The organism is Corallococcus sicarius (assembly GCF_003611735.1).
Classification (GTDB): domain Bacteria; phylum Myxococcota; class Myxococcia; order Myxococcales; family Myxococcaceae; genus Corallococcus; species Corallococcus sicarius.
Window position 1 is genome coordinate 1 of the sequence record NZ_RAWG01000039.1, and the last position, 45661, is coordinate 45661.

The following is a 45661-nucleotide window of genomic DNA, read 5'->3' on the forward strand; positions in this document are numbered from 1 at the left end:
CCCGCCCTCACCTGGGCGTGGATGCGCTGACGCCCACGGTGGACCTGCGGGCCCGCCTGGAGGGGCGCCTGCAGCGCGGAGGCTTTCGGCAGGGTGCCTTTGGCCCGGACTACGAACTGGCGCGCTTCCAGGTGGCGGGCCCGTCCGCCCAACCCCTGGCGGACGCGCCCTTCCCGGACGGGTCCTCGGCCTACGGTGAAGTGATTCTCAGCTGGGACGCGGAGCGATTGGGCACCCTGGCGCGGCGCCACCTGCGCCTGACGCTGGGAGCGGAGGCCTTCTCCTGGGGACGGGTGGACGTGGAGGGGCGCCTGGAGGTGCAGCTCTTCCACCGCAACCTCACCGTGGCGGTGGGAGGGCTGGCGATGGGCATGGGCCAGCCCGCCGCGCGCTCCCTCGTTTCAAGTGAGGCCCGGTGGCGCTTCCTCGGAGGGAAGCTGTACGCGGTGGGGCAGGCAGGCACGCTGCTATTCCCGACGGCGGAGGGGACGCTGCGTCCGGGCGCCTTCGCGGTCGTGGGACTGGGGGTGGACCATGTCCGGTGAGCGGCGCCTGCGCAGCGGGGTGGGCCTGGCGCTGGCGGTGGCGCTGCTGAACGCGGGCTGCGCTTCGTTGCCCGCGAGGCCGGGCCAGGCGGGCCGTGGGGCGGCCCTGGCCTTCAGTCCCGCCTCCGCGTCCGCCCAGGCGCTGAGGAGCGCTGCGGGAGGTGCGTCCCCGGGAGAGGCGCTGGCATCCTCCACGGCGGAGGGGGCGGAGGAGCCCCTGGGCCTTCGACGCGAGCCCCTGGCCGAGGAGGCCGAGGGCGCGGGTGCGCCAGGCACGAAGCCGGTGGCCAGCGTCTGCGGGGGAACGCCAGTGCCCTCGGGCTGGCCCCACCTGGACTCCAGCCGGGAGGTGCTGAAGCCCTTCCTGGCGTGCGCCTCGCCCGCGGGATTCGTGGCCCTGCAGCGCGGGGTGGACATGGCCGCGTTGGTGGAGTCGCTGGAGGACTGGGACGCGGTCCGCCTGGGGGCCCTGGGGCCGATGGACGCGCGGGCCTCGGAAGTCCTCAACCGGAAGCGCGCGGCCTTCCTCGTCACGTCCGTCGAGAAGTATGGCGCGCCCTATTCCGAGGTGCTCGCCCTCTTCGTCCTCCACTCGGCCTTCGACGACGAGCTGCGCGAGGTGGTGCAACGGCTCGCCCGCGACAAGCAGCTGGGCGAGACGCTGGGGAGCATGCCCGTCGTCCGCGAGGAATTGAAGCGGCGGGGCCTGGAGCTGGAAGGCTTTCCGGAGCGGGGTGAGCAGGCCCGCGACGTGCTGCGCGGGTTGGGGCGCGCGGGCCGGGACATGCTCTCCAGCAGTCTCGCGAGCGATGGCGCTCGGGGACAGAGCCTCTGGGCGAAGCGCGCCGAGCTCCCACCTGCGTACCAGGCGGCCCTCGATGAAGTGCAGGAGGCGCTGACGGAGCGGCACTACTCGCCGGGAAGCGCTTCGGCGGGGGCCTTCGACCACCTCACCTTCGGTGTGCCGCTGGGCTTCTACCACCTGGCGGCGGGGACGGGGCACGGGGCGTACTCACTGGCGCAGGGGAAGTACGAGCAGGCCACGCGCGAGTTGGCGCCGGCCGCGCTGATGGTGGCGCTGTATGCCGGGGGCAAGGGCGCCCGTGTCCTGGTGGAGTCGCGCGGCGGGCTGCGGCGCTTCCAGCTGCCGGCGCTCGACGTGGACGGGATGAAGGCGCTGATGGCGCGCCTGGAGGAGCAACTGGGCGTCAACGCCGCGCGCGACCTGCTGCGCTACCTCCAGGCGAGCCGCGAGGGCGCGCGGGTGGCCGCCGAGTGGGGCGAGGCGGGGCTGCTGGCGCTGTACGAGGCCCGCGGAAACCCAGCCAAGGCGCAGGGGGTGCTGGCCGAAGCCAGCCGCGAGTCCTCCCGGCCAGCGGCCACGAAGGGCGCGGCAAGGAATCGGGCCGGCACCTTGGACCCCTTCGCGCAGAGCGCCGAGGTGGGCGCCGCGGAGGCCGCGAAGACGAAGCTGCTCCAGGCGGAGCTGGAGTCCTCGGGCCCCCGTCTCCCGAAGGATGTGAAGCAGCTGAAGCAGAGGGCCCCGAAGCTGGAGGAGCCACCACCGGGAGTCGAGAAGGGGGCGCCGCTCTGGCAGGAGTACGTTGCCTATCGCAAGAGGCGGCTGAAGGAGATTCAGGAGGGTGACGCCGTCAAGGGCCCCCTGAAGTGGGAGGGCTACCAGGAGATGCGCGCCTACCATGCTCGGGGCATGGCCTTCGAGAGGACCATGGTCGCCATCCTGGAGGCGGACGCTGCCTTGCCCCGCGCACAGCGGCGCTGGCTCGGCGACTTCGAGCAGCCGCGCATCGAGACGCACGTGGGCGTGTCGAAGGTGGACCTCCGGTACGCCGACGTCCTCGTCATCGAAGAACGCCCCCCACCGGGCCAGCCACCTCGGGTGGAGACGTTCAGCTTCAAGAGCCGGAATCTGGCCGTTCTGGACGACAATGCACTCCCTGTGCAGTTGAATACGGACGCCAGTAACGCAATCAAGCATTACGGTGGAACGCTGAAGATTCTTCGGGACGGCATGCGACAGCAAGCGGGTGTTCAGCGAGTGCGCCTCGTCTATGAGGGCCAGCAGTTTCTGCCCCAAGATCGCAATATGCTGAGAACGGCGGCGAGCGAAGCGCAAATGCGGAACAAGGGCGTGGAGGTACTGTTTCAATGAAGATGAAGACACTGACATTGGATGATTTGAACAAGGTGGACTGTCTGCGCTTCCTGTTCAACGGCGCTTTCGATTCGAGTCGTGGGGTAGAGCACGGGTTGGCGCCGTTTCTGGATGCTCTTGAGCAACACGCTCACGGATGGATGCCCACATTCGTCAAGACGAGTCGGCGACGTAAGTACGCCAGAGCCGCAGTCTGGAGTGCGATTGAGGAGCGACGCGCGGACTATGGTTCTATCATTGGGTTGTTTCGTTCGGAGAATCCTGGGGTGTCGCTGTCGCTCACCCTTGGGCTTACGCAAACGGAGCCCGACCTGAGCGTCAGGCTCAACATACAGCCGCTCTCATTTTTTGCAGAGGAGGAGGCCTGTCGCGGTTTTGTGGCAGTGGCGCGAGGTTGGGCCTCTCGGTACCCTTCTCATCATGCCGCAGCGCACAGTGCGGCCGATCTGAATCTTGCGGATTCTCCCGCTTTCGGTCGCGATGACGAGACATGGAAGCGGGACGGGTTCGATAAAATCTACGAGCTGTTCTGGCTGAACATCTTCGGTCCGAAGCTGGTGGAGTCCGTAGGCCGGGAGCGGATGCTCTCGACGCCTGCGCACCTCGTGGAGGAGCTGCCCAATGGTTCCGTCCTCCTGGTGCTGCGGCCCACGGCCGCCGACTTCGACAGTGAGGAAGCGCGCGTGGCGCAGGCCCGAGCCCATGTCCACCTGCGACCGGACCTCGACTTCGACACGCTGCTGCGCACGCTGAGAGAGCGCAGCGCCGCGCTCGTACCCGTCGAGCCGCGCTTCCACCCTGATGTCGCGCCGCTCTTTTCACGGTTGCCGGACGCGTTCGCCCTCAGCGAGCGGCAACGGAAGATCGCCGAACTCAACGCCTTCCGGCCGGCCGAGCCGGAAGAGTGGCTGCCCGTCGCGTTGCCGTCAGATGTAGAGAACCCGGAGCGTGTCCGTAGCCACTATGACGACCTGTCCGAGGGCCTCGTGGCTGTGCTTCACACGGATGTGCCCTCCATCATGAAGGAGACGCCCGAGTCTCTCACGGACCTCGACTTCCACTTCTGGAAGACCCACTTCCCCGAGCGGTATACGCGCGAGGTCCTCGACGGACACACGATACCGGCGTTGGGTGCCTACCTGGGAGACGTGCTGGTGCGGCGGTTGGGCGGGACGTGGGTCTTGCGGCAGAAGAGGGAGGAGTCCCAGGTGCGCATCGGCAAGCGCGTCTGGCTGCCCTTCCTCCGTGCGCGCCGGTACATGCAGTCGCGCGAGTCGCTGTTGGAATACTCGCTCACCCAGTTCTTCAAGGAGGCGGAGCGGTACCGGCCCTGACTGCGGCGGCGGCTGGCCCTCTCTGCCAACGTGAGTGAGACAGCCCGTGCCGAGCACCACCATTGCCAGCAATGACAGTCCGGCCGGTTCCGCGCCCCACGGTCAGGCCGGTGGCTCCTCAGCAGTCACACGCAGCGGACGAGGCCCCGGCTCCGTCGGCGTCTCGTCCGCGCCGCGCAGGGGCGACGGCTTCGTCCGGAGGTCGTCCTGGCGCGGTGCCGGGAAGGCAGGGGAGATGCCGCCCTCGTCCTCCAGCAGGTCCAACTCCGCCAGCGCCTCGCCCCCCTCCAGCAGCGCCTGCTGGACCTCCCTCACCGCGTCCGCGCCATCGTAGGGCCCCCGCATCGCGAGCAGTGCCCGCAGCTCCGACTCCAGCTCCGCCGCCGTCGCGAAGCGCGCGGCCTTCTCCCGCCGCAGCAGTTTGTGGAAGACGGTGCGCAACGCCTTGGAGAGGCCGAAGGTCGCGCTCGCCAGGTCCTTCACGCGGAAGGTCATGGCGTGCCGGATGGCATCCTCCACGAAGGGCGGCAGGTGCAGCTCCATCGCCGTGACCATGGCCGTGAGAAACTGCTGGTGCTGCTGGCGGGACAACCGCGAGCCCTCGTCCTCCGGCGGGAGGTTCCCAGGGAGATAGAGGTGCCGCCCCGTGGCGAACTCCAGCAGCGTCAGGCCCAGCGAGAAGAGGTCCGCCCGGGCGTCCGTCGCTTCCCCCAGCAGTACCTCGGGGGCGGAGTAGATGACTTCCCCCGGAGGACGCGGCAGCGTCGTGGCGAGCCGCCCGCCCAGGCGGGAGAAGGCGACACCGAAGTCCGTCAGCACCACACCGCCACCCGGCCGCAGGCGGATGTGTGTGGGATTGATGTCGCGGTTGACGATGCCCAGGGGAACATCCGCGTCATCCGTGCGCGTATGCGCATGCGCCAGGGCCGCCGCCACCTCCGCGCCCACGTACAGGACGAAGGATTCGGAGAAGTAGCGCCCACGCACCTGGGCAATGGACAGCAGCGCATCCAGGGTGAAGCCCTCGACGCACTCCATGGCGGCGCACAGCCCGTACTTCATTTCGAAGAGGCCGTGGACACGGGCGATGTTGGGGTGCTGGAGGAACCGGGCCAGCCGCACCTCCTCCTCCAGCCGGGCACGCGCACGCGGGTAGCTCTCCGGGACGGGCCCCTCCGGCAGGGCCACGCACTTCAAGACGACCTTGCCCTGATAGCCGGCGGGCGTCCGGGGCCGGGCCAACAACACCCGTTCGCCATGGCGGCCCGTGCCCAGGTCCTGGAAGAACTCGTAGGAGGTGTCACCGTGACAAAAGAGGACCGCGCCCCCGGAGGACCGGGGGTCGGAAACAGTGGCCATGAAGGGAGGCTCCGGAATGCACGCGGGGAACCGCATGCGCAGACACCCAGAAACTACTTTCGCGGCGCTTCCGGAGTGAAGGACGCCATGGGTCGAAAATGGCACGCACCCGGCTTCACTCCGGGTCCATGGTCATCTCCAGAACGTCAATTCCTGTTACATCCCCGGGCTCACGGCCAGCGGTCGACGATGATCCCGACCCCGTCCCTGGTTGTGTGGACCTCCCCGGGTCGGGAGCCCTTGAATCCCTCATGATTCAGGGACATGCAGATGGGGCGGGTCTCCCCGCTTGGAAGGCGCGCTTGCGTATAGCGTCCCACCAGATTCCCGTCGGTCGTCCACAGTCGCCCGTAGAGCAACGTGCCCTTGGGAAACTTAGTCGCGTCGCGGGTCAGGACGGAACCGACGACCGGGCCATCGGAGAACGTCGCCGCGTGGCCCAGGGACTCTGTCGGCTGTCGCTCGTCGATCACGATGCGAATGCTGCGGTCCCGGTCGAGCCACATCTCGCTCATGGCCTCGACTGTCTCAGGAGGGCAGTCTGTCCCAGGCTTGGGACGCACCTGGGAGCTGCTGGGGCAACCCAACTGCAAGGCCACGACGGCGCTCGCGACGGCACATTTCTTCAGGAACTCCGTCCGAGGGCCACTGGAGCCCGGGGGCTTCCTCTCCGAAGAGTCGGGGGGGCTTTCGACAAGGGGAGCACGCTTCACGGCGGAGCTTTCCTTCTGGGTGGGGACGGAAGGGAGCGAAGCTACCCCAGGGGACGACGCGGGCGGCACGAATGGCTCCTGAAGGGGAATGGGGACGGGGGAGGAAACGGGGCGAAGCCAGACGAAGGCCCCCGCCAGCAACGCGACGACCGCCACCGCGAGCAGTGCCTCCACCCTCCTTCGGCGGCGACCGCGCCACGCGGGAGGCGTCTCCTCGTCGGTGTTGGAGGCCGGTGCCATGGGAGGCTTCAGCGAAGGGAGGTGGACGGGCACCGTCCAGTCGGGTCCCGCCTCCGCCGCCAGGGACTCCAATTCGCGTCGCATCACTTCGCCCGTCGGGGGACGCTGTTCGGGCTGTCGCGCGATGAAGCGCATGGCGACATCGCTCAACGCGGCTGGCACCCGTGCGTTCAACTCCCGGGCGGGCGTCGGCGTCCACCGGCCTTCGACCGGAGCCTTCGGAAGACCGCTCGCCGGATCCGGCGTCGTGAGTACGTCGTAGAGGCACACGCCCAGCGCGTAGACGTCGTCCGTCATCTTGAATTCGTAGCGCGCGTCCCGTTCGTCGCCGTGCTCCTTCAGGAAGCGGGACGCCTCGGGCGTGCGGTAGCGGCGGGTGCCGGGCGGCAGCGGGGCGTCCGTCAGGTCCTCGGCGTGCGTGTAGTCGCCCGCGCTGAAGTCGAGGATGACGGGCTCACCGTCCGAGGCGCGCACCATGATGTTGGCCAGCTTCAGGTCCCGGTGGAAGACGCCGCGCCCATGCATGAAGTCCAGGGCCCCCGCGAGCTTCACGAAGACCCGGACCACCTCCTGCGCCGTGGGGTGCATCCGTTCCACCCACTCCGCCAGGGTGTAGCCCTCCACGAGGTCGAGGACGACGTAGAGCCAGCCCGTGCGAAGGTCCGGCCAGCGCGCATGGGCATGGACGCCGACGATGTTCGCGTGGCGCAGGTGGACCAGGCACCCCAGCTCACGCATCAACCGCGCGTCCGCCTGCTCTGCGTCCCCGCTGCCTGGACGGTGCATCGCGAGCTTCATCGCGACGTGCTGCCCGTCCCTCTCCACGCAGTAGACGGCGCCGTAGGTGCCCGACCCCAGCAACTTCACGACGCACCAGCCGTGGATCATGAACCCGGGCGGGAGCTGCGCGGGGTGGTGGATGACGGTCAACATGGCCGGCCCTCTACAGCACGACGCGGGGAAAGACGAGACGACGCGCGCCCGAGGCGTCCACCAGCTCCAGGCTGAACACCGTGCCCTTTTTCCAGGTGGGAGCACCCACGTCCACCGCCACGACCCCCACCTCCCCTGGCCCAACCCGCGACTGACTCATGTGCACGCCGAGCACCCGCGTCCGCGCGCCCTTCCCGGGGCCGGTGAGCCGCGCTTCGAGGGGCGTCCAGGGCTCACGGCCGTCGTTCCTGACCGTGATGGACACCGCGCCCCAGAGTCCCGCCCGGAAGCTCAGCGCAGCCTGGACGCCCAACGCGCTCGCCACCTGCGTCGAAGAGTCGACCACGGCATCGAGCGCGCGGACCCCAGATGAGTCCAGAAGCCCCGCCAGGGCGAAACCGGCAGGGCCCCCTGCCTCGCCGCTGGAGCGAAGCCGGGCAAGCTCCACCCGTTGTGCCTCAAGCTGGGCCCGCGCTTCGGCCAACTCCGCTTGAAGGACTGCAAGGGATTGAGCACGGCGGAAGACCCGTACCCGCGCATCTACCACCGACGGCTGGGACACCAGCACGAACACCGCGCTGTCGGGCGAGGCCCCATCAGCGAACCGCACCCGGAGCCCGAGTTGTTCGCCCGTCCGGAGGTCGGTCGCCGGCACGAGCGCGAGCATGCGCTCGCCCGTGTCCACGAACTGGAACCGCGCGCGGCCCTCCAGTTCCACCGAGCCCCGGTCCAGCGGCGTGTCGAAGAGCAGCAGCGTGACGACGCCCGCGGCCACGCGCAGCTCAGGTACGGCCCCCGTGGCACTGTCAGGGAGCACGACACGCCGTTCCTGGGGCTCGCGTGGGACGGGGGCGGGTTGCGCGGGGACGGCAGCGCCCAGCAGCAGGAAGACAATGGCGGCGAGTCGCGGCAACGGGAGGGTCTCCTGTCCGCGACCCTACCAGACGGGTCAACCTCCACCGTCGGGAAAGTCCGTGAAGCCTTCCATGACTGGAGGGGGTGGAGCGGCGAACCCACGCAGGCACAGGATTCACACCCAACGGAGGAGAGTCCTGGAACCGTGCAAGCTCACGTCAGCGTTCACGGAGTCAGTCGGAGGCAAGCGCGAGATGAACGTGGGCGCAACGGCGGTGGCTCAGGGACTTCAACCAACCCCGCATCGAGACGCACGTGGGCGTGTCGAAGGTGGACCTCCGGTACGCCGACGTCCTCGTCATCGAGGCGCGCCCCCCACCGGGTCAGCCACCTCGGGTGGAGACGTTCAGCTTCAAGAGCCGGAATCTGGCCGTTCTGGATGAAGATGCGTTGCCTGTGCAGGTGAGAACGGACGCCAGCAACGCAATGCAGCATTACGGTGGAACGCTGAAGATTCTTCGGGACGGCATGCGACAGCAGGCGGAGGTCCGGAGGGTGCGCCTCGTCTACGAGGGCCAGGAGCTTCTGCCCAGAGAACGCGACATGCTCATAGATGCGGCGAACGACGCGCAGCTTCGGAACAAGGGCGTGGAGGTACTGTTCCAATGAAGATGACGACGCTGACGCTCCATGACTTGAACAAGGTGGATTGCCTGCGCTTCTTGTTCAATGGGGCTTTCAATTCAGGGAATGGAGTCGAGTCCGAATTGGCCCCGTTCCTTGATGCTCTTGAGAAACATGCTGGCGGCTGGATGCCGACTTTTGTCAAGACGAGTCGGAGGCGGAAATACTCCCGAGATGCCGTGTGGCGAGCGATTGAGGAACGGCGCGACGACTACGGCTCAATCATCGGGCTGTTCCGTTCGGAGGATCCCGGCGTGTCGCTGTCGCTCACTCTTGGCCTTACACAGGTGGAGCCCGACTTGCGCGTCAGGCTCAGTGTTCAGCCACTCTCTTTCTTCGCGGAGGAGGAGGCTTGTCGCAGCTTTGTAGCAATGGCCAGAGCTTGGGCTCATCGGTATCCTCCTCATCACGCAACAGCGCACAGCGCGGCGGATCGGCAGCTCGCGGACTTCCCATTCTTCGGTCGTGATGATGAGACTTACAAGAGGGATGGGTTCGATAAGATTTACGAGCTGTGTTGGTTGAACATCTTCGGTCCAAAGCTGGTGGAGTCCGTAGGCCGGGAGCGGATGCTCTCGACGCCTGCGCACCTCGTGGAGGAACTCCCCAACGGCTCCGTCCTCCTGGTGCTGCGTCCCACTGCCGCCGACTTCGACAGTGAGGAAGCGCGCGTGGCGCAGGCCCGAGCCCATGTCCACCTGCGGCCGGACCTCGACTTCGACACGCTGCTGCGCACGCTGAGAGAGCGCAGCGCCGCGCTCGTACCCGTCGAGCCGCGCTTCCACCCTGATGTCGCGCCGCTCTTTTCACGGTTGCCGGACGCGTTCGCCATCAGCGAGCGGCAACGGAAGATCGCCGAACTCAACGCCTTCCGGCCGGCCGAGCCGGAGGAGTGGCTGCCAGTCGCGTTGCCGTCAGATGTAGAGAACCCGGAGCGTGTCCGTAGCCACTATGACGACCTGTCCGAGGGCCTCGTGGCGGTGCTTCACACGGAGGTGCCCTCCATCATGAAGGAGACGCCCGAGTCTCTCACGGACCTCGACTTCCACTTCTGGAAGACCCACTTCCCCGAGCGGTATACGCGCGAGGTCCTCGACGGACACACGATACCGGCGTTGGGTGCCTACCTGGGAGACGTGCTGGTGCGGCGGTTGGGCGGGACGTGGGTCTTGCGGCAGAAGCTGGAGGAGTCGCAGGTGCGCGTCGGCCAGCGCGTCTGGTTACCCTTCCTCCGCGCGCGTCGGTACATGCAGTCCCGCCACGCCCTCCTGAACTACTCGCTCACGCAATTCTTCCGGGAAGTGGCGCGGCACCCCTCCTGACACAGGCGCGAGGAGACACATGCGACAACACCCTGGAGGCCGGCACCCCGAAGGTGTCCGGCATCCAGTGTGTCTGACGTCAGAGCGGCCCGACCCGCCTCCGGCAAGCGACGCCAGACCCACGGGCCTCCGCTTGTCGCGGACTACTTGTCCGTGGCGTCCTCGATCTTGTCGCCGGCGCTCTCCACGGCGTCTTCCGTCTTGTCGGCGGCCTTCTCGGCGGCGTTCTCCGTCTTGTCGCCGGCCTCCTCGACGTCGTCCTTCGCGGCCTCGCGGGTGTTGCGGTGGCAACCCACACCGGCGACCAGGGAGCCCAGCGTCACGGCCAGCAGCGTCAGCTTCTTCATTCGGTGCGACTCCTTTTCTGAGGGACCCCGGAGTATCGGTACCGGGGTCCGCTGTGCGGGGCGCAAGGTAGGCACTGTCCACCCACTGCCAAGTGGCATGTCCCCCGGTACCTTGCGCCCGTGCCGCCGGTAGGTGCGCTGACGGTGTCGGAGGACGCTGTTACCGTACGCCTTCGCGTGGGGGCCCTGCCCGAGCCCCCCGGAGGCCCACCCTTCATGTCCTCATCCCGGCCCTCACGGCCCGCCCTGCTGCTCGTCCTGGCCCTGGTGACCCTCTGGGGCTGTCAGTCCGACACCCAGCCGCCCGCGAAGCAGCTCTTCTCCGACGTGCAGTTCGACCTGACGGTGCCGCCGGAGACGCCCGCCGACGCCGCCCTCTTCCTCACCGGCCCCAGCGCCACCTTCGGCGGGCCGGACGGGACCGGCCTGGAGATGGTCTACCAGGGCGGCCGCGTCTTCAGCCTCAAGGCCCGCCTGCCCAAGGACACCGCCTTCAGCTACGCGGTGCGGATGACGGCGCCGTCCGCGCAGGTGGCGCTGGACGCGGCCGGAGCCCCGGAGGCGGACCGCTCCATCTCCGTGCACGAGGACGAGGAGCGCGTCGCGCTGGAGGTGGAGCGCTTCGGTCCCGCGGCCGGAGAGACGGGCGCGCGGACGGTGTTCGTCGTCCAGGTGCCGGACATCACGCCCCGTGAAGACACGGTGTACCTGACGGGGAACCAGCCGGAGCTGGGGAACTGGAACGGCGCGCAGGTGGCACTCTCCCGCGCCGTGGACAATGCCTATGCTGGCTCCGTCATCTTCGCGGAAGGGACGGATCTGGAGTTCAAGGTAACCCGCGGTTCCTGGGAGAAGGTGGAGAAGAGCGCCACGGGTGCGGAGGTGGGCAACCACACCTTCAAGACGGGCAGCGGCTTCGAGCGCGTGTCCCTGACGGTGGGCGGCTGGGCGGACCTCACGCCCCCTCCCCCTCCGCCGGATCCGACGCTCACCGGCGACGTGCGCTTCCTGCGCAACGTGACGCCCACGGACACGACGCTCAAGCCGCGCGACGTCATCGTCTGGTTGCCGCCCGGCTACGACGCGAACCCCACGCGCCGCTACCCGGTGCTGTACATGCACGACGGCCAGAACCTGATGGACGTCGTCACCGCGTTCGCCGGGGAGTGGAAGGTGGACGAGACGGCGCAGACGCTGGTGGAGGGCGGGCAGGTGGAGCCGCTCATCATCGTGGGCGTCTACAACGTCGGTAACGACCGCATCGCGGAGTACACGCCGGTGCCCTTCCCGCCCAAGTACCCGGATGCGGGCCGCGCGGACGCCTACGGCCAGTTCCTCATCAAGGACCTGAAGCCGCGCATCGACGCGGAGTTCCGGACGAAGCCGGGGCCGGAGTTCACCGGGCTCGCGGGCTCGTCGCTGGGCGGGCTGGTGTCCCTGTCGCTGGGCCTGAAGCACCCGGAGGTCTTCAGCCGCCTGGGCGTGGTGTCGCCGTCGGTGTGGTGGGCGGACCGGGACATCGTGAAGACGGTGGAGGCGCTGACCACGAAGCCCGCGCTGCGCATCTGGGAGGACATCGGCACGAACGAAGGCACCGGCAGCGAGGCGGAGTCGGTGGCGGATGCCCAGGCGCTGCGCGACGCGCTGGTGGCCAAGGGCTGGGTGCCCGACGTCGACCTGAAGTACACGGTGGTGGACGGCGGCAAGCACGCCGAGGCGGACTGGGCCGCGCGCTTCGGCGACATCCTGCGCTTCCTCTACCCCGCGGTGCCGTGACGTCCGCGCCGCCCCCCACCACCCCGGATGGGCGCTACCTGGTGGTGGATGGGCGGCTGTGGCGTCGCTCCAACCCGGCGCTCGGGCCCCGGCAGCGGGAGCTGCTGGTGGCCGCGCTGATGCGGGCCCGCGCGGACGTGGGCCGGGCGAAGCGCGCGAAGGATGCCGCCGCTGAACGCCACGCCCGCGCCCGCGTCCACCGCGCCAAGGTGGGCCTGGGCGAGCGCGGCCCGCCGTGGTGGACCGACGGGGCCCGGGACTTCAACCGGCACCTCGTGCGCAACACGCCGTATGCGGCGTGGTTCCAGGCCCTCGCCATCCCCTGAACTGTCGTCTCCCCCAAACCAAGGAAGTGCGTCATGCGTCACGCGTGGAACCGGATGTCCTTGTGGTTCGTGCCGTCGCTGTTGCTCGCCGCGTGTGGTCCGACCCAAGAGCCGGGGGAGCCCGGGGAGTCGCCGCAGGTGGGCGAGAGCACGCAGGCCGTGCTGTACCCGCCGCCGGTGCCGTCCAGCGGCAACATCGTGGACAGCACGGCGTTCCTGGGCCCGGTGGGGCTCAACGACGCCGTGCAGACGCGCTTCACCACGAACCCGCAGTACCTGTCCTTCAACTTCAGGGTGGCCGCCGGCGCGCAGGTGCGCCTGGAGGTGACGCACCTGGGCAGCAGCATGGGCCTGGACACGGGCCTGTTCATCTATGGCCCCCGGGATGCCAATGGCAGCTACGGCACCACGCTGCGCGCGCAGGACGACGACGCGGGCTATGGCGCGTTGAGCAAGGTGAACGGCCTGACGCTGGCGCAGGGCGGCGAGTACCTGGCGGTGGTGAGCACCGGCACGGGCGCGGGCAAGCAGTTCCGCCTGGCCCTGGGCTGTCTCAACGGCGCCTGCGCGGAGCCGTCGCTGTTCACGGCCTGTGACCTGGACGTGGCCACGCGCATCGAGGTGTGTGACGAGAGCGTGGTGGAGGCGCAGGGGGTGACGCCCGCGCAGGCGCTGCCCCAGTGCACGGACGCGCAGGACGCGCACGACGCCTACGTGTCTCAGTGCGTGCTGTCCTCCGGCGCGAAGCCCTGGTGCGCGAACGGCGAGGCGGCCTTTACCTCCAGGATGTGGCCGGTGTGCAAGGACTTCTACTACCGCTACTACGGCGCGGGGCCGCTGCCCCTCACGCAGCTGCCGCTGAGCAGCACGCTCCAGGCGACGCAGGCGACGGGCCACACGCGCTGCAAGACGGGTGAGAACTGGTGTGATGAGTCCCTGTGGACGCTCAACGTGCCCTCCGTGGCGGGCACGCCGCCCGTGTCCCTGGACGTCGTGGCCGAGGGCGCCTTCGCGTCCATCCCGGCGCTGTACGCCCAGGAGGCCCCGCAGTTCGAGCGCCTCGCGGACCTGACGTACGCGCAGTTCACCAGCCGCCTGGACTACTTCTTCCCGGAGCTGGCGCAGGCGCTGCCGGGCGCGCTGGGCAACGGCACCGAGGTGCCCCAGGTGGCGGACTTCTACGCGGACATTCCGGTGGCGCCGGGCGCCAAGGACTACCACCACGTCTACGTCGTCTACTTCCCCGTGTCGCACCAGACGGCGGTGTTCTGGTTCATCCAGCACGAGATTTGAGTCAGCGGCCCGTGAGGCCCGCGTGCGGCAGGCCTTCGCCTAGAAGGCGTACCGCACGCGGCAGTACGGCAGGTGGCGGGCGAGCAGGTCCTTGAACTCCGCCACGTGGCGCCCCTTGAACCCGGTGCGGTAGCGCACGTTGACGCCGCCGCCCTGGGACACCTTCGTCTCTTGGGTCTCCGGGGTCCACAGCACCGCCTCCGCCTTCGGGTGCCAGCGCAGGTTCACCTCGTGCAGGCCGGCGTTGTGCGTGAGGAAGATGATCTCACACGCGAGCTGCGCCTTCGCCTTCGCGCCGATGCCGGCATCCACCTGCTGGAACAGCTCCGCGTACGCGGCCTGCCAGCCTTCCTGGAGCACGACGGGGGAGAAGTTGAGGTGCACCTCGTAGCCGGCGGCCACGAAGTCGTCGATGGCGGCGATGCGCTCCGCGATGGGGTCCGTGCGCACGTCCAGGAGCTTCGCCTGCGCGTGGGGCATCAGGCTGAAGCGGACGCGCGTCTTGCCCTGGGGCTCGTAGGTGAGCAGCTCGCGGTTGACCCGCTTGGTGGCGAAGCTGCCCTTGGCATTGGGGAGCGTGGTGAACAGCCGCACCAGGTCCCGCACGTTGTCGCTCAGGGCCGCGTCCGCGGAGCAGTCGCTGTTGCAGCCGATGTCGTAGACCCAGCAGCGGGGGTCCACGCTGTTGGGCGCAAGCTTGGGCCCCCGCTTGTGCGCGTGCTTGCGCAGGGCCTCCGAGATGCGGTCGATGTTCACGAACACCGTGACGGGGTTCGCATAGCCCTTGTTGCGCGGGACGTAGCAGTACGCGCACGCCATCACGCAGCCGTTGGCGGTGGAGGGGGCGATGAAGTCCGAGCTCCGGTCGTTGGCGACGAAGGACAGCGTCTTCTTCACGCCCAGCACCAGCGTGCTGCCCTTGATGCGGTTCCACGCCTCCACGTTGCCAGCGTTGCCGAACAGGCCGGGGATGTTCTGGTGGGAGGGCACCTCCACCCGCTCCGCGTCCGGGAAGCGCGCCAGGATTTCCCGGCCGCGCGCGTGCTCCACCACGCCCGGCTCCAGGTAGATGCGCGCCACCTTGAGCAACCTGTCGAGCGGCCCGGGTCCGGGAGGCGGCACCCGGACGGGCGCCGGGGGTGGGGAGAACAGGTCGAGGTTCGTCACAGGGGCGGATGTAACCGCCTCCGGGGCCCGACGCACCTCCTGGCGGCCCTCCCCCCACGCAGGGCGGGCCGCCAGGCGCAAAAGCAGCCCCCTGCCCCTCAGCGCTCGGACGTCGTGGGCTCCAGCGAGAAGGGCTCCGGGACGTCCAGCTGCTCCCACAGCGCGTCCGGCAGCTTCTCCGCGCGCGCCACGGCCGGGGGCTGCTTGGGCGAGTACACGCGGTGGCTGTTGACGCGGAACTCACTGTCCTCGGTGGTGGCGATGACCGCGGCGCGGCCCAGGTCGTTGATGAACGGCCCATCCGAGCGGAAGGCGACGTTGTTCACGAGCTGCACCTCCGCGGCGCCGGGGACCGTGACCCAGACGCTGTAGCGCCTCGCCACCAGGTCCACGCTCAGGCGGAAGTGGTCCGTCCGGCCGCGCACGTAGGGGATCCGCCTGAGCCACGACCAGCCCGCGCCGTTGCGCGCCTGGTAGATGCCGTCCGTGCTCAGGCGCACCGCGAGGTTCAGGCGTGAGAAGGAGGTGACCTCCGTGGAGGAGTCCGTCCAGCCCACGACGCCGCCGTCGATGACGTCCCGCAGCGGGGTGAGGTCGAACTCCACGGCACGGGTGCCGGTGTTGTTCGTGCCCAGCAGGTGCTGGCTGCGGGAGAAGGACAGCTTCGCGTACCAGGGGTAGTTGGGGCGCGGGTTGAAGCGCAGCAGCGCCTCCAGGAAGTAGTAGTCGCCGTAGATGAGGCTGACATCGATCTCCTGGCCCGCGGGCAGGTTGCCCACGCCGTGCAGCAGCAGGCCGGGGCTGTTGGTGCCCTGCGCGAGGTACGCGGGCGACACCAGCGAGTCCAGCATGCCCAGCGCGGCGGTGCGGTAGCGCGTGCGCCGGGTGGCGTCCGTCTCCAGGCCGCTCAGCTCCAGCAGCGCAGAGGCGACGATGGCCGCGGCGGAGGAGTCCTTGTACTGCATGGGGGCATTGAAGTCCCAGTTGGGCACGAGGTCCGCGGGCAGGTTCGCCAGGTAGTAGTCCGTCACCCGGCGCGCGGCCGTGAGGAAGCGCGCGTCGCCCGTGTAGCGGTACATCATGCTGTAGCCGTAGATGAGCCACGCCTGGCCGCGCGCCCAGGTGGAGGTGGTGGAGTAGCCCTGGTAGGTGCCGCGCGAGCGGATGGTGCCGTCCGCGCGGTAGTCCACGTAGTGGAACGAGCTGCCGTCAGGGCGCACCGCGTCCGCGAGCGTCTTGAGCGCGTGGTTGATGGCCATGGCGCGGTACGCGGGCCGGCCGTTCTGGGAGGCCCAGAGCAGCAACTGGAGGTCCACCATCGTGTCGGTGACGAGCGGGATGTTCCAGTTCGGGTTCCAATCACAACAGTCGATGATGCCAATCTGGCTGTTGTAGCGCGTGGCCAGCGAGTCGGCGGAGGTGAGCAGCACGTCGCGGTAGTAGGTGTTGCCGGTGAGCCTCCACGCCTCGCCGTAGCTCGTGTACATCTTGAAGCCCAGGTCGTGCGTCTCCGTGTTGGTCTTCTGGACCTCCAACGGGCGCGTCCACAGGTCCGCGCGCTCGCGCCAGATGGGCTCACTGGCCACCTGGAACATGAGCCACATGCTCCCGGGGAAGAAGCCCTGGGTCCAGGCGATGCGGTCCGTGTTGGCCACAGTCGTCCAGGTGCCGTTGGACAGCGACGACTTCGGAGAGCGGGTGACGCCTGGCAACTCCGCGGTCGTGTCCGCGAGCTGCGCGCGAGCGAAGGTCAGCACCCGCACGGCGTCCGCGTCCGTGAAGGCCAGCGCCGCGGGCGCCACCATCGCGCCCAGCAAACACCCCAGCCCTGCTCCAATCCTGCTCAATCCCATACAACCTCCCCTGCTTTGGCAGGGGCGGAAGGTTGGGTCGCGGGGCGAGGGCGGCCATGGCCCCGGAGGGCGGGAGCAGGCCGCCCGCCCCGCCCGCCGGGAGGAGCCGGACGTGCCCTAAACGACGGAGGCCTGCGCCGTGGACACGGGCACTGTGTAGCCCGTGGGCTTGTCACCCACCGCGGCCCCGCCCTGCAGAACGAGCTGATGGGGCTGGCTGAACATGGAGTAGGGGAACGGCACCGGCGGGGCGCTGACCTCGTCCAGTTGCTGGCGCAGCCCTGGAGGGAGGGTGAAGTCCAGCGCGGCGAGGTTGCCGTCGAGCTGCTTCAGGGTGCTCGCGCCGATGATGACCGAGCCGACCCCGGGCTGCGTCGCCACCCAGTTGAGCGCCACCTGCGACATGTCCCGGCCCAGCTCCTTCGCGACCTTCTCCAGCGTGGCGACCACCTTCCAGTTGCGCTCGGTGAAGAGGCCCATCTGCTGGCCGCCCACCGCGGAGCTGAGGCGGCCCTCGCCCTGGAAGCCGCCTTCGCTCGGCCGGTACTTGCCGGACAGCAGGCCCATGCCCAGCGGGCTCCAGGCGGTGATGCCCATGCCCAGCGTCTGCGCCAGCGGCGTGAATTCATGCTCCAGGTTGCGCTCCACGAGCGAGTACTGGAGCTGCAGGTTGATGAGCGGCGTCAGCGCGTGCGCCTCCGCCCAGGTCTGCGCCCGCGCGGCGTACCAGGACGGCACGTCGGACAGGCCGGCGTAGCGGATCTTCCCGGCCCGCACGAGGTCATCGAACGTGCGCACCACCTCCTCCGCGGGGGTGATGCGGTCCCAGGTGTGCAGCAGGTACAGGTCGATGTAGTCCGTGCGCAGCCGCCGCAGCGACGCCTCCACCGCGCGCACCATGTGCTTGCGGCCGTTGCCCCCGCCGTTGGGGTCGCCCTTGTGGGCGCTGTTGTAGGAGAACTTGGTGGTCAGGACGACGCGATCCCTCCCGCCCCGTTCCTCCAGGAACTTCCCCAGGAGCGTCTCCGCGCTGCCGTCCGTGTACAGGTCCGCCGTGTCGATGAAGTTGCCGCCCGCGTCCAGGTACCGGTCGAACAGCGCGCGCGAGACGTCGTTCGTCGAACCCCAGAGGCCGCCGTACAGCCCCTCCTTCCCGAAGGTCATCGTGCCCAACGAGAGGGGACTGACACGCAGGCCGGAGCGGCCCAGGAGGTAGTAGTGATTCATCGACATGCGGTGACTCCATTCGGGGTTGATTCTTGACTGAACAATCCAGAAACAGGCGTGCGAAGACGGCGAGCGGTCCGTGTGGGACGGCGCGCGGGGTTACTGGGACTTGAGGCCCGCGAGGGTGAAGTCCACGACGGCGCGGAGGGTGTCGGGCGGGGTGCCGGCCTTGGCGCCCAGGCGCAGCCCGCCAATGGTGGTCAGCAGGAAGCTCGCGGCGACCCGGGCATCCAGCTTGGGGTTGAGCTCACCCTTGTGCTGGGCCTCGCGCACGATGCGCTCCAGCATGCCCAGGCCCAGCGCACCGCTGGACTTGAGCACCGTGGCGACCTCCGGGTCCGTGTGCGCCATCTCCGCGGTGGCATTCACGGAGAGGCAGCCCCGGGCGCGCTCCTTCGGGGTGGCGCCGGGGATGGAGAGGAGGAACTCGCGCAGGGCGGCCAGCGGCGACGGCTGGGAGCGCAGGCACTCCGCCATGTTGGCGCCATACTCCGTCTGGTAGCAGCGCAGGGCGTCCAGGTAGAGGCCGTGCTTGTCCCCGAACGTGTCGTACATGCTCTGCCGCCCGATGCCCATGGCGCGCAGCAGGTCGTCCGTGGACGTGGCCTCGTAGCCCTGCTCCCAGAACACGACCATGGCCCGCCGCACGGCCTCGTCCCGGTCGAACTCCTTCGTCCGTGCCATGCCCGTTTCGTAACGATTCTGGACTGAACTGTCAAACTAATCGGGCCGGGCCTGGAAGCCGGGCGGGCGCTCCCCGGCGACGCCGGACGCGCGCTCCAGCGCGATGCCCACGCGGCCCAGGGTGCCCTCGTCGAAGAGCTGACCGATGAGCGTCACGCCGTGGGGCACGCGGCGCGGGGTGGCGAAGGTGGGCATGGGGCGCTGGGGGTTGGGGGCCCAGTCGCTGCGGGCCTTGGACACCTCCACGAAGCCGGTGCGCAGCGTGAGGGACGGGTGGCCCGTGTGGTTGGTGATGGTGAGGGCTTCGTCGCGCAGCGAGGGCACGAGCAGCACGTCCACCTGGGACATCACGCGGGCCATCTCCTGCGCCACCTTGCGGCGCAGCCGGTCCGCCTGGACGTAGTCCACCGCGGACAGGAAGCGGGCCTGGCGGAAGAGGTTGGGCCACGCGTCGGGCACCTGCATCTTCAGGGCGTCCACGCCGTGGCTGAGCGTGAGGTCCTCGAAGGCGGCGGCGGCCTCCGCGAAGAGCAGCACGTTGAGCGCGGAGTAGGGCCAGTCGGGGAACTGTACTTCCACGGGAGACAGGCCCAGGCCCTTGAGCGCTTCGAGCGCCGCGCGGTCCACGTCGGTGGCGGGGCTCTCCTTCATCCACGCCGGGACGTAGCCCACGCGCAGGCCCTTCACGCTCGCACCCGCGTCGAAGTCGAGCTTCGCGGGGACGCTGGCCACGTCGCCCGCGTCCGGCCCATCGAGCGCGGCGAGGACCAACAGCGAGTCCTCCACCCCGCGCGTCATGGGCCCCAGTTTGTCCAGCGACCAGCACAGCGTCATCGCGCCAGTGCGCGGCACGCGGCCGAAGGTGGGCCGCAGGCCGGTGATGCCACAGCGCATGGCGGGCGACACGATGCTGCCGCCCGTCTCGCTGCCCAGGGAGAAGCCCACGAGCCCCGCCGCCGTCGCCGCGCCCGGCCCCGCGCTGCTGCCCGAGGAGCCCTCCTGCGGCAGCCACGGGTTCTTCGTCTCGCCGCCGAACCAGATGTCATTGAGGGCGAGCGCGCCCAGGCTGAGCTTCGCCACCAGCACGGCGCCCGCGCGGTGCAGCCGGTCCACCACGGTGGCGTCTGTCTTTGGGATGCGGTCGCGGAAGGGCTCGGCGCCGTAGGTGGTGCGGATGCCCGCGGTGTCCACCAGGTCCTTGGCTCCCCAGGGGATGCCGTGCAGCGGGCCCTTGTACCTGCCCGCCGCGATGTCCCGGTCCGCCTGACGCGCCTGGGCCAGCGCCAGCTCCGGCGTCAGGGTGATGACGCACTGGAGCTGCGGGTCGAAGCGCTTCAGCCGCTCCAGGTAGAGCTGCGTGAGGCGCTCCGAGGTGATGGCGCGCGACTCCACCCAGCGGGACAGCTGCGTGAGCGGCGCGAAGGCGATGTCCTCTTCCTTCGCGGGCAGGGGCGTCTTCGCATCACGGCTCCTCACGAAGCGGGCCCTGGCGGGGCGTGTCTCCTTGAACCCCGGCAGCGTGGGGTTCCACTGGGAGGCGGGGGCCAGCGTGGGCTCCAGCGCGAGCTTGCGCGGGCCGGTGCGCCGCTCGTGCAGCGGGGCCATGGACACGCGCCAGGTGCCGGCGGCCTGGGTGCGTTCGGCGGGCGTGAGCTGCACCTGCATCAGCTTCTCCGCCTCCGCGAAGGTGGTGGGGCTCACCTCCGGGCCCACGGTGGGGCCGGCGCCGAAGGTGGGCGGGGCACCGGCGGGCGCGGACGTGCCGGCATCCGGGGCCGGGGCCGCGGAGACGGCGGTACTCGCGAGTCCAATCACGGTGTGGGTCAGGAACTGCCGACGCGAGCTGGCCATGGCGCAACCTCACGGAAGAAGCGGGGGCGCCAGTGTGCCATCTCCCCTGCTCCGTGCACGGCGCGCGGCGCGGTGGACGGGCAGGTGCCCGGGCGGCGGCTCGCGGCCGGTGCGGGCTTCGAGGCCCGCGTGACGGGCGGGTGCTCCCGGTGGCCTCGCGAGCGGACACTGTCACCTGGGAGGAGGGCGACGGCGGTGGTGGGTGCTGGCATCTTCGGGCCATGGCGCGCAACAGCACCCTGACGGCACGGCTGGGCTACATCGACACGCAGGCGACCTTCGTCCAGGCGGCGCTGCTCGCGGCGCACGGAGCGGGTGCGCGGGCGGGCGGCTTCCGGGTGTCGGACGTGCGCTTCTTCTTCCTGCTGTTCACCAACTGGGTGGAGCACGACGTCACCCGGCCCTCGCAGGACATCGACCTCACGCAGGTGCGGCGGACGCTGGAGCGGCTGGTGCGCGCGGGCCACGCGGAGGCGGGCACGAGCGCGAAGGTGAAGGGCGTGCCGCGAGGACGCCGGTATGTGCTCACGGGCGAGGGGCTGTGTTCGCTGGCGGAGGGGCTGGCCGCGCGGGAGCGGGCGCCGCTGGAGGAGGCGCTGTTCGCGGTCTGCTTCGCGGCGAGCTACCGGGACGCGGTGCTGTCGCGGGTGGAGGGACGGGCGCGGGCGCCGTCCGCGGCAGTGCGGCGGCGGGTGGAGCGGGCGTTGGATCCGCTGCGGCTCTTGAAGGAGGCGCAGCGCACGTCGGCCGCGGTGCTCGCGGACCTGGAGGAGCGGGTGGAGGCCGGGCTGCGGTACGAGGAGAAGGCGCGCGAAGGCCTGGCCCGCGCCGAGTCCGAGGCCGAGGTGGTGCGCGCCCTGGAGGCCGCGGGCTCCTACCAACTGCACCGGGTGCGGCCCCTGGGCGAGGTGCTGCTCGCGCTGCCAGAGGACCTGCGCCGCTTCGAGTTGACGGAAGGCATGGGCCTGCGCTCGCGGCTGCTCTTCGGGCCCCTGGCGGAGCGGGCACGGGCGGAGCACACGGTGCTGACGCGGCTGGAGGCCCGGCTCACCGCCGGCAAGGCGCCGGGGTGAGGCCCGGGTCCATGAAGGGCTAGCGCAGCTCGCGGGTGAGGCGCGAACCGAGCAAGAGCGCGAGGCCGTCCTCGATGAGTCCCGCCAGCAGGTTGGGCACGCGCAGCTTGTCCGAGGCGAGCGTGCGGAAGCCGTAGAAGAAGTAGCTGGAGGCGATGGCCGCGGCCGCGCCGACGACGGCGAGCCCGACCTTGGCGCCCTTGCGCTCGCGCGACACGGCGGCGCCGGAGATGGCGCCCGTGAGGATGCGGCCGACGAGGACCTTGGGCGCGATGCGCGACGGAATCTTGGAGGACTTGTCCGCCACCATCTCGCCGAACGCCATCATGCCCAGGCGTTTGGACACCGCCTTCGACGTGAGGCCCGGCAGCGCCCGTTTCAGCGCCTTGCCCGGCTTGCGCGACAGCTCATGTGAGAGGAACGCCGGAGCCGACATGCTCCGCATTCCCGCGAGGACGCCGAAGCCCGCCGCCTTCCAGACATCGTTGTTCGAACGCATTGGTTTCAACTCCCATCGGGTGAAAATGGGAGGGTGGGGGCGAGGGCCGTGTCTGGCCATGCCCGAGCAGGCGGGCACTCAAGGCCCTGAAGGCCCGGAGCCCCCAGGCTGCGGGAGTCGCAGCATCAGGCCCGTGAGCAGCGCGCCCACCGCGGCCCCGATGGCACCCGTGACCTCGTAGGAGCCCATGGGGACCATGAGCGCCATCACCAGTCCCAGGCCCCCGAGCCACAGGAAGCCCTGCCGTGCCCGGTGTCGCTCCCGGGCCGTGTCCGCGATGACGGTGGCGTAGAGGAACGCGAGCACGCTTCCCACGAACTGGGTCCAGGGCAGGGCCCGCTCCAGGAAGCGCGCGAAGGTGACGAAGCCATCCGTCCAATGCGGTGCCGGGACCACTCCGGCCAGGGCCTCGACGCTGAGGCCTTGGAAGAGATGCCGGATGTCATCGCTCATGAGGTGGCAGAGGCCCTGGAACACGGTGGCCACCAGCAGCGTGGCGAACATCGACCCCGCCGGGGGCGCGGGCACGAGCAGCTCCCACTGGCGCAAGGCCCCCAGGCGTTCCGGAGGGACCTCCAGCGGGTGCGGGTACGCCAGGCTCAAGAGGGCCCGCGTGACGGCGATGCTGACGGGCACGCCCTGTTCATCCACCAGCGAGTCCACGCCCTGCCGTTCGAGCAGCGCATGCAGCGCGGGCGCGAGCTTCGCGGGGTCCTCCATCCGGACCAGCACGTCGATGAAGGCATGCAGGGCACCCGCCTTCTCGCTGCGCCGGGCCTCCGCGCCCAGCGCCTCCTCCAGCATCGGCATCAGGTCGTCGATGGACGGGGTGGGCGCGGCATGGGCCACGAAGTCAGGCGTCGCATCCCCGGGCGCTTCACGGGAAGTGGGCCGTTGCCGCGCCTGCGTGCTCATGGGCGGGAGTCTATGTCGGGCTCGCGACGGTGGAGAACTCAGCCCTCCGTGTTGCGCAGGAAGTTCGCCACGTGGGCGAAGCGGTCGTCCAGGAAGCGGCGCAGCCCTCCGGTGACGCCGCGCTGGTCCATGGCCTTGTGCATGCAGCGCAGCCACGCATCCCGCATCGCCAGGTCCACCGGCACGTGGCCGTGGCGCATGCGCAGGCGCGGGTGCCCGTGCGTCGCGCTGTAGTGCTGCGGCCCTCCCAGCCAGCCCATCAGGAACAGGCCGAAGCGCTCGCGCGTGCCCCGGTTCACCTTGCCCTCCGCGTCCAGCTCGTGGACCTTCGCGAGCGCCGGCTCCTCCGCGTCCATCACGTCGTAGAAGGCCTCGGCCAACGCGCGGACCGCCTCCTCGCCTCCCAGGCGCGTGAAGGGCGTGTCGTCCAGCGTGGGGACCCAGTCATCCGACGACGGCGGCTTCAATTCGATGGTCATGGATTCGCTTCCTCAGGCCGCCCAGCGCTTCGGCCGGCGCTGGAGGCTCTTCAATCCCAATCCTTCACAGAACGCCTTGAAGCGCGCCTCCGGGACACCCTTCCACTCCAGGTCCGCCAGCGACGCCGTGCCCGGCAGCGGCGCGTCCTCCACCAACGTGGCCAGCGTCCGGTACAGCCGCGCGTCCTCGCGGTGCGCCTTCAACGTCGCCGCCAGCTTGTCCGCGCCCCGAGGCTTCGCCGTCCACTCCGCCGCGCTGTCCGGGATGGCCTCCAGGTGGCCGTACGCCTGCAACACCGTCGCCGCCCCCTTCGCCCCGAAGCCCGGCAGCCCGGGGATGCCGTCCGCGTCGTCGCCCATCAGCGCGAGCAGGTCCGGCACACTCTCCGGCGCCACGCCCAGCTTCGCCTTCACCGCCTCCGCGTCCATCACCTTCTGCTGCCGCCGGTCCACCTGCACCACGTGCTGGCCGCGCACGCACTGGCCCAGGTCCTTGTCCGGCGTCAGCAGGCGCACCTGCTCCACCTCGCCTGCCCAGCGAGCAGCCGCCGTGGCGAGCGCGTCGTCCGCCTCGTGGTCCTTCATGGACCACACCCGCACGCCCAGGGCCTCCACCGCCTGCTCCACCAGGTCGAACTGCGCGCGCAATTCCGGCGGCACGCCCTCGTCCCCCTTGTAGCCAGCGAACAGGGCGTTGCGGAACGAGCGGATGGGGTTGTCGAACGCCACCGCCACGTGCGTCACGGCCTCCGTCTCGTCGTGCAACAGCGCGAGCAGTGAGTCCATCACCCCCGCCGTGGCCTTGACGTCACGACCATCCGGGGCCGTGGTGCCCGGACGGGGCGAGTAGTGGGCCCGGTACAGCTCATACGTGCCGTCCACGAGGTGCAGGCGCATGTTCCCCCTCTAGCGTCCCTCCCGCCGCACGGCCAGCAGCCCGTGCACCAGGACCGCCCGGGCAGGAGGCGTGCGCCTCGTTCCCTACATGACGCCTGTCAACCCCCTTGGCCAGCAGGCATGGCGGGCATGGGTCGCCAGTGCCGAAAGGCCGCACGCCCCCCACTTTTGAGCCGACTTCTTCTCTCTGGACCGCCGGTGCGTCCCAGCAGTCCTCCCGGCACGAGGTGACCCATGCGCCCGAAGCTGTTCGCCACCGCCCTGCTCTGCGTTGCCTCCCTTGGCTGTGCGAGCAAGCAGGTCATCACCACCGCCACCCACCAGGAGCGCGTCCAGGCCGAAGCGGCGCTGCGCTCGGCGGAGAACTCGCAGGCCCCGAACGTGCCGGAGGCCGCGCGTCACCTGGAGTTCGCGCGCCAGCAGATCGCCGAAGGAGAGCGGTTGGTCCAGGAGGGCGAGGAGGAGGCCGCGGAGCTGCGCTTCCGTCAGGCCGCCGCGGACGCGGACCTCGCGGCGGCGCTCGCCCGCGCGGTGCCCCTGAAGGCCGAGGCGCGACGGACCTCCGAACAGCTCGATGCGATGCGGCGCGGTCAGCCCTGAGTCCCCACCTTTTCTGTCTGTGAGGAGAGCGTCATGCAGCGTTGGAAACAAGGATGGTTGGCTTTGGCTGGAGCCTCCGCGCTCACGGTGGTGGGGTGCGCTCACGGCCCTCCGCCCAGTGAGCTGACCGCAGCCCGCGAGGCCTACCATGAACTCACCCGCAGCCCCGAAGGCCGCGAGCGCCCCGCGGACGTCGCCGCCGCCCGCGTCGCGCTCCAGGAGGCGGAGAACGAATACGCCGACAGCGAAGGCTCCGTGAGGACCCGGTCCCTGGCGTACGTGGCCCTGCGCAAGGCGGAGATCGCGGACGCCCGGGGCGAGGCGGACCTGGCCGCGCAGCAGCGTGCCCAGGCGGAAGCAGCCCTGCGCCAACAGCAGGAGGCGCGCGCACAGACCCTCACGCGCCAGCAGGAGGAGGAGCGCGCGAGGTACGAGCAGCAGCGCCTGCAGTACGAGCAGCAGCGGGCCCAATTGGAGGCCCAGCGGCAGCAATACGCGCAGCAGCAGGCGCAGACGGAGGCCCAGCGGCAGCAGGAATTGGAGCGCATCCGCACCGCGGAGGCGCAGCAGCGCCAGCAACTGGAGGCGGAGAACCAGCAGCGCCTGCAACAGCAGACGGCGGAGGCGCAGCGGCTGGCCCAGGCCAACCAGGAACTGCAGCGGCGCACGCAGGAGCTGGAGCAGGAGCGTCAGGCCCGACTCCAGGCGGAGCAGCGCGCCGCGCAGGCGCTGGCGCAGTTGCAGGACAAGGACCTGAAGGTGCGGGAAGAGGCGCGCGGTACGGTGGTGACGCTCTCCGGCAGCGTGCTCTTCGCGTCCAACGCGGTGGACCTGCTGCCGTCGGCGCGGGACCGCCTTTCGGATGTGGCCACGGCGCTCCAGGAGTCGCAGAACCCGCTGCTCATCGAGGGGCACACGGATTCGCGCGGCACGGACGACTACAACTCGCAGCTGTCGCAGCGGCGGGCGGAGCGCGTGCGCGAGTTCCTCATCAGCCAGGGCGTGCCGCCCAACCGCATCGAGATCCGCGGCGTGGGGGAGGACCGCCCGGTGGCCACCAACGACACGGCCGAGGGCCGAGCCAACAACCGCCGCGTGGAGATCGTGATGGAGCACACCCCGCAGCCGCGCACCACGGGCGTCGGCGGCAGCGGCGCGCAGCAGCCGGGTCAGAACGTGCAGCAGCCCGGACCGCAGGGCACGCAGCCCTCGGGTCAGGTCCCGCAGCCCGGCGTCGGAACTCAGCAGCCGTCCGGCATGGGCACCCAGCCCTCGGGCCAGGGCACGCAGCCCGGCGGCACGGGCGGCAGCGGCCTGGGTCCCAACGGCATCGACCACCAGAACCCGGCCCCGCCCCAGGGCACCGGCACCGACGTGCAGCAGCAGATGCCCCCACCGCCCCGGAGCACTCCCGGGCAGTGAGGCCGTCTTGAACCCTCGGAGCCACACCCCCAGGTCCCCATCCCCCTCGGGTGGGGACCTTCTTCGTCCGCGCTTCGTACGCGCGAGACCTCCAGGAGCGCGCTACCCTTGAAGTCCGGCTCCGCCATGTCGCCCGACAAGTCGCCCCTCCTGCTCACCACCGAGCGCCTCCACCTCACGCTGCTGCCACCCGACGCGGCGGAGCGCGTGCTGGCGTACCACGAGGCCAACAAGGAGCACCTGGGGCCCGTGTCTCCGGCCCGCCCGGCGACCTTCTTCTCCACCGCCTACTGGCGCACGCGCCTCGCGCAGGACCGCGAGGACTTCCGCCATGACGTGTCGCTGCGCCTCTTCCTGCTGCCCCGGGGCCAGTCCATCTCGCTCGCCCCCGTGGTGGGCAGCATCGCGCTCACGAACATCCGGCGGGGCCCCCTGCAGGCCGCGGACCTGGGCTACGGCCTGGACCACCGCCACGAGGGCAAGGGGCTGATGACCGAGGGCCTCCAGGCCGTCTGTGATTACGCCCTCGGCGCCATGGGCCTGCACCGCGTCCAGGCCAGCCACCTGCCGGAGAACCTGCGCAGCGCGGCCGTGCTGCGCCGCCTGGGCTTCGTCGTCGAGGGCTATGCCCGCGACTTCCTCCTGCTCGACGGCCGGTGGCGCGACCACGTCCTCACGTCGCTCGTGGCCGTCCCCGAACCTGGCCTGCGCGGCGGCCCCTGAGTCCAGTCCGCGGTTCCCCGGACCGCGAAGCAGCCTGAACTTTCATGGAAACCAATTTTGTCGATAACTCGGATAAACAGGTGGGTTTTCCGCCCATTTGCCAGATTTGGACCTACTATCGACAAAATTGAATGAAGCCCGAGCGCACTGACTTTCGAGAGGAGTTCTGGAAGAACCCGCCGCCGTTGCCGCGCGGCGTCGAACTGGTGCGCCAGGAGGCGGTTGTCGTGCCTCGCGTAGGCCCTGGGGGAGCCTCTGTCTACGACCTCGCGGAGCTCCGGCTGCCGGAGATGCGCGTGCCCGTGCTGTTGGGGTACCGGGCCCCGTTGTTCCCGGTGGAGGTGCTGAACCAGCGCGAGAAGCTGCTCGCCCTGCGTGATCAGCTTCGACAGAGAGATTCGGACGTCCGCTCCCTACCCGCCTTCCGGATCCCCATGCTCGTCACGGACTCGGCGTCTTCCACCGTGATCGATGCCTGCGAGCGCGAGGAACTGGCCCTGGTGGACCTGCGCGGGACGTTCTTCCTGCGCACGGGCAATGCCTTCATCCGCGTTCAAGGGAACAGGCCCGCGAAACGAACTCCCCGTGAGCCCCTCTTCCACGGCAAGGGCTGCCGGATCGTGCGGGTCCTGCTCCAGTCTCCGACGACCGGATGGACGGTTCGCGCGCTCTCGGAGAAGACCCAGACGAGCTATGCCTATGCGCATGGCGTCCTCAAGCGACTCGTCCTGGAGGGATACGTCCAGAGGGGTCTCGGCACGGGGCTCCGGCTCCGGGAGCCCGTGGCCTTGCTGAATGCGTGGCTGGAGAGTGGCAGGCCGACTGCTATTTCACGGGAGGGCTTCAATGCTCCCTCCACGACACCGGCTCAGCTCAAGGAGGGTGCCTCCCTGCTGGTGTCGCAGGGCATCCGCGCCATCTTCACGCTGGCCAGCGCCCTGCTTCCCGAAGAGCGCTTCGTCTCGGGAGTGCCCCACGGAATCTATCTCTCAGGTTCCCTGGAGGGCGCCATCCACGCCTTCGGATTGCGCCGGATGACACCCCACAACTTCTGGGTGCTTCGCGCGGAACCCGCCGCGGAGACCGAGCTGGGAGGCGTCTACTTCGCCCAGAGGCTGCTCCCGCACGGTCAAGGCGTCGCGTTGCCGCAACTGGCCCTGGACTTCCGCCAGAGTGGTGGCAGGGGAACTGAACAGGCGGAGGAGCTGGTGCGGCGCTATGCCAAGGCCCTGCCCCTTTCGGACGAAACGCGATGACCGAAGAAGAGAGGTTCGAGGAGATCCTCGGTGAGCTGGGCGAGTTGCTGCTCGACCTGGGGGACCTGTCATCCTGCGTGCTCCTCATCGGAGGACAGGTGCTCGCGTTGCAGTCCCTGCAGCAGGGGGGAACCGGCGTCATCTCCATCGAGACGGATACGGGCATCGTGGTCGAGCGAGGCTTTTCATTCGAGCCGGATCTGCTGTTCGACATGGACGGGACGGAGTTCATGGCGGAGCGCCTGCCCGAGGTCCTCAAGCAGCGGGGATACACAAGGACCCGGGAGTTCCGCTGGTCGAAGGCGTTGCCCGGTGGGCAGATGGACATCGACCTCTTCGCGCCCACAGGCGTCGAGGCCGGAGCCCTCCCCACCCCCATGACACCCCTCCAGGATGCACGGCTGGCACTTCGTCGGAAGCAACCCGTGAACCTCACCCTCGGCGGCAAGACCTTGCGGATCCTGCTGCCGGATGCCGCGGGCTTCCTCGCGATGAAGGAACGCGCCAAACGCGAGCAGCGGCCTGAGAAGACCAAGGACAGCTTCGACATGTTCGCGTACGTCAAGCTGGTGGGCCCGGAGGCTGTGCGTGCATCGCTGCAACAAGCCGGAGAGGAGGGACGTGCGCTCCGCGGCAGGCTGCTTGATCTCTTCTGGAATGCCGCGGCTCCGGGCGTCCGGGACGTCATCACCTATGCGGCGAGCCTCGACACGGACGAGCAGGAACTGCTTGCCCAGGCGGCTGTCGACCTGTTCGCGGAGCTCTGAACCGAGCGGCCCCTAACGCGCGGGGGCCCGGATTTTCGGCGCCGGCACTGGCGCCTTCAGGTGCGTGTCGAACCAGTCCAGCGTGCGCAGGAAGCGGTCCTTGTTGTGCTCGGGCTTGCGGAAGCCGTGGCCCTCGTCCGCGTAGATGACGAGCTGGGTCTTCACGCCCAGCGCCTTGAGCGCCTTGTAGAACTCGTAGCCCTGCGAGGCCGGGACCTCCATGTCCCGCTCGCCGTGCAGCACCAGCGTGGGCGTGCGCACCTGCTTCACCGCGTTGATGGGCGACGCGCGCGTGTACACCTCCGGGTCGTCGTAAATCGACGCGCCGAAGTACGGCAGCATCCACGTGTCGATGTGGTTCGTGCCGTAGTAGCTCTGCCAGTTGGCGATGCCCGCGCCCGCCACCGCCGCCTGGAAGCGCTGCGTCTGCGTCACCGCCCACATCGTCATGAAGCCGCCGTAGCTCCACCCCGTGATGCCCTGCCTCGCCGGGTCCACCGGCGCGGACGCCAGCACCGCGTCCACCCCGGTGAGCACGTCGCGGAAGTCGCCCTGGCCGAAGTCGCGGCGGTTCGCCTGCACGAACGCCTCCCCCTGGCCGTAGCTGCCGCGCGGGTTGGGCATGAACACCGCGTAGCCCCGCGCCGCCATCACCAGCGTCTGCGCGTTGAACCCCGGCGTGATGCCCGCCGCGGGCCCACCATGCACCACCGTCACCATGGGCACCTTCGCGTCCTTCGCGCCCTTCACCCCAGGCGCGGACACCGGCAGCACCAGCCAGCCCTGCACCTGCTGCCCGTCGCTCGTCCACGTCACGCTGCGCACGTCCCCCACCGGCACCCGCACGTCCGTGTTGAGGCGCGTCAGCTGCGTCCACGCGCCCACCGGTCCCATCCACACCTCGGGCGGCTGCGTGAAGCTGTCCCGCACCACCGCGCTCGTCACCCCGTCGCGCGCAAGCGACACCTTCAGGTGCTCCGCGCCCTTCCACAGCACCGTGATGTCCTTCGCCTGGGGAGACACCGTCACCAGCGCCGACTCGCCCTGCGCCTGCGCCGCGAACAGCAGCCGCTCCGGCGCGGGCCAGAACAGCTCCGTCGCGGTCGCCTTCAGCCCCTCCGTGAGGTTGCGCGCGGGCGGCACGCGGGCCGGCAGCGCCGCCTTCGCCCCGGGCCGCACCTTCGCCGCCAGCCGCTCCGGCACCGACACCGTCCACACGTCCCCGCCCGTGTTGCCCTCGTCGCTCATCAGCCCCTCGACGAACGCGAGCTGCCTGCCATCCGGGCTCCACGTGGGCTCCGCCACCTGCCACTTCGGCGCGTGCAACAGCGACGTCTCCCCCGTCGCCGCCTCCACCGCGTACACCTTCGCCACCCACCAGTTCGCATCCCCCGGCGGCGGCGAGGCCGTCACGGCCACGCGGGCCCCGTCCGGGCTCCACGCGTACTCGTGGATGAACAGGCCCGCGGGCGACACCAGCCGCAGCCGCGCGTCCTCCACCGACACCACCCCGAAGCGCTTCACCGGCGGGGACTCCTGCACCACGCCCGTCTCGCGCGCCGCCGGCCCTCGCGGCCCCTGCGCATCCTCCGAGCCCTCGATGACCATCACCCCCACCGACTTCCCGTCGGGCGACCACTTCGGCGCGGACAGGAGCCCCTTCAGGGTCGTGAGCCTTCGCGGCGGCCCGGACGCTCCCGTCACGTCCGCCACGTAGAGCTGCCGCGTGCGCCCCTCCCCCGCCGTGGAGAGGAACGCGAGCCGCTGGCCATCCGGGCTCCACGCTAGCGAGCCTTCGGCGCACAACGCGGCGTCCTTCGACGCGGTGATGCGCACGGGGGGCCGCTCCGGGTGCGCGCGCTCCACCACCTGGAGCTTCATCGCCTCCGCGGGCACGCCGGCACCGGGCGGCACCGACTCCACCCACGCCACCCGCGCCCCGTCCGGCGACAGCGCCACCTGACGGAAGCGCACCGTGCGCTGGAGCGTGTCGTAGACGGCGCCCGCCTCCGGACGCGCGGGGGTGGGCGCCGGCACCGCGCCGGACGCCACCGCGCTCCCCCACAGCCCCACCACCACCAGACCCAGGCTTGCCGCTCGCATCGACCGCCTCCCACTCCGAGCACCACGAAGCATCGCGGCGCGGGAGTGTAGCGGACCGGCGGCACCGGGAGCGCGAACCCCTGGAAGGGGCTCCGCTCCCGGCCGGCCGTCAGTGCAGCTGCTCGGGGAGCATGGGCAGGCCGTGGAAGAAGCGCCGCCCGCTCTCGAAGCGGTGGTGGAAGGTCACGCGCTGGTCCAGGTACAGCCGCGCCATCTCCTCCTCACCGTAGGCCCGGAAGAACGCGGCGCGCGCTTCGTCACACGCCCGCTCGTACTCCACGCACAGCGCCTCCCAGTCCTCCGGTGGAATGTCGCCCTCCGGCCAGCCCTCGCCGGTGAGGCCGTACTCACGCTCCATCGCGTCCAGCTCCCCGGCGCGCATCCGCACGCGCGGGTCCTCCGCGATGGCTTCGTCCGCCATCGCCGTCAGGATGTGCGCCACCAGGAAAAATCCCGCGTCCGGAGGCACCGCGCCCGCGTCCCGCGCGGTCCGGAACGTCACCAGCAACTGCGCGTCCATCGCCTCGCCGCCCAGCTCCGCCAGCTTCGCCGCCAGCCCCCGCCACCGGGCCTCCGTCTCACGGGCCTCCCGCCGCATCCCGTCCAGCTCCCGCTCACCCATCTTCTTCATGGTGTCCTCTCCCATCCCGTGAAGGTCCCCTCGCCACGAAGGTTCCCATCCCGGTCTGACGCGCCGGCCCCGCAAAGCGTGCTGTCCCAGTTTCCCAGGAGGTCCCCGGGCGTCCGCTGCCGGACTCGGGAGGCGGAGGCCGTCCGCTGACGGACGCCCCCCCGCCTTCAGGGGACGGACGGCCTGGCGGCCCTGCCGGTCGTTTCCGGCTGTCCGGAGGGACGAACCGGGCGCGCGGCGATTGCCTGCGGTGAACGGAGCGGGTGGGCGGCGGGTGTCACCCGCTGGACGCTTGGCCCGGGCCCGGGGCCGGCGGACGCGGTTGGAAGCGGAGGACGGTTGCCGTCAGGCGTGGGATGACGCATCCGCAGAACCCGGGGCCTGAACATGGGGGCCCCCGTTGGGGAGCAGAACCGGTGTCCGAACCCGAAGTCAGGCTGGAGCAGCGTTCCCAGGTCACGCCCCGCACGGTGTTCACCGTGTGCTTCGCGGTGCTCGGGGTGATCATCCTGGTGACGCTCGTCGTCAAGACGCGCGTGGCCCTCACGCTCACGGGCATCGCGGCGCTGCTCGCGCTCGCGCTGGAGCACGGCGTGTCGCGGCTGGAGAAGCGCGGCCTCAAGCGGTGGATGGCCATCACGCTGGTGCTGCTCGGGCTGCTGGTCGCGGTGGGCGCGCTGGGCCTGCTGGTGATTCCGGACCTGGTGGCGCAGGTGGACGCGCTGGTGACGCAGTGGCCGCAGCTGTGGAAGCAGATGCGCGGCACCGGCATCCTGCGCGCGCTCAACCAGCGGCTGCACAGCCTGGGCTGGAGCGAGCGGCTGGAGGAGGCCACGCCGGCGCTCGCGGGCCCGCTGCCCCCGCTGCTGATGAGCGCCATTGGCGGCGTGGTGGGCCTGTTGGGCGGCGTCCTCACCGTCTTCTTCCTGGTGGTGTTCATGCTGGTGTTCGGCGGCGGCGTGCTCCGGCGCCTGCTGGAGCTGGCGCGGCCGGACCACCGCCTGCGCTACGTGCGCGTGCTGCGCAACATCTACACCGCGACGGGCGGCTACCTGTCCGGCATCACGCTCATCTGCGCCATCAACGCCACGCTGACGACCACGATGCTCGCCGTGCTGGGCATGCCCTTCTACCTGCCCCTGGGCGTCGCCAGCGGCTTCTCCAGCCTCGTGCCCTACGCGGGCCCCATCATCGCGGGCGGCGTCATCACGCTCTTGACGCTCGCCACCGGCGGCCTGTGGAAGGCGCTCATCGTCTTCACCTACTTCGTGCTCTACGGCCAGCTGGAGGGCAACGTGATGGCGCCGCTCGTCTTCAAGCGCACCGTGCACGTCAACCCGCTCATCACCCTGCTGGCGGTGCTGTTCTGCGTGGAGCTGGCCGGCATCGTGGGCGCGGTGGTGGCGGTGCCCGTGGCGGCCGCGGTGCAGATCATCGTGCGCGAGGTCCTCCTCTTCCGCCAGGAGCGCCGAGCGTCCGCGGTGCACGTGGAGCCCTGATGGCGTCGCCGCTCCAGCTCCTGCTCACGCACGGTTCGGGGCCGCTGCTCTTCCTCGTGCTGGTTGCGGGCGGACTGGGGCTGCCGTTCCCGGAGGACCTGGTCCTGCTCGCCGCGGGAGTGCTCGCCCACCGGGACGTGCTGTCGCTGCCGGGCGCCCTGGCGCTGTGCTTCCTGGGCGTCTTGAGCGGGGACACCGTGCTCTTCCTCGTGTCCCGGCGGCTGGGGCAGGCCCTGTACACGCACCCGCGCACCCGCCGCCTGTTTCCTCCCGCGCGCCGCGAGCACGTCCAGCGGCTGTACGCGAAGCACGGGGCGCGCGTCGTCTTCCTCGGCCGCTTCATGTCCGTGCTGCGCGTGCCCGTGTTCGCCATGGCCGCGGCGGAAGGGATGTCCCTGCGCCGCTTCCTGCTGTGGGATGGATTGGCGCTGTGCCTGAGTTCTCCCCTGGTGGTGATGCTGGGCTACGTGGGGTCGGCCAGCGTGGACCGCGTGGCGAAGGGCGTGGGGCGGGCCGAACACTTCCTCGCGCTTGCGGGCGTGGTCGCGTTGGTGGTCGTGCTGGGCGTGCGCCATCTGCGCGAGCGTCGGCGCACCCGTCCCACCGCGTGACTGGCACCCCCATCGCAGTGGAAGCAGGCAACCGCACAGTCTGGACAGGAGCGGAGGCGAGGGCCCTTCAACTTCGGTATCTACAGGGTGTGTTGCTGATGCCATGAGTCTGGAAGCTCCAGCCCGCGCAGCCGAGGTTCCATGGGACAAGACAGCACCACGGGCGCAGGAATGGACTGGCTCTCCGGAGGTGGGGAGATGGGGCGGCTGATCCGCTCCATGGACTGGTCCAGGACGCCGCTCGGTCCGGTGGACTCCTGGCCGCAGAGCCTGCGCACCACCGTGAGCCTGTGCCTGTCCTCCACCTTCCCCATCCTCATCGCGTGGGGGCCGGAGCGCGTGCAGCTCTACAACGACAGCTACCGGCCCATCTGCGGCGCCAAGCACCCGGAGTCCATGGGGCAGCCCTTCCGCGACTGCTGGGCCACGGCGCTGCCGGTGGTGGGGGGCGCGTTCGAGAAGGCAGGCGCCGGCACGGGTTCCTACATCGAGAACCAGCGCATGTTCCTGGACCGGTACGGCTACCTGGAGGAGGCCTTCATGACCTTCTCCTTCAGCCCCGTCCGCGACGAGTCCGGCGACGTGGGCGGCCTCTTCCACCCCATCACCGAAGTGACGGAGAAGATGCTCAGCGCGCGGCGCACGCAGACGCTGCGCGAGCTGTCCGCCCTGCTGGGCAAGGTGAAGACGGTGGAGGCCATTGGCGCCGCGCTGCCGCAGCTGCCGCCGGACGCCGCGCTCGACGTGCCCTTCCTCCTGTTCTACCGCCGCGACGAAGCCCGGCCCCGCGTGCGGTGGGTGGGCAGCCTGGGCCTGCCCCCGGGCAGCGCGTGGAGCCCCGAGGAGGCGGAGCTGGACGGACCGTGGCCCTTCGCCGCCAGCACGGGGCCGGGGCCGCGCACGGTGCGGCTCCGGGGCGCGCCGTGGGACGGCCTGGGCCTGCCGTGCGGCCCCTATGACGAGCTGCCCGCGCAAGCGCTCGTGCTGCCCGTGCTCCCCGCCGGCATGACGGAGCCCTTCGGGTACCTGGTGGCCGGCGTGAGCCCCCGGCGCGCGCTGGACGACGCCTACCGCGGCTTCTACGAGCAGCTGCAGGCCACCCTCACCACCGCCGTGGTGAACGTGCGCGCCTACGAGGCGGAGACGCAGCGCGTGGAGGCGCTGGCCGCCATCGACCGGGCGAAGACCGCGTTCTTCTCCAACGTGTCGCACGAGTTCCGCACGCCGCTCACGCTCATCCTGGGTCCGCTGGAGGAGTCGCTCGCGGACACGGCCTGCCCGCTGCCGCCCGCCCAGCGCGAGCGCCAGGAGCTCACCCACCGCAACGCGCTGCGCCTGCTCAAGCTGGTCAACTCGCTGCTGGACTTCTCGCGCATCGAGGCCGGGCGGGTGAAGGCGAGCTTCCACCCCACGGACCTGGCGCGGCTCACCGAGGACCTGGCCAGCGTCTTCCGCTCCGCGATGGAGAAGGCGGGGCTCACGTACACCGTCGACACGCCGGACGTGGGCGAGCCCGTCTACGTGGACCGGGACATGTGGGAGAAGGTTGTCCTCAACCTGCTCTCCAACGCGTTCAAGTTCACGCTCCAGGGCAGCGTCACGGTGCGCCTCGGGCGCGAGGACGGCCGGGTGCGGCTCACCGTGAGCGACACCGGCACGGGCATCCCGGAGGCGGAGCTGCCGCGCGTGTTCGAGCGCTTCCACCGCGTGGAGACCGCGAAGGGGCGCACGCACGAGGGCACCGGCATCGGCCTGGCGCTCATCCAGGAGCTGGTGAAGCTGCACGGCGGCACGCTGGGCGTGCGGAGCGTGGAGGGCCAGGGCAGCACCTTCTTCGTGGAGCTCCCGCTGGGGAGCGCCCACCTGCCCGCGGAGCATGTCCTGGAGTCGCGGGGCGCCGCGCACGCGGGCACGCTGGGGTCGGCCTTCAGCGAGGAGGCGCTGCGGTGGCTGCCGGATGCGCCGCCAGCGCTCCCGCCGCCGGTGCCGGCCCAGGCTGCGTGCACGACGCCGGGCCCCGCGTCCACGGGGCTCGTGCCGTCACCGGTGCACGGACACATCCTCGTCGTGGACGACAACGCGGACATGCGCGGCTACGTGAGCCGCCTGCTGGCGACGCATTGGGAGGTGCGCTCGGTGGCGGACGGCGAGGCGGCCTACGAGGCGGCGCTCGCGTCGCCCCCGGACCTCATCCTGAGCGACGTGATGATGCCCCGGCTGGACGGCTTCGGCCTCCTGAAGAAGCTGCGCTTGAATCCGCGCACGCAGGGCGTCCCCTTCATCCTGCTGTCGGCGCGCGCGGGCGAGGAGGCGCGCATCGAGGGGCTCCAGGCCGGCGCGGACGACTACCTGGTGAAGCCCTTCTCCGCGCGCGAGCTGCTGGCGCGGGTGGAGAGCCAGCTCCAGCTGGGGCGCGCGCGCCAGCAGATCTCCGACTTCTTCATGCAGGCGCCCTCGGCCATGTGCGTGATGACGGGCCCGGAGCTGGTGTTCACGGTCATCAACCCCAAGTTCGCGAAGCTGATGGGCCGGGACATGCTGGGCAAGCCCGCCCTCGAGGCCCAGCCGAAGGGGGGCCACGGCGTGCTCATCCAGCACCTGGAGCGGGTCTACCGCACCGGGGAGCCCTATGTGGGCCGCGAGGTGCCGGTGCGGCAGCCGGATGGCCAGGGCGGGTTGAAGGAGCTGGTGGTGGACGTGGACATCCACGCCCAACGCGATGGCTCGGGCCACATCCTGGGCCTGCTCGTCGCCGTGCAGGAGATCAGCGAGCAGGTCCGCGCGCGTCAGCAATTGGAGGTCCTCACGCAGGACCTCCAGACCGCGCTCACCGCGCGGGACACCTTCCTGGGCGTGGCGTCGCACGAGCTGAAGACGCCCGTCACCGCGCTGCTCCTCAACCTGGAGATGACCCGCCGCCGCCTGTCCTCCCCGCGCGGCGATTCGCCCTCGCCCGCGAAGCTGAAGGTGGCTGTGGAGACGGCGCAGCGGCAGGCGGAGCGGCTGGCGCGGCTGGTGGACGAGCTGCTGGACGTCTCCCGCATCCAGGCCGGCAAGCTGGACTTCAGCCTGGAGGAGAGCGACCCCGGGGAGCTGGTGCGGGAGGTCATCGAGTCCTTCCGCGAACAGCTCGGCCAGGCCCGCTGCGGGGTGGAGCTTCAGGTCGTGCCGGGAGCGCGTGTGTGGTGGGACCGCTCGCGCATGGAGCAGGTGCTGGTCAATCTCTTGTCCAACGCCATCAAGTACGCGCCCGGGCAGCCCATCCGCATCGAGGTCGCCCCGCACGACAGCCATCTCATCATCCGCGTCGCGGACTCCGGCCCCGGCATCCCGCGCGAGCACCAGGACCGCGTCTTCGAGCGCTTCGAGCGGGGAGGCCCGCCCCGCTCGGTGCACGGCCTGGGGCTGGGGCTCTACATCGCCAGTCAGATCGTCCAGGGCCACCACGGCGAGCTGCGCCTGGACAGCGACGCGGGCCGGGGCGCCACCTTCACCATCGAGCTGCCGCTGACGCCCCACGCCCAGGCGTGACGCTTCCTTCAGCCCGCGGCCACCTCGCGCAGGCTGTCCTCCACGCCGGACAGCAGCACGTCCAGGTCCGCGTCCGGGATGTTGAGCGCGGGCGCGATGTAGACGGTGTCGCCCAGGGGGCGCAGGTAGAGGCCCCGGCGCCGCGCGGCCTCGTACACGCGCCAGCCGCTGTTGGCGAAGTAGCCCCCGCCGCCCAGGTCCAGCGCGCCCACCATGCCCACCGCGCGCGGGCGCACGAGGCCGGGGATGGTGGCGGCCATGTGCTCGAAGGCGGCCTTCACGCGCGGCGCCTTGCGCTGCACCTGGCCCAGCACGTCCTCGTCCCGGTACACGGCCAGCACCTCGCGCGCCACCGCCGCGCCCAGCGGGTTGCCGCAGTACGAGTGGCCGTAATACAGCGCCCGGTCCTTCGCCCCCAGGAAGCCCGAGAAGATGCGCTCGGACGCGAGCGTGGCGCCAAAGGGCAGCAGGCCTCCGCTCAGCGCCTTGGCCAGACACAGCAGGTCCGGCACCACGCCGGCCAGGTCCACCGCGAAGCGCGCGCCGGTGCGGCCCAGGCCGGTGAAGACCTCGTCGGCGATGAGGAAGGTGTCCACCGCGCGGGTGGCCTCGCGCACCTCGCGCACGAAGTCCGGCGACGACATCCACATGCCCACCGCGCCCTGGAGGACGGGCTCCAGGATGACACCGGCGATGCCGTCCGGGTCGGCGTTCAGCGCTGTCCGCAGCTGTTCCAGCGCGCGTGCGTGGCCGCCCTCTTCCGACGGGGACGGCACGTGCACCACGTCGAAGAGGAGCGGGCCGAACACGTCGCGGAACTCGGACATGCCGCCCACGCTGGTGGCGCCCAGCGTCTCGCCGTGGAAGGCGCCGGACAGGGTGATGAAGCGGGTGCGGCCGGGCCGGCCGTTCTGGGCCCAGTACTGGGCGGCCATCTTGATGGCCACCTCCACCGCGGTGCTGCCGTTGTCCGAATAGAAGACGCGCGACAGCTTCTGTTCCGCTGTCACGTCCGCGCGGTCCGCGCCCGGGGCCAGCGCCGCGAGCTCGGCCGCCAGCTGGGCAGCCGGGCCGTGCGTCACGCCCGCGAGCGAGGCGTGGGCCAGGCAGCCGAGCTGGTCCGTGAGGGCGCGGACGAGGCGCGGGTGGCGGTGTCCGAGGGTGGACACCCACCAGGAGCCATTGGCGTCCAGGTAACGCCGGCCGTCGGCGTCATGGAGGTAGACGCCCTCGGAGCGGACGACCACGAGGGGGTCGGTGTCCGCGATGTACTGCGCCATGGCGGTGTAGGGGTGCCAGACGTGCCGCTTGTCCAGTCCGACGATGGCTGCCCGCTCCACGGTGTGTGCTCCTGTCGCTGGGGTGACTCCGGCGGGTGACGCGCCGCGTGTCGTGAAGCGCGCTGACATTGCCGTGACAGCCCCGGTGTTAGCCCTGGTCTGACAGCACGGGAGAGTCATGACCATCATCATCTTCTTCATCAGTCACTGGCTGCTCTGCGTGTTCTTCCAGAGCTTCTTCCAGCACCGTTACGCGGCGCACCGCATGTACAGCATGGGGCCGCGCATGGAGAAGGCGGTGCACCTGATGACGTACCTGGTGCAGGGGTCGTCGTACCTGTCGCCGCGCGCGTACGCCATCCTGCACCGCGAGCACCACGCCTTCTCCGACACGGACAAGGACCCGCACTCTCCGCACAACTTCAAGGACGCGCTGCGGATGATGCTGCACACCAAGAAGCGCTACGACGACTACGTGCAGCGCAAGGTGGATCCGGAGCCGCGCTTCGAGGGTGGGTACCCGGAGTGGCCGCTCCTGGACAAGACGATTGGCCAGTCCTGGTGGGCGCCGCTCGGCTGGGTGGCCTTCTACACGGCGTTCTACGTGATGTTCGCGACGTCGCCCTGGCAGTTCCTGCTGTTGCCGGTGCACTTCCTGATGGGGCCGGTGCACGGCGCCATCGTGAACTGGTGCGGGCACAAGTACGGCTACCGCAACTTCAAGGGAAGCGACCAGTCGCGCAACACGCTGCCGGTGGACGTGCTGTGCATGGGGGAGCTGTTCCAGAACAACCACCACAAGTTCGGCGCGAGCCCGAACTTCGCGGCGCGCGCCTTTGAGATCGACCCCACGTGGCAGGTGATGCGCGTGCTGTCGAAGCTGGGCGTCATCCGCATCACCACGCCCCAGCGCGCGGTGTACCCGGAGCCGCGCGAGGTGGCGCGCACGAGCAGCGGCGGAGCGCAGACGGCCTGACGGCCGGCGTATCCGGAAGTGGAAGTCCCGCGGGGGAGCCGTCCGGAAGGGACTGCTCCCCCGTGGTCGTTTCCGGGGCTCAGCGCGCCTTGAGCGCCGCGCCCACGGCGTCCGCGAGCTTCGTCGTGGGCCGCCCGATGAGCCGGCTCAGCGTGTGGCTGGTGTCATTCAATTCACCCCGCGCGAGCCCCGCGTCCGCGTCCGCCAGGATGTCCGCGAACGGCTTGGGCAGCCCCACCTTCACCAGCGCGGCCGCGTACTCCGGCACCGGCAGGTCCACGTACGCCACCTTCTTGCCCGACTGCCGGGACACCTCCGCCGCGTACTCCGGCAGCGTGAAGGCCGTGTCGCCCGCCAGCTCATACACCCGGTTCTCGTGGCCCGTGCCCGTGAGCACCGCCACGGCGGCGTCCGCGAAGTCCTCGCGGCTGGCCGCGGCCACCTGGCCGTCCTTCGCGCTGCCCTGGACGACGCCGTACTCCAGCGCCGGCGCCAGCTGCTCCGTGTGGTTCTCCAGGTACCAACCATTGCGCAGGAACACGAACGGCACCCCCGAATCACGGATGGCCTGCTCGGTGGCCTTGTGCTCCCCCGCCAGTGCAATCCCCGTCGTGTCCGCGCGCAGGATGCTCGTGTAGGCCAGGAGCTTCACCCCCGCCTTCTTCGCCGCCGCCGTCACCACCGAGTGCTGCGGGAAGCGCTTCCCCACCTCGTTGGCGGAGATGAGCAGCACCACATCCCCCTTCGAGAACACCCCGTCCAGGCTCGCCGGCTGGCTGTAGTCCACCCGGTGCACCCGCACGCCGCGCGCCGCCCATGCCTTCGCCTTGTCCGGGTCGCGCACCGCCACGGCCACCTGGTCCGCAGGCACCTTCTTCAGCAACCCCTCGACGACGAACCGCCCCAGCTTCCCCGTGGCTCCCGTGACGACGATCATGGCGCTTCCGTCTCTTTCCTCCCGCGTGACGCGGGAAATCGAACTGGCACTTACCCTAACGGGGGTACTCACTTTGCGTAAGTACGCACCTTCTGGTAAGTGTCACGCATGAAGGCAACCAAGGGCAGTGCGCTGCTGGCCAAGGTGAAGCAGCGCGGAGACCTCTACGCGGCGGTGTGCCCCTCGCGCGTGGTGCTGGACCACGTCACCAGCCGCTGGGGCGTGCTGGTGCTGGTCGCGCTGCGGGAGGAGGGCATGCACCGCTTCAGCGAGCTGCGCCGCAAGGTGGGCGGGGTGAGCGAGAAGATGCTCGCCCAGACGCTCCAGGCCCTGGAGCAGGACGGCTTCGTGCTGCGGACGGCCCACCCGGTGATTCCCCCGCACGTGGACTACAGCCTCACGCCCCTGGGCCAGGAGGTGGCCGGCCACGTGGTGGGGCTGACCACCTGGATTGAAGACAACCTGCCCCGGGTGATGGAGGCCCGCGGCAAGAAGGCTTCCTGAGCGCCGCCCCCTCCCCTGGACGCCAGCCAGCGCGACGGACGAAAGCGAAGGGGCGAAGCTCGCGTTAAGACTGCCCCCGTGCCCGTCGACACCCCGCTCCAGGTCCGCATTCTCGATGCCATCCACGACGTCCCGGCCGCGGCCTGGGACGCGCTGATTGCCCCCGGTGCGCCCCCCTTCGTGCGCCACGCGTGGCTGTCCGCCATGGAGCAGAGCGGCAGCGCCACCGAGGACACCGGCTGGGCGCCCCACCACCTGACGCTGTGGCGGGGAAAGAAGCTCGTCGCCGCCGCGCCCGCCTACCTCAAGTTCCACAGCATGGGCGAATACATCTACGACTTCGGCTGGGCCAACGCCGCCGCCCAGCTGGGCGTGGAGTACTACCCGAAGCTGCTCGTGGGCGGCCCCCTGTCCCCCGCCACCGTGCCGCGCTTCCTCACCGCGCCGGGCGAGGACGCCCAGGCCCTGCGCCGCGCGCTCCTGGAGGCCGCGGTGGCGAGCGCCGAGGACGCGGGGTGCTCGGGCGTGCACGTGCTCTACCCCACCGACGAAGAGGCGGACTTCCTGGAGGAGGCCGGGCTCGCGCGCCGCATCACCCTGCAGTTCCACTGGAAGAACCCGGGCTATCGCAGCTACGACGACTACCTGGCCCGCTTCGACTCCAAGCGCCGCCACCAGCTCAAGCGCGAGCGCGCCGCCGCGGCCACCCAGGGCATCCAGCTGCGCACCGTGCGGCAGGCCGACCTGGGCCCGGAGCACGCCCAGCGCGCGTACACCTTCTACACCTCCACCTGCGAGCGCCACTCCTGGGGCCAGGTGCAGCTCACCCCCGGCTTCTTCGAGCGCGTCTTCCGCGACCTGCCCCACGCGGTGGAGATGGTGGAGGCGGTGAAGGACGGCCGCGTCATCGCGGGCGCCTTCAACCTGGTGACGCCGGAGCGGCTCTATGGCCGCTACTGGGGCTGCACGGAGGAGCACCCCTTCCTGCACTTCAACGTCTGCCTCTACCAGTCCGTGGACGACTGCATCCAGACGGGCCGCAAGGTGTTCGAGCCCGGCGCGGGCGGGGAGCACAAGGTGTCGCGCGGCTTCGAGCCCACCGCCGTGCACAGCGCCCACCTGATTTTCGACAAGCGCCTGGACAAGGCCGTGCGGGGCTTCTTGCGCATGGAGCGCCAGCGGCTGACACCCGCGGTGGAGGAGGCCGAGCGCATCTGCGGCCTCAAGCCCTGGACGCCTCCGGAAACACCTCCCGAAACGCCCGGATCCTCCGGGGCGACCTGAACGTCTGTCCGCCAGCCCACCGGCCGGATGCGAACGGCTCTCGGTTGAAGTTGTGAAATCGGGGTGAACCTCTAGAGTCCGGCCCTATGAAAGTCCCGGAGACAGAGGAAGACTTCATCCAGTGGTACGAAGACTGCTGGGCCGACCGTGACGAGGTGGAGTACCCGAAGCTGTTCGGTGCCATCAGCGAGGACGTCATCCTCCTGGAAGGCACCGGCGTGCTGGAGGGATGGCTGGAGAGCGAGTTGAGCCAGGGTCAGACGCTGGACCCCAACTGGCTCCCCATGGGCGTGCGTGTGGCGCCCCCCAGCCCCGAGTACCCCTACTGGACCTACGTGACGACCGGCCTGTCCAACCCCTTCACGGTCTCGCCCGGCGAGGAGATCGCGGAGTCCGGCCCCAGCGGCCTGGGCTACGAGATGGTCATCCACACGCCCGAAGAGGAGAAGTGGCCGGTGCTGCGCCTGTTGGACATGATGGCCTACAACCTCGTGTGCGCGAGGCTGTTCGCCATGGGGCACCGCTACCCGGTGGACGGCACCCTCACCGGCGGTGAGACGAAGCTCGCGGGCTTCGTGTTCGTGAAGGACGCGACGCGGCCCAGCCACTTCTCCCTGCCCAGCGGAGAGGTGGAGCTGCTCACGCTGGTGGGCGTGACGAAGAACGAGATGGCCTTCTCGCGCTCCAACGGCATGGACAAGCTGATGCAGAAGCTGGCGGATCCAACGAAGCCGGGCGCCGAGTACATCACCCGGCCGGAGCGTGACGAGGTGAAGCTGTAGTCAGGGCGTCGTCGTCTGCCGCCGCGCGCCCCCGGTGCGCGGCGGCGAGGCGTCCACCAGCGCGTGCAGCAGCCCCGGCTCGAAGGGCTTCTCGATGCGCGGCAGGGGCACCCCCTGGAGGAAGGCGCGGGCGCGCTCGGTGAAGCTGCCGCCCGTCATGAACACGAACCGGGACAGCACCTCCGGCTGACGCCGCGCCAGCTCCGCGTGCACGTCCATCCCGGTCAGGTCCGCCATCATCAGGTCGCAGAAGACGCGGTCGAAGTCGTCGTCCTGCTCCAGCAGCGCCAGCGCCTCGCGGCCGCTGTGGGCCACCACCACGTCGTGCTGCCGGCCGAGGATGCGCCGCAGCACCGAGGTGAGCTGCGGCTCGTCATCCACCACCAGCACGCGCTTTCGCTGGGGGCCCTCCGCCTCGCGCACCGCGGGCAGCCGCGGGTGCGCCACGGCCTCCGCGACGGGCAGCCGCACCTGGAAGGTGCTGCCCATGCCGGGGATGCTGGTGGCCGTCAGCTCGCCGTGCATGCTGCGCACGAGCCCCAGGCAGATGGACAGCCCCAGGCCGGAGCCCTCGCCCACGGGGCGCGTGGTGAAGAACGGCTCGAAGGCGCGCTGGAGCACCTCCGGCGTCATGCCCTGGCCGGTGTCGGACACCTCCGCCAGCACCCACGCGCCCTCGCGGCGGGTGGTGAGCGTCACCCGGTGGCTGGCGAAGTCCCCGGCGGGGATGGCGTGCGCGGCATTGATGAGCAGGTGCAGGAACACCTGGCCCAGGCGCGCCTCGTGGGCCAGCGCGTGGGGCACGTTGCCGAAGGAGCGCTCCACCTGGGCGCGGCTGCGCAGGTGCGTCATGGCCATGGAGACGCCGAACTCCAGCGCCGCGTGCACGTCCACCGGCGTCAGGCGCAGCTCATCCGCGCGGGCGAACGTCTGCAGGTCGCGCACGATGACGCGGATGCGCTCCGCGCCCTCGCGCGCCTCGCGCAGGGCCTCCAGCGCTTCGTCCAGCGCCGCCTGGAACGCGGGGCCGGCGCCGGCGCGGCGGCAGAGCGGCGTCAGCTGCTCCACCGCGAACTGGAGGTTGCCGGCGACGTAGGACAGCGGGTTGTTGATTTCATGGCCCACGCCCGCGGCGAGCTGCCCCGCCATGGCCAGCTTCTCCGACTGCACCAGCCGCTCGCGCGCGGCCATCAGCTCGTGCGTGCGGCGCTGGGCCAGGGCCTCCGCCTCCAGGCGGCCCGAGTGCTCGCGGGCGAGCAGCGCGTCGCGCTCCGCCTGGACGCGCTTCTTGTCGGTGATGTCGCGCGCGTAGGCGGAGATGTTGCGGCCGCTGGACCAGGCGTGCACCTCGTGCCAGCGGTCCCTGCCGGTGCGCAGCTCGAAGAGGCGGTAGCTCTCCTCGGCGGCCACTTCGCGCAGGGAGCGCTCCAGGGGGGTGCCGGCCAGCTCCGGGCACGCCTCCCACAGCACGCGGCGGAAGAGGGTCTCCTGGGTGCGGCCGGTGAGCGCGGCGGCGTTGCGGTTCACGTAGGTGAGGCGCCACTCGGTGTCCACGGTGAAGAAGGCGTCCGGCATGCTCTCCAGCACGTCGCGCACCCAGTCCAGCGTGTCCCGCAGCCCCTCCTCCATCCGCTGGGCGCTGGTGACGTCGCGCAGGCGCACCAGCACCCCGTCTCGCAGGGGGACGGCGGTGCTCTGCAGCAACACATCCCCTTCGGCGAAGTTGTCCGCGCGCGGCTGGCCGGACGCCACCACCTGGCGCAGCACGTCCAGGCGGCCCGCGAGCCCGTCCGCCGGGGAGACCTCGCTCAGGCGCCGGCCGCGGAGGAAGGTGGGCTCACGGCCCAGGGCGCGCGACGCGGCGGGGTTGGCCCACAGCCACTCGAAGTCGAGGATCTCCCCGCTGACGGAGCGCACGGCCCGCAGGACCATGCAGGCCTCCGGCTGTTCCCGCTCGGCCTCCTCCAGCGCGGACAGGAACGTGTCCGGGAGTGGAAGGGCCACGGTCATGTCGGTCGCGGACATCCATCTCCTCCGGCGCGCCCTGCGGGGATGGAAAACAGCCCCCCGACAAGATTCCCTGCGCGGCCCCCGGCCCTTCCCTGCCCCAGGAGCCCGCATGTCGCCACGAATCGCACGGCGGCTCAAGTGAGGGCCCCCCCGTACGCGTCTTTCACAGCAGTCTTGAGTTGCTGATTCCTGTATCG

The 45661-nt window shown here is 70.4% G+C and carries 37 protein-coding genes and 2 pseudogenes; 21 read left to right on the forward strand and 18 right to left on the reverse strand.

From position 1 onward, the window contains the following. The 3 genes and pseudogenes from D7X12_RS08520 to D7X12_RS08530 all read left to right on the forward strand — a co-directional run. Positions 1-545: pseudogene (locus D7X12_RS08520) on the forward strand (hypothetical protein); the annotation flags it as partial. Next, entirely contained in the window at positions 535-2718 is a 2184-nt protein-coding gene (locus D7X12_RS08525) for a hypothetical protein (protein ID WP_120624770.1), read from the forward strand. The pseudogene D7X12_RS08520 and the gene D7X12_RS08525, both read left to right, overlap by 11 nt. Before the next feature lie 2 nt (positions 2719-2720). Next, on the forward strand, positions 2721-4055 hold the full coding sequence (locus tag D7X12_RS08530; protein ID WP_120624799.1) for a hypothetical protein: 1335 nt from the start codon (positions 2721-2723) through the stop codon (positions 4053-4055). A 102-nt stretch (positions 4056-4157) separates the two neighbouring features. On the opposite strand, the gene D7X12_RS08535 is transcribed toward D7X12_RS08530, so the two are convergent. From D7X12_RS08535 to D7X12_RS08545, 3 genes are all read right to left on the reverse strand, one after another. Next, positions 4158-5414 carry a serine/threonine protein kinase gene (locus D7X12_RS08535; RefSeq protein ID WP_120624800.1) on the reverse strand — a complete coding sequence of 419 codons (1257 nt, stop codon included), beginning with the start codon at positions 5412-5414 and terminating at the stop codon, positions 4158-4160. A gap of 170 nt (positions 5415-5584) precedes the next feature. Further along, positions 5585-7300, reverse strand: coding sequence for a serine/threonine protein kinase (locus tag D7X12_RS08540; protein ID WP_244224435.1), 1716 nt, complete (start codon positions 7298-7300; stop codon positions 5585-5587). 10 nt (positions 7301-7310) lie between these two features. Further along, complete coding sequence (locus D7X12_RS08545; RefSeq protein WP_120624771.1) at positions 7311-8213, reverse strand: DUF2381 family protein; 903 nt, start codon at positions 8211-8213, stop codon at positions 7311-7313. Between the two features lie 206 nt (positions 8214-8419). Between D7X12_RS08545 and D7X12_RS08550 the strand changes: the two are divergent. Together D7X12_RS08550 and D7X12_RS08555 are read left to right on the forward strand one after the other, a co-directional pair. Next, positions 8420-8824: pseudogene (locus D7X12_RS08550) on the forward strand (hypothetical protein); the annotation flags it as partial. A 2-nt stretch (positions 8825-8826) separates the two neighbouring features. Beyond that, the gene (locus D7X12_RS08555; protein WP_120624802.1) at positions 8827-10161 is read left to right on the forward strand and encodes a hypothetical protein; all 1335 of its coding nucleotides are present in this window, start codon (positions 8827-8829) and stop codon (positions 10159-10161) included. A 143-nt stretch (positions 10162-10304) separates the two neighbouring features. On the opposite strand, the gene D7X12_RS08560 is transcribed toward D7X12_RS08555, so the two are convergent. After that, positions 10305-10508 carry a YtxH domain-containing protein gene (locus tag D7X12_RS08560; protein WP_120624772.1) on the reverse strand — a complete coding sequence of 68 codons (204 nt, stop codon included), beginning with the start codon at positions 10506-10508 and terminating at the stop codon, positions 10305-10307. A 216-nt stretch (positions 10509-10724) separates the two neighbouring features. On the opposite strand from D7X12_RS08560, the gene D7X12_RS08565 reads away from it, so the two are divergent. The 3 genes from D7X12_RS08565 to D7X12_RS08575 are packed head-to-tail and all read left to right on the forward strand — an operon-like array spanning position 10725 to position 13903. After that, positions 10725-12284 (forward strand): alpha/beta hydrolase-fold protein, encoded by a 1560-nt coding sequence (locus D7X12_RS08565; protein WP_120624773.1) that lies wholly within the window; start codon positions 10725-10727, stop codon positions 12282-12284. Then, the gene (locus D7X12_RS08570) at positions 12281-12610 is read left to right on the forward strand and encodes a hypothetical protein (protein ID WP_120624774.1); all 330 of its coding nucleotides are present in this window, start codon (positions 12281-12283) and stop codon (positions 12608-12610) included. Before D7X12_RS08565 ends, D7X12_RS08570 begins: the two co-directional genes overlap by 4 nt. Positions 12611-12643: 33 nt before the next feature. Then, positions 12644-13903, forward strand: coding sequence for a hypothetical protein (locus tag D7X12_RS08575; RefSeq protein ID WP_244224436.1), 1260 nt, complete (start codon positions 12644-12646; stop codon positions 13901-13903). A gap of 39 nt (positions 13904-13942) precedes the next feature. Here the strand turns inward: D7X12_RS08575 and D7X12_RS08580 are convergent, their stop codons facing one another. The 5 genes from D7X12_RS08580 to D7X12_RS08600 form a co-directional block, all read right to left on the reverse strand. After that, on the reverse strand, positions 13943-15070 hold the full coding sequence (locus D7X12_RS08580) for a spore photoproduct lyase family protein (protein ID WP_120624775.1): 1128 nt from the start codon (positions 15068-15070) through the stop codon (positions 13943-13945). A gap of 98 nt (positions 15071-15168) precedes the next feature. Further along, positions 15169-16923: a glycoside hydrolase family 88 protein gene (locus D7X12_RS08585; RefSeq protein WP_120624776.1), complete on the reverse strand. Its 1755-nt coding sequence runs from the start codon at positions 16921-16923 to the stop codon at positions 15169-15171. Positions 16924-17040: 117 nt separating this feature from the next. Continuing rightward, entirely contained in the window at positions 17041-18156 is a 1116-nt protein-coding gene (locus D7X12_RS08590; RefSeq protein WP_120624777.1) for an aldo/keto reductase, read from the reverse strand. Positions 18157-18249: 93 nt separating this feature from the next. Beyond that, the gene (locus tag D7X12_RS08595; RefSeq protein WP_120624778.1) at positions 18250-18834 is read right to left on the reverse strand and encodes a TetR/AcrR family transcriptional regulator; all 585 of its coding nucleotides are present in this window, start codon (positions 18832-18834) and stop codon (positions 18250-18252) included. Between the two features lie 36 nt (positions 18835-18870). After that, a complete protein-coding gene (locus tag D7X12_RS08600; protein ID WP_120624779.1) occupies positions 18871-20685 on the reverse strand; it encodes an amidase in 1815 nt (604 codons plus the stop codon). A gap of 221 nt (positions 20686-20906) precedes the next feature. Between D7X12_RS08600 and D7X12_RS08605 the strand changes: the two genes are divergently transcribed. Next, positions 20907-21758, forward strand: a complete 852-nt coding sequence (locus tag D7X12_RS08605; RefSeq protein ID WP_120624780.1) for a hypothetical protein — start codon at positions 20907-20909, stop codon at positions 21756-21758. A gap of 19 nt (positions 21759-21777) precedes the next feature. Here D7X12_RS08605 and D7X12_RS08610 read toward each other — a convergent pair whose 3' ends face one another. From D7X12_RS08610 to D7X12_RS08625, 4 genes are all read right to left on the reverse strand, one after another. After that, on the reverse strand, positions 21778-22257 hold the full coding sequence (locus D7X12_RS08610) for a hypothetical protein (protein ID WP_120624781.1): 480 nt from the start codon (positions 22255-22257) through the stop codon (positions 21778-21780). Positions 22258-22335: 78 nt separating this feature from the next. Further along, on the reverse strand, positions 22336-23172 hold the full coding sequence (locus D7X12_RS08615; protein ID WP_147443582.1) for a hypothetical protein: 837 nt from the start codon (positions 23170-23172) through the stop codon (positions 22336-22338). Between the two features lie 38 nt (positions 23173-23210). Continuing rightward, positions 23211-23651 (reverse strand): group II truncated hemoglobin, encoded by a 441-nt coding sequence (locus D7X12_RS08620; RefSeq protein ID WP_120624783.1) that lies wholly within the window; start codon positions 23649-23651, stop codon positions 23211-23213. 12 nt (positions 23652-23663) lie between these two features. Next, positions 23664-24548: a 5'-3' exonuclease gene (locus tag D7X12_RS08625; RefSeq protein WP_120624784.1), complete on the reverse strand. Its 885-nt coding sequence runs from the start codon at positions 24546-24548 to the stop codon at positions 23664-23666. A gap of 234 nt (positions 24549-24782) precedes the next feature. Here D7X12_RS08625 and D7X12_RS08630 point away from each other — a divergent pair, with 234 nt between their 5' ends. From D7X12_RS08630 to D7X12_RS08650, 5 genes are all read left to right on the forward strand, one after another. Then, entirely contained in the window at positions 24783-25148 is a 366-nt protein-coding gene (locus D7X12_RS08630; RefSeq protein ID WP_120624785.1) for a DUF4398 domain-containing protein, read from the forward strand. A 57-nt stretch (positions 25149-25205) separates the two neighbouring features. Continuing rightward, positions 25206-26570, forward strand: a complete 1365-nt coding sequence (locus tag D7X12_RS08635; protein WP_244224437.1) for an OmpA family protein — start codon at positions 25206-25208, stop codon at positions 26568-26570. Between the two features lie 126 nt (positions 26571-26696). Continuing rightward, positions 26697-27293 (forward strand): GNAT family N-acetyltransferase, encoded by a 597-nt coding sequence (locus tag D7X12_RS08640; protein WP_120624804.1) that lies wholly within the window; start codon positions 26697-26699, stop codon positions 27291-27293. A gap of 131 nt (positions 27294-27424) precedes the next feature. Further along, positions 27425-28549 carry a hypothetical protein gene (locus D7X12_RS08645; RefSeq protein WP_120624787.1) on the forward strand — a complete coding sequence of 375 codons (1125 nt, stop codon included), beginning with the start codon at positions 27425-27427 and terminating at the stop codon, positions 28547-28549. Positions 28550-28593: 44 nt separating this feature from the next. Further along, positions 28594-29316, forward strand: coding sequence for a hypothetical protein (locus D7X12_RS08650; protein WP_244224438.1), 723 nt, complete (start codon positions 28594-28596; stop codon positions 29314-29316). 12 nt (positions 29317-29328) lie between these two features. Here D7X12_RS08650 and D7X12_RS08655 read toward each other — a convergent pair whose 3' ends face one another. Then, complete coding sequence (locus tag D7X12_RS08655) at positions 29329-31419, reverse strand: S9 family peptidase (protein WP_120624789.1); 2091 nt, start codon at positions 31417-31419, stop codon at positions 29329-29331. Positions 31420-31528: 109 nt separating this feature from the next. After that, on the reverse strand, positions 31529-32050 hold the full coding sequence (locus tag D7X12_RS08660) for a hypothetical protein (RefSeq protein ID WP_120624805.1): 522 nt from the start codon (positions 32048-32050) through the stop codon (positions 31529-31531). 416 nt (positions 32051-32466) lie between these two features. Here D7X12_RS08660 and D7X12_RS08665 point away from each other — a divergent pair, with 416 nt between their 5' ends. The 3 genes from D7X12_RS08665 to D7X12_RS08675 all read left to right on the forward strand — a co-directional run bounded on the left by D7X12_RS08665 (position 32467) and on the right by D7X12_RS08675 (position 37691). After that, positions 32467-33549, forward strand: a complete 1083-nt coding sequence (locus D7X12_RS08665) for an AI-2E family transporter (protein WP_244224439.1) — start codon at positions 32467-32469, stop codon at positions 33547-33549. Further along, a complete protein-coding gene (locus D7X12_RS08670; RefSeq protein WP_244224440.1) occupies positions 33549-34160 on the forward strand; it encodes a DedA family protein in 612 nt (203 codons plus the stop codon). The genes D7X12_RS08665 and D7X12_RS08670 overlap by 1 nt, the downstream gene beginning before the upstream one ends. 198 nt (positions 34161-34358) lie before the next feature. Continuing rightward, a complete protein-coding gene (locus D7X12_RS08675) occupies positions 34359-37691 on the forward strand; it encodes an ATP-binding response regulator (protein WP_167508984.1) in 3333 nt (1110 codons plus the stop codon). Positions 37692-37699: 8 nt separating this feature from the next. Here D7X12_RS08675 and bioA read toward each other — a convergent pair whose 3' ends face one another. Beyond that, on the reverse strand, positions 37700-39031 hold the full coding sequence (gene bioA / locus D7X12_RS08680) for an adenosylmethionine--8-amino-7-oxononanoate transaminase (protein WP_120624792.1): 1332 nt from the start codon (positions 39029-39031) through the stop codon (positions 37700-37702). Between the two features lie 118 nt (positions 39032-39149). Here bioA and D7X12_RS08685 point away from each other — a divergent pair, with 118 nt between their 5' ends. Next, complete coding sequence (locus tag D7X12_RS08685) at positions 39150-39947, forward strand: acyl-CoA desaturase (protein ID WP_120624793.1); 798 nt, start codon at positions 39150-39152, stop codon at positions 39945-39947. Positions 39948-40026: 79 nt separating this feature from the next. Here the strand turns inward: D7X12_RS08685 and D7X12_RS08690 are convergent, their stop codons facing one another. Then, complete coding sequence (locus D7X12_RS08690) at positions 40027-40884, reverse strand: SDR family oxidoreductase (RefSeq protein ID WP_120624794.1); 858 nt, start codon at positions 40882-40884, stop codon at positions 40027-40029. A 108-nt stretch (positions 40885-40992) separates the two neighbouring features. Here D7X12_RS08690 and D7X12_RS08695 point away from each other — a divergent pair, with 108 nt between their 5' ends. From D7X12_RS08695 to D7X12_RS08705, 3 genes are all read left to right on the forward strand, one after another. Then, on the forward strand, positions 40993-41388 hold the full coding sequence (locus tag D7X12_RS08695; protein WP_120624795.1) for a winged helix-turn-helix transcriptional regulator: 396 nt from the start codon (positions 40993-40995) through the stop codon (positions 41386-41388). 78 nt (positions 41389-41466) lie between these two features. Continuing rightward, positions 41467-42672 carry a GNAT family N-acetyltransferase gene (locus D7X12_RS08700; RefSeq protein ID WP_120624796.1) on the forward strand — a complete coding sequence of 402 codons (1206 nt, stop codon included), beginning with the start codon at positions 41467-41469 and terminating at the stop codon, positions 42670-42672. A gap of 86 nt (positions 42673-42758) precedes the next feature. Next, on the forward strand, positions 42759-43454 hold the full coding sequence (locus tag D7X12_RS08705) for a suppressor of fused domain protein (protein WP_120624797.1): 696 nt from the start codon (positions 42759-42761) through the stop codon (positions 43452-43454). Here D7X12_RS08705 and D7X12_RS08710 read toward each other — a convergent pair whose 3' ends face one another. After that, positions 43455-45479 (reverse strand): ATP-binding protein, encoded by a 2025-nt coding sequence (locus D7X12_RS08710; RefSeq protein ID WP_120624798.1) that lies wholly within the window; start codon positions 45477-45479, stop codon positions 43455-43457. It lies immediately after the preceding gene. Positions 45480-45661 lie beyond the last annotated feature (182 nt).

What these genes read in the sequence shown, in the direction of transcription:
- D7X12_RS08525 (WP_120624770.1), top strand. Translation starts at nt 535, where the DNA reads ATGTCCGGTGAGCGGCGCCTGCGCAGCGGGGTGGGCCTGGCGCTGGCG.
- D7X12_RS08530 (WP_120624799.1), top strand. Translation starts at nt 2,721, where the DNA reads ATGAAGACACTGACATTGGATGATTTGAACAAGGTGGACTGTCTGCGC.
- D7X12_RS08535 (WP_120624800.1), bottom strand. Translation starts at nt 5,414, where the DNA reads ATGGCCACTGTTTCCGACCCCCGGTCCTCCGGGGGCGCGGTCCTCTTT.
- D7X12_RS08540 (WP_244224435.1), bottom strand. Translation starts at nt 7,300, where the DNA reads ATGTTGACCGTCATCCACCACCCCGCGCAGCTCCCGCCCGGGTTCATG.
- D7X12_RS08555 (WP_120624802.1), top strand. Translation starts at nt 8,827, where the DNA reads ATGACGACGCTGACGCTCCATGACTTGAACAAGGTGGATTGCCTGCGC.
- D7X12_RS08560 (WP_120624772.1), bottom strand. Translation starts at nt 10,508, where the DNA reads ATGAAGAAGCTGACGCTGCTGGCCGTGACGCTGGGCTCCCTGGTCGCC.
- D7X12_RS08565 (WP_120624773.1), top strand. Translation starts at nt 10,725, where the DNA reads ATGTCCTCATCCCGGCCCTCACGGCCCGCCCTGCTGCTCGTCCTGGCC.
- D7X12_RS08575 (WP_244224436.1), top strand. Translation starts at nt 12,644, where the DNA reads ATGCGTCACGCGTGGAACCGGATGTCCTTGTGGTTCGTGCCGTCGCTG.
- D7X12_RS08585 (WP_120624776.1), bottom strand. Translation starts at nt 16,923, where the DNA reads ATGGGATTGAGCAGGATTGGAGCAGGGCTGGGGTGTTTGCTGGGCGCG.
- D7X12_RS08590 (WP_120624777.1), bottom strand. Translation starts at nt 18,156, where the DNA reads ATGTCGATGAATCACTACTACCTCCTGGGCCGCTCCGGCCTGCGTGTC.
- D7X12_RS08595 (WP_120624778.1), bottom strand. Translation starts at nt 18,834, where the DNA reads ATGGCACGGACGAAGGAGTTCGACCGGGACGAGGCCGTGCGGCGGGCC.
- D7X12_RS08600 (WP_120624779.1), bottom strand. Translation starts at nt 20,685, where the DNA reads ATGGCCAGCTCGCGTCGGCAGTTCCTGACCCACACCGTGATTGGACTC.
- D7X12_RS08605 (WP_120624780.1), top strand. Translation starts at nt 20,907, where the DNA reads ATGGCGCGCAACAGCACCCTGACGGCACGGCTGGGCTACATCGACACG.
- D7X12_RS08610 (WP_120624781.1), bottom strand. Translation starts at nt 22,257, where the DNA reads ATGCGTTCGAACAACGATGTCTGGAAGGCGGCGGGCTTCGGCGTCCTC.
- D7X12_RS08615 (WP_147443582.1), bottom strand. Translation starts at nt 23,172, where the DNA reads ATGAGCACGCAGGCGCGGCAACGGCCCACTTCCCGTGAAGCGCCCGGG.
- D7X12_RS08620 (WP_120624783.1), bottom strand. Translation starts at nt 23,651, where the DNA reads ATGACCATCGAATTGAAGCCGCCGTCGTCGGATGACTGGGTCCCCACG.
- D7X12_RS08625 (WP_120624784.1), bottom strand. Translation starts at nt 24,548, where the DNA reads ATGCGCCTGCACCTCGTGGACGGCACGTATGAGCTGTACCGGGCCCAC.
- D7X12_RS08630 (WP_120624785.1), top strand. Translation starts at nt 24,783, where the DNA reads ATGCGCCCGAAGCTGTTCGCCACCGCCCTGCTCTGCGTTGCCTCCCTT.
- D7X12_RS08640 (WP_120624804.1), top strand. Translation starts at nt 26,697, where the DNA reads ATGTCGCCCGACAAGTCGCCCCTCCTGCTCACCACCGAGCGCCTCCAC.
- D7X12_RS08645 (WP_120624787.1), top strand. Translation starts at nt 27,425, where the DNA reads ATGAAGCCCGAGCGCACTGACTTTCGAGAGGAGTTCTGGAAGAACCCG.
- D7X12_RS08655 (WP_120624789.1), bottom strand. Translation starts at nt 31,419, where the DNA reads ATGCGAGCGGCAAGCCTGGGTCTGGTGGTGGTGGGGCTGTGGGGGAGC.
- D7X12_RS08660 (WP_120624805.1), bottom strand. Translation starts at nt 32,050, where the DNA reads ATGAAGAAGATGGGTGAGCGGGAGCTGGACGGGATGCGGCGGGAGGCC.
- D7X12_RS08670 (WP_244224440.1), top strand. Translation starts at nt 33,549, where the DNA reads ATGGCGTCGCCGCTCCAGCTCCTGCTCACGCACGGTTCGGGGCCGCTG.
- D7X12_RS08675 (WP_167508984.1), top strand. Translation starts at nt 34,359, where the DNA reads ATGGGGCGGCTGATCCGCTCCATGGACTGGTCCAGGACGCCGCTCGGT.
- D7X12_RS08685 (WP_120624793.1), top strand. Translation starts at nt 39,150, where the DNA reads ATGACCATCATCATCTTCTTCATCAGTCACTGGCTGCTCTGCGTGTTC.
- D7X12_RS08690 (WP_120624794.1), bottom strand. Translation starts at nt 40,884, where the DNA reads ATGATCGTCGTCACGGGAGCCACGGGGAAGCTGGGGCGGTTCGTCGTC.
- D7X12_RS08695 (WP_120624795.1), top strand. Translation starts at nt 40,993, where the DNA reads ATGAAGGCAACCAAGGGCAGTGCGCTGCTGGCCAAGGTGAAGCAGCGC.
- D7X12_RS08705 (WP_120624797.1), top strand. Translation starts at nt 42,759, where the DNA reads ATGAAAGTCCCGGAGACAGAGGAAGACTTCATCCAGTGGTACGAAGAC.
- D7X12_RS08710 (WP_120624798.1), bottom strand. Translation starts at nt 45,479, where the DNA reads ATGTCCGCGACCGACATGACCGTGGCCCTTCCACTCCCGGACACGTTC.